The organism is Chryseobacterium sp. UNC8MFCol (assembly GCF_000482305.1).
Taxonomy (GTDB): Bacteria; Bacteroidota; Bacteroidia; order Flavobacteriales; family Weeksellaceae; genus Chryseobacterium; species Chryseobacterium indologenes.
The window spans coordinates 461,371-519,041 of record NZ_AXUZ01000004.1; the positions used below are offsets into that span (position 1 = coordinate 461,371).

General features: G+C 37.1%; 54 protein-coding genes and 1 riboswitch (2 of these 55 only partly in view). Of the genes, 31 read left to right on the top strand and 23 right to left on the bottom strand.

The features are described from left to right. The 9 genes from M030_RS0105375 to M030_RS0105415 all read left to right on the top strand — a co-directional run. On the top strand, positions 1 to 268 hold the end of the coding sequence (locus M030_RS0105375) for an alpha/beta hydrolase (RefSeq protein ID WP_027372554.1). It extends 854 nt beyond the left edge of the window; the window shows 268 of its 1,122 coding nt (coding positions 855–1,122); the start codon falls outside the window, past its left edge; its stop codon occupies positions 266 to 268. Between the two features lie 43 nt (positions 269 to 311). Beyond that, a complete protein-coding gene (locus M030_RS0105380; RefSeq protein WP_027372555.1) occupies positions 312 to 1,727 on the top strand; it encodes a leucyl aminopeptidase family protein in 1,416 nt (471 codons plus the stop codon). A 142-nt stretch (positions 1,728 to 1,869) separates the two neighbouring features. Continuing rightward, a complete protein-coding gene (locus M030_RS0105385) occupies positions 1,870 to 3,084 on the top strand; it encodes an acetyl-CoA carboxylase biotin carboxylase subunit family protein (RefSeq protein ID WP_027372556.1) in 1,215 nt (404 codons plus the stop codon). Positions 3,085 to 3,113: 29 nt separating this feature from the next. Beyond that, entirely contained in the window at positions 3,114 to 3,827 is a 714-nt protein-coding gene (locus M030_RS0105390; protein ID WP_027372557.1) for an alpha/beta hydrolase-fold protein, read from the top strand. A 49-nt stretch (positions 3,828 to 3,876) separates the two neighbouring features. Continuing rightward, positions 3,877 to 4,830, top strand: a complete 954-nt coding sequence (locus tag M030_RS0105395; RefSeq protein ID WP_027372558.1) for a RimK family alpha-L-glutamate ligase — start codon at positions 3,877 to 3,879, stop codon at positions 4,828 to 4,830. 34 nt (positions 4,831 to 4,864) lie between these two features. Next, the gene (locus tag M030_RS0105400) at positions 4,865 to 5,986 is read left to right on the top strand and encodes a carboxylate-amine ligase (RefSeq protein WP_027372559.1); all 1,122 of its coding nucleotides are present in this window, start codon (positions 4,865 to 4,867) and stop codon (positions 5,984 to 5,986) included. A gap of 33 nt (positions 5,987 to 6,019) precedes the next feature. After that, a complete protein-coding gene (locus M030_RS0105405; protein ID WP_027372560.1) occupies positions 6,020 to 6,853 on the top strand; it encodes a type 1 glutamine amidotransferase in 834 nt (277 codons plus the stop codon). Between the two features lie 173 nt (positions 6,854 to 7,026). Continuing rightward, positions 7,027 to 8,211 (top strand): hypothetical protein, encoded by a 1,185-nt coding sequence (locus M030_RS0105410; protein ID WP_027372561.1) that lies wholly within the window; start codon positions 7,027 to 7,029, stop codon positions 8,209 to 8,211. 54 nt (positions 8,212 to 8,265) lie between these two features. After that, the gene (locus tag M030_RS0105415) at positions 8,266 to 8,724 is read left to right on the top strand and encodes a hypothetical protein (protein WP_034722109.1); all 459 of its coding nucleotides are present in this window, start codon (positions 8,266 to 8,268) and stop codon (positions 8,722 to 8,724) included. 39 nt (positions 8,725 to 8,763) lie between these two features. Here the strand turns inward: M030_RS0105415 and cphA are convergent, their stop codons facing one another. Further along, entirely contained in the window at positions 8,764 to 11,394 is a 2,631-nt protein-coding gene (cphA, locus tag M030_RS0105420) for a cyanophycin synthetase (RefSeq protein WP_027372563.1), read from the bottom strand. Positions 11,395 to 11,592: 198 nt separating this feature from the next. Here cphA and M030_RS0105425 point away from each other — a divergent pair, with 198 nt between their 5' ends. From M030_RS0105425 to M030_RS0105435, 3 genes are all read left to right on the top strand, one after another. Next, positions 11,593 to 12,483 (top strand): cyanophycinase, encoded by an 891-nt coding sequence (locus M030_RS0105425; RefSeq protein ID WP_027372564.1) that lies wholly within the window; start codon positions 11,593 to 11,595, stop codon positions 12,481 to 12,483. 171 nt (positions 12,484 to 12,654) lie between these two features. Next, entirely contained in the window at positions 12,655 to 13,497 is an 843-nt protein-coding gene (locus M030_RS0105430) for an isoaspartyl peptidase/L-asparaginase (RefSeq protein WP_027372565.1), read from the top strand. 98 nt (positions 13,498 to 13,595) lie between these two features. Then, the gene (locus M030_RS0105435) at positions 13,596 to 13,832 is read left to right on the top strand and encodes a YtxH domain-containing protein (protein ID WP_027372566.1); all 237 of its coding nucleotides are present in this window, start codon (positions 13,596 to 13,598) and stop codon (positions 13,830 to 13,832) included. 86 nt (positions 13,833 to 13,918) lie between these two features. Here M030_RS0105435 and M030_RS0105440 read toward each other — a convergent pair whose 3' ends face one another. The 8 genes from M030_RS0105440 to M030_RS23765 all read right to left on the bottom strand — a co-directional run bounded on the left by M030_RS0105440 (position 13,919) and on the right by M030_RS23765 (position 20,877). Next, positions 13,919 to 14,710: a class I SAM-dependent methyltransferase gene (locus tag M030_RS0105440; RefSeq protein WP_027372567.1), complete on the bottom strand. Its 792-nt coding sequence runs from the start codon at positions 14,708 to 14,710 to the stop codon at positions 13,919 to 13,921. A 38-nt stretch (positions 14,711 to 14,748) separates the two neighbouring features. Beyond that, complete coding sequence (locus M030_RS0105445; RefSeq protein WP_027372568.1) at positions 14,749 to 15,393, bottom strand: GNAT family N-acetyltransferase; 645 nt, start codon at positions 15,391 to 15,393, stop codon at positions 14,749 to 14,751. Positions 15,394 to 15,412: 19 nt separating this feature from the next. Continuing rightward, complete coding sequence (locus M030_RS0105450; RefSeq protein ID WP_081735595.1) at positions 15,413 to 16,240, bottom strand: PH domain-containing protein; 828 nt, start codon at positions 16,238 to 16,240, stop codon at positions 15,413 to 15,415. Positions 16,241 to 16,242: 2 nt separating this feature from the next. Then, positions 16,243 to 17,112: an SHOCT domain-containing protein gene (locus tag M030_RS0105455; RefSeq protein WP_081806293.1), complete on the bottom strand. Its 870-nt coding sequence runs from the start codon at positions 17,110 to 17,112 to the stop codon at positions 16,243 to 16,245. A 272-nt stretch (positions 17,113 to 17,384) separates the two neighbouring features. Further along, entirely contained in the window at positions 17,385 to 18,734 is a 1,350-nt protein-coding gene (gene hisS, locus M030_RS0105460) for a histidine--tRNA ligase (protein WP_027372571.1), read from the bottom strand. A gap of 111 nt (positions 18,735 to 18,845) precedes the next feature. Next, complete coding sequence (locus M030_RS0105465; RefSeq protein ID WP_227533068.1) at positions 18,846 to 19,301, bottom strand: HRDC domain-containing protein; 456 nt, start codon at positions 19,299 to 19,301, stop codon at positions 18,846 to 18,848. Between the two features lie 16 nt (positions 19,302 to 19,317). Further along, a complete protein-coding gene (locus M030_RS0105470) occupies positions 19,318 to 19,650 on the bottom strand; it encodes a single-stranded DNA-binding protein (RefSeq protein ID WP_027372573.1) in 333 nt (110 codons plus the stop codon). A gap of 204 nt (positions 19,651 to 19,854) precedes the next feature. Next, on the bottom strand, positions 19,855 to 20,877 hold the full coding sequence (locus tag M030_RS23765; protein ID WP_051584893.1) for a methyltransferase: 1,023 nt from the start codon (positions 20,875 to 20,877) through the stop codon (positions 19,855 to 19,857). A 196-nt stretch (positions 20,878 to 21,073) separates the two neighbouring features. Here M030_RS23765 and M030_RS0105485 point away from each other — a divergent pair, with 196 nt between their 5' ends. The 7 genes from M030_RS0105485 to M030_RS0105515 all read left to right on the top strand — a co-directional run bounded on the left by M030_RS0105485 (position 21,074) and on the right by M030_RS0105515 (position 25,898). Then, a complete protein-coding gene (locus tag M030_RS0105485) occupies positions 21,074 to 21,979 on the top strand; it encodes an arginase family protein (RefSeq protein WP_027372574.1) in 906 nt (301 codons plus the stop codon). Continuing rightward, positions 21,980 to 22,588, top strand: a complete 609-nt coding sequence (locus tag M030_RS0105490) for an HPP family protein (RefSeq protein ID WP_027372575.1) — start codon at positions 21,980 to 21,982, stop codon at positions 22,586 to 22,588. 13 nt (positions 22,589 to 22,601) lie between these two features. Next, a complete protein-coding gene (locus M030_RS0105495; protein WP_034722110.1) occupies positions 22,602 to 22,946 on the top strand; it encodes a hypothetical protein in 345 nt (114 codons plus the stop codon). 31 nt (positions 22,947 to 22,977) lie between these two features. After that, positions 22,978 to 23,886, top strand: a complete 909-nt coding sequence (locus tag M030_RS0105500) for a TIGR01777 family oxidoreductase (RefSeq protein WP_034722111.1) — start codon at positions 22,978 to 22,980, stop codon at positions 23,884 to 23,886. A gap of 32 nt (positions 23,887 to 23,918) precedes the next feature. Beyond that, the gene (gene nudK, locus M030_RS0105505) at positions 23,919 to 24,500 is read left to right on the top strand and encodes a GDP-mannose pyrophosphatase NudK (protein WP_027372578.1); all 582 of its coding nucleotides are present in this window, start codon (positions 23,919 to 23,921) and stop codon (positions 24,498 to 24,500) included. 201 nt (positions 24,501 to 24,701) lie between these two features. Next, a complete protein-coding gene (locus tag M030_RS23770; protein WP_227533395.1) occupies positions 24,702 to 25,274 on the top strand; it encodes a DUF2306 domain-containing protein in 573 nt (190 codons plus the stop codon). Between the two features lie 228 nt (positions 25,275 to 25,502). Then, positions 25,503 to 25,898: a VOC family protein gene (locus M030_RS0105515; protein ID WP_027372579.1), complete on the top strand. Its 396-nt coding sequence runs from the start codon at positions 25,503 to 25,505 to the stop codon at positions 25,896 to 25,898. Positions 25,899 to 25,959: 61 nt separating this feature from the next. Here the strand turns inward: M030_RS0105515 and M030_RS0105520 are convergent, their stop codons facing one another. Beyond that, on the bottom strand, positions 25,960 to 28,422 hold the full coding sequence (locus M030_RS0105520) for an SEL1-like repeat protein (protein WP_027372580.1): 2,463 nt from the start codon (positions 28,420 to 28,422) through the stop codon (positions 25,960 to 25,962). Between the two features lie 10 nt (positions 28,423 to 28,432). After that, positions 28,433 to 30,733 (bottom strand): hypothetical protein, encoded by a 2,301-nt coding sequence (locus M030_RS0105525; RefSeq protein WP_027372581.1) that lies wholly within the window; start codon positions 30,731 to 30,733, stop codon positions 28,433 to 28,435. Between the two features lie 635 nt (positions 30,734 to 31,368). Between M030_RS0105525 and M030_RS0105530 the strand changes: the two genes are divergently transcribed. Beyond that, positions 31,369 to 32,136, top strand: coding sequence for a hypothetical protein (locus tag M030_RS0105530; protein ID WP_027372582.1), 768 nt, complete (start codon positions 31,369 to 31,371; stop codon positions 32,134 to 32,136). Between the two features lie 66 nt (positions 32,137 to 32,202). Here M030_RS0105530 and M030_RS0105535 read toward each other — a convergent pair whose 3' ends face one another. Then, on the bottom strand, positions 32,203 to 32,664 hold the full coding sequence (locus tag M030_RS0105535; RefSeq protein ID WP_027372583.1) for an Lrp/AsnC family transcriptional regulator: 462 nt from the start codon (positions 32,662 to 32,664) through the stop codon (positions 32,203 to 32,205). Positions 32,665 to 32,818: 154 nt separating this feature from the next. Beyond that, positions 32,819 to 33,004: riboswitch (cobalamin riboswitch) on the top strand. A 181-nt stretch (positions 33,005 to 33,185) separates the two neighbouring features. Between M030_RS0105535 and metE the strand changes: the two genes are divergently transcribed. The 5 genes from metE to M030_RS0105565 all read left to right on the top strand — a co-directional run bounded on the left by metE (position 33,186) and on the right by M030_RS0105565 (position 38,395). After that, positions 33,186 to 35,495: a 5-methyltetrahydropteroyltriglutamate--homocysteine S-methyltransferase gene (metE, locus tag M030_RS0105545; RefSeq protein WP_027372585.1), complete on the top strand. Its 2,310-nt coding sequence runs from the start codon at positions 33,186 to 33,188 to the stop codon at positions 35,493 to 35,495. A gap of 134 nt (positions 35,496 to 35,629) precedes the next feature. Continuing rightward, positions 35,630 to 36,700: a serine hydrolase domain-containing protein gene (locus tag M030_RS23775; RefSeq protein WP_051584898.1), complete on the top strand. Its 1,071-nt coding sequence runs from the start codon at positions 35,630 to 35,632 to the stop codon at positions 36,698 to 36,700. 35 nt (positions 36,701 to 36,735) lie between these two features. Continuing rightward, positions 36,736 to 37,065 (top strand): hypothetical protein, encoded by a 330-nt coding sequence (locus M030_RS0105555; protein WP_027372586.1) that lies wholly within the window; start codon positions 36,736 to 36,738, stop codon positions 37,063 to 37,065. Between the two features lie 26 nt (positions 37,066 to 37,091). Then, complete coding sequence (locus tag M030_RS0105560; protein WP_027372587.1) at positions 37,092 to 37,871, top strand: hypothetical protein; 780 nt, start codon at positions 37,092 to 37,094, stop codon at positions 37,869 to 37,871. A gap of 77 nt (positions 37,872 to 37,948) precedes the next feature. Further along, on the top strand, positions 37,949 to 38,395 hold the full coding sequence (locus M030_RS0105565; protein WP_027372588.1) for a KTSC domain-containing protein: 447 nt from the start codon (positions 37,949 to 37,951) through the stop codon (positions 38,393 to 38,395). A 452-nt stretch (positions 38,396 to 38,847) separates the two neighbouring features. Here the strand turns inward: M030_RS0105565 and M030_RS0105570 are convergent, their stop codons facing one another. The 5 genes from M030_RS0105570 to M030_RS0105590 form a co-directional block, all read right to left on the bottom strand. Beyond that, positions 38,848 to 42,033, bottom strand: a complete 3,186-nt coding sequence (locus M030_RS0105570) for an efflux RND transporter permease subunit (protein WP_027372589.1) — start codon at positions 42,031 to 42,033, stop codon at positions 38,848 to 38,850. 7 nt (positions 42,034 to 42,040) lie between these two features. Further along, positions 42,041 to 43,102: an efflux RND transporter periplasmic adaptor subunit gene (locus tag M030_RS0105575; protein ID WP_027372590.1), complete on the bottom strand. Its 1,062-nt coding sequence runs from the start codon at positions 43,100 to 43,102 to the stop codon at positions 42,041 to 42,043. A gap of 6 nt (positions 43,103 to 43,108) precedes the next feature. Beyond that, positions 43,109 to 44,476 (bottom strand): TolC family protein, encoded by a 1,368-nt coding sequence (locus tag M030_RS0105580; RefSeq protein ID WP_027372591.1) that lies wholly within the window; start codon positions 44,474 to 44,476, stop codon positions 43,109 to 43,111. 87 nt (positions 44,477 to 44,563) lie between these two features. Continuing rightward, on the bottom strand, positions 44,564 to 45,157 hold the full coding sequence (locus M030_RS0105585) for a TetR/AcrR family transcriptional regulator (protein ID WP_027372592.1): 594 nt from the start codon (positions 45,155 to 45,157) through the stop codon (positions 44,564 to 44,566). A gap of 201 nt (positions 45,158 to 45,358) precedes the next feature. Then, entirely contained in the window at positions 45,359 to 46,183 is an 825-nt protein-coding gene (locus M030_RS0105590) for a S1 RNA-binding domain-containing protein (protein ID WP_027372593.1), read from the bottom strand. A 137-nt stretch (positions 46,184 to 46,320) separates the two neighbouring features. Here M030_RS0105590 and M030_RS0105595 point away from each other — a divergent pair, with 137 nt between their 5' ends. After that, a complete protein-coding gene (locus M030_RS0105595) occupies positions 46,321 to 46,770 on the top strand; it encodes a hypothetical protein (RefSeq protein WP_027372594.1) in 450 nt (149 codons plus the stop codon). Between the two features lie 181 nt (positions 46,771 to 46,951). Here the strand turns inward: M030_RS0105595 and M030_RS0105600 are convergent, their stop codons facing one another. The 6 genes from M030_RS0105600 to recQ all read right to left on the bottom strand — a co-directional run bounded on the left by M030_RS0105600 (position 46,952) and on the right by recQ (position 53,704). Further along, positions 46,952 to 47,791 carry a DUF4476 domain-containing protein gene (locus M030_RS0105600; RefSeq protein WP_027372595.1) on the bottom strand — a complete coding sequence of 280 codons (840 nt, stop codon included), beginning with the start codon at positions 47,789 to 47,791 and terminating at the stop codon, positions 46,952 to 46,954. Between the two features lie 100 nt (positions 47,792 to 47,891). Continuing rightward, entirely contained in the window at positions 47,892 to 49,295 is a 1,404-nt protein-coding gene (lpdA, locus tag M030_RS0105605) for a dihydrolipoyl dehydrogenase (protein WP_027372596.1), read from the bottom strand. Between the two features lie 127 nt (positions 49,296 to 49,422). Continuing rightward, the gene (locus M030_RS0105610) at positions 49,423 to 49,770 is read right to left on the bottom strand and encodes a hypothetical protein (RefSeq protein ID WP_027372597.1); all 348 of its coding nucleotides are present in this window, start codon (positions 49,768 to 49,770) and stop codon (positions 49,423 to 49,425) included. Between the two features lie 102 nt (positions 49,771 to 49,872). Beyond that, positions 49,873 to 50,262, bottom strand: a complete 390-nt coding sequence (locus M030_RS0105615; protein WP_027372598.1) for a cupin domain-containing protein — start codon at positions 50,260 to 50,262, stop codon at positions 49,873 to 49,875. 11 nt (positions 50,263 to 50,273) lie between these two features. Beyond that, on the bottom strand, positions 50,274 to 51,356 hold the full coding sequence (locus M030_RS0105620; RefSeq protein WP_027372599.1) for a glycosyltransferase: 1,083 nt from the start codon (positions 51,354 to 51,356) through the stop codon (positions 50,274 to 50,276). A 143-nt stretch (positions 51,357 to 51,499) separates the two neighbouring features. Continuing rightward, complete coding sequence (gene recQ / locus M030_RS0105625; protein WP_027372600.1) at positions 51,500 to 53,704, bottom strand: DNA helicase RecQ; 2,205 nt, start codon at positions 53,702 to 53,704, stop codon at positions 51,500 to 51,502. Between the two features lie 157 nt (positions 53,705 to 53,861). On the opposite strand from recQ, the gene M030_RS0105630 reads away from it, so the two are divergent. From M030_RS0105630 to M030_RS0105655, 5 genes are all read left to right on the top strand, one after another. Continuing rightward, positions 53,862 to 54,821: an SIS domain-containing protein gene (locus M030_RS0105630; protein ID WP_027372601.1), complete on the top strand. Its 960-nt coding sequence runs from the start codon at positions 53,862 to 53,864 to the stop codon at positions 54,819 to 54,821. An 8-nt stretch (positions 54,822 to 54,829) separates the two neighbouring features. Then, positions 54,830 to 55,393 (top strand): Crp/Fnr family transcriptional regulator, encoded by a 564-nt coding sequence (locus M030_RS0105635; RefSeq protein WP_027372602.1) that lies wholly within the window; start codon positions 54,830 to 54,832, stop codon positions 55,391 to 55,393. Positions 55,394 to 55,489: 96 nt separating this feature from the next. Then, complete coding sequence (locus M030_RS0105640) at positions 55,490 to 56,176, top strand: type 1 glutamine amidotransferase domain-containing protein (RefSeq protein ID WP_027372603.1); 687 nt, start codon at positions 55,490 to 55,492, stop codon at positions 56,174 to 56,176. Between the two features lie 205 nt (positions 56,177 to 56,381). Continuing rightward, entirely contained in the window at positions 56,382 to 57,209 is an 828-nt protein-coding gene (gene tatC, locus M030_RS0105645; protein ID WP_027372604.1) for a twin-arginine translocase subunit TatC, read from the top strand. Positions 57,210 to 57,363: 154 nt separating this feature from the next. Beyond that, positions 57,364 to 57,671, top strand: the 5' portion of a protein-coding gene (locus tag M030_RS0105655; protein ID WP_027372605.1) for a M1 family metallopeptidase. The gene runs 1,324 nt beyond the window's last position; only the first 308 of its 1,632 coding nucleotides appear in the window; its start codon is at positions 57,364 to 57,366; its stop codon lies beyond the right edge, outside the window.

Here is a 57,671-nt window from a genome sequence, read left to right on the forward strand (position 1 = left end):
TCCCTATAAAACAAAAATTTATTTATACGGCGGTGGCCAAGAAGGATCTAAAATGGTAAAAAGGATCCGTATTTTTGAAGACTATCTGAAAAAGTGGGAAAAAAAGAACCTGTTTGATTTTGAGTTCAGAACCAGCATTAATCCTGAAGGGACGCATAGTGAGTTTTACTGGTCTCAGGAATTTCCGAGAGCGATAGAATGGCTGTTCTATAATAATACTGAAAATCCGGTTGAAGTAAAACCACAACAACAAAGCATTAAAAACTAAGGTCCCTAATTATCCGTGACCTTAAAAAGAATAAAATCTATTTATGAAGTTAATCAACAAAAAAAATAAAAATTACACTCAGGTTTTTCATGTATTCACTGAGGAAGAATGGACAAAATCTAATAAAAATTTCAATAAAAATATAGCTACTTTTTTTACGGGGAAAAAACATGAGGTCTTCATTAATGCCCATGAAGAAGGAATCACTTATTTTATAGGCTTAGGGAAATCTGCTTTACAAAACTTCGAAATTCAGCAGGTAGCGGTGAAGTTTTCTCAAATACAGAAAGAAAAATTTCAGGCTGCTCCTACTTTACTTTTGGCAGATTTCATGAATGAAAAGCAGTTTGAAGAATTTGTGAAAGGGCTTCTGATTGGCACTTATAATTATCCTTTTGAGAAAAATCATCCCTTCTGGAATACAAAATTTGAGCTTCATTTTGAAAATTTAAGTCAGAAGAAGTTAGATTATATCGGCCAGAAAGCAGAAGCTTTAAGCAATGGCCAGATTACCTGCCAGGAATGGCTGAATAAACCTGCTAATCTTAAAAAGCCGGACGTTTTTAGTTTATATTTAAAAAATATGGCCAAAAAATATGAATTAAAATATACTGTTTTTAACAGAAAAAAATGTGAAGAACTAGGGCTGGGCGCCTACCTCGCTGTAAATCAAGGAAGTGCCTATGATGCAGCATTCACTATTTTGGAATATAAAACAACGGTTAAAAATGCGAAGACTTTCGGTCTGGTCGGAAAGTGTGTCCTTTTTGATACAGGTGGTATTTCATTGAAAAACCCGGCAAACTTACATTATATGAAATCTGATATGGGCGGTGCCACGGCAGTTCTTGGAACATTGATCTATGCTGCAGAAATGAAACTTCCGGTTAATATTGTTGCCGTTCTGCCCATTACAGATAATGCTATTTCTGAGAAAGCTTTACTTCCAAGTGATGTTATCACGGCATACAATGGAAAAACAATCGAAGTTCTGGATACTGATGCAGAAGGAAGACTCATCCTTGCGGATGGACTTTCTTATCTTTCCAAAAACTATAAAACAGACTTTCTCATCGATCTGGCTACTTTAACGGGAAGCTCGGTAAGAATGTTTGGAGACACCTGCGGAGCTCTGTTTTCTAATAACGATGAATTAAAAAACATGTTCATAAAAACCGGAGATCAGACTAACCAAAGGCTATGGAATCTGCCTTTATGGGATATCTGGAAAAACGACATTCGGTCTGATGTCGCAGATTTGAAAAACCTTTCTATGAAACCTGTGGGAGACTGTATTATTGCGGCTAAATTTCTAGAGCAATTCATTGAAAATCATCCTAAATGGGCACATCTTGATATTGCCGGAGTGGCATTTGGAAGTGTAGGATATGCTAAAGAAAAAGCAGCAACCGGTTATGGAGTTCAATTACTCTCTGATTTAATTGAAAATTATCATTAAAAATTAGTTTATTACAAAAATTCTCTGTATACTTGATTAGCGATTTTTAAAAAAATACATCATATTCCCCTATTTGATATTAATCAAACAATAAAGATTTGCTTTTATTTTTGAAAAATCACTAAATCTTAAAAAACATTATATGGAGGAGAAAACTATTGTATGCATTTCTTGCTATTACAAGGGCTATGATTTCATGGATGAAATGAAAAAGCTTGGTAATAAAATAATCCTGGTAACATCGGAAAATCTTAAAGAAAAAAACTGGCCGTGGCATGCTATTGACGAGGTCTTTTATATGCCCGAACTCAAGCCTTCCGTTTGGAATCTGGATCATCTGATTCAGGGATTTTCACACTTAATGAAAACCAGGAAAGTTGATGCGGTAGTTGCCCTTGATGATTATGATGTGGAAAAGGCTGCCCTGATCAGGGAAACGTTTCGTATTCCGGGAATGGGGCAGACGACCCACCGATATTTCAGAGATAAACTGGCGATGAGACAAAAGGCTAAAGACTCGGGAATCAATGTACCTGAGTTTACAGCAGTTTTCAATGATGATGCCGTTAATGATTTTGCCGATAAAGTTTCTCCTCCATGGGTATTGAAGCCCCGATCAGAAGCTTCAGCATCCGGTATTAAGAAAATCACTTCCAGAGAACAACTTCATGAGGCATTGGATACTCTTGGAGAAGAGCGTCACCTGTTTTTATTAGAAAGTTTTAAACCCGGTGATGTATATCATGTAGACAGCCTTACCTTTAATAAAGAAATTGTTTTTACTTCTGCCTCCAAATATCTGGCCCCGCCCATGCAGGTTTCTCATGAGGGAGGTGTATTCAGGTCAAAAACATTAGGAAGATATTCTGAAGAATTTAAGGCTCTGGAAGACAGTAACGCTAAAGTGCTTTCCAATTTTGGGCTCCTTAACGGTGCCACTCACACCGAGTTTATCCGGGGAAGAGAAGATGGAAAATGGTACTTCCTGGAAACATCTTCAAGAGTTGGAGGCGCCCATATTCCTGATCTTGTGGAAGCATCCAGCAATACCAATATCTGGAGAGAATGGGCAAAGATTGAAGACGCCCTTTTGAGGGGTACACCATATGCCGTTTCCCCACCTACCGGATATTATGCAGGGTTAATTGTTGCTTTGATCAAAGATAAAGAACCAGACTACAGCAGTTTTGAATGCGAAGAAGTTGTAAAATTTCTCCCGATAGATTATCATGTAGGTATTGTGTATAAATCTGCTGATGCCTCTGTGATTCAGGATAAATTAGATAGTGCCGCTCAGAAGATCCATGCTGAAATGCTCAATATCCTGCCTCCGAAAAGTAACAAATTAAGCAGTTAACACATAACGATTAAAGAAAAAGTGAATCAATGCCGCATATAGAACATACAGATTATTATTCTAATATTTTGGGTATAAGCCTTAAAGTAGAAGTAACCGGACATTACGGTCATCCCGTTATTATGTTTCCGACTTCTCAGGGGCAATATACCCAGAACCATGACTTTGACCTTAACGGAAGTATCAATTGGTTTGTAGAACAGGGAAAAGTAAAGCTATACAATATCGAAACCATCGATAGCCGGAGCTTTTACGACAATACTATATCGCCTCAGCAGAGAATAAGAAATTACGAAAGATATGTTCAGTTTTTGATTAAAGAGTTTGTCCCATATATTCAAAAACTTCATAAAACCCATCGTGTGGCCGTTGCAGGAGCAAGCTTTGGAGGATATCATGCTGCCAACTTTGCTTTCAGGTTTCCGGATGTGGTTTCTCATTTATTTTGTCTTTCGGGTGCTTTCAGCATAAGAAGTTTTATGGATGGATTTTCAGACGACCTTGTTTATTTTAACTGTCCGAGAGAATTTATAAGAAATGATGAATCCTGGAAATATAAACATATGCACATCGTACTGAGCACTTCCGACCAGGATATCTGTAAAGAAAAGAATGTGGAAATGGCTGAAATTTTAAGAGCAAAAGGTATTGATTTCTGGTATGATGAAAGAAAGTGGATCGGCCACGACTGGCCCCTGTGGAGAATGGTATTTCCAACATTTATAGGAGCTTATTTCTCTTAAATATTACCTGTTATAAAAAATATATACACCAATTAAAAAACAAAAAATTATGACAAAAAAAGTAGGAATTCTTTTTGGTATGGAGGATACGTTTCCCTGGGCATTTATTGATAAAGTAAATGAGTTGGGTGGCGGAGATATTGTAGCTGAGCCGGTACATATCGACAAACTGGAACAAGGTGCAGATTATGGGTATGCCGTCATTATCGACAGAATTTCTCAGGATGTTCCTTTTTACAGAGCCTATCTGAAAAATGCAGCACTGAATGGCACCTATGTGATTAATAATCCGTTCTGGTGGAGTGCTGATGAAAAATTTTTCAATAACGCCCTGATGTCTAAACTGGGAATTCCTTTGCCTAAAACCGTTTTGCTTCCCTCTCATGAAAGACCATCCAATACTTCAGAGACATCATTCAGAAATCTTAAATTTCCACACGACTGGGAGTATATTTTTAATTATGTAGGATTCCCGGCTTATATGAAACCCCATGATGGAGGCGGATGGAGAAATGTTTACCGTGTAGACAATCCTGATGATCTCTGGAATAAACTGGGCGAAACGGAGCAATTGGTGATGATGGTTCAGGAAGAGATTATCTTTGATGATTATTACAGAGTATATTGTCTGGGAAGAAAATATGTTCACATCATGCCTTACGAACCTCGTAATGCACCTCATCTGAGATATGCAACTACCCATAAAACCGAGGGTGAAGAACTGAAAAAATTGCTAAAGACCATTCATGATTATACCATAAAAATGAATGAAGCTTTAGGATATGATTTTAATACGGTAGAATTTGCCGTTAGAGATGGTATTCCCTATGCAATCGACTTCTGTAATCCGGCTCCGGATGCAGATAAAAACTCTGTAGGAGAAGAAAATTTCGCATGGATTATAGAGCACGCTGCCAAACTGGCCATTGAAAAAGCAAAAGAATACATTCCGGGAAAACCCAATATTGCCTGGGGAACCTTTGTGAAAGATTCAATAAAGTAGAGATTCAATAAAAAAATAAAAAAACACAAGAAAAATGCATCATCAGTTTACTATTGGAATCGAAGAGGAGTATCAGATCATTGATGTTGAAAGCAGGGATCTTATTTCTCACGTTTCAAAAATCATTGAGGGCGGAAAATCGGTTTTAAGTGAAAATTTAAAACACGAAATGCATGAATCCATGATTGAAATGGAAACAGGCATCTGTCAGAATATTCAGGAAGCAAGAGCTGAATTAACCGGTTTAAGACGCCACTTAATCAATACTGCCCATGAACAGGGATTAAGGGTATCCGGAGGCGGAACACATCCCTTTTCACACTGGTCTGACAATACTATTACACAAGGAGAACGATATATTAAAATTGTGGATGACATGGGAGACGTTGCCCGTGAGAACCTTATTTTCGGGCTTCATGTTCATATTGGGATCCCGAACCGTGAAGAAGGGGTAAGAATCCAGAATGTCATGCGGTATTTTTTGCCTCACGTCTATGCTCTTTCCACCAATTCGCCCTTTTGGATCGGCAGATATACGGGGTTTAAATCGTACAGACAGGAGATTTTTGTGAAATTCCCAAGAACCGGTATTCCCAGTTTTTTTAATTCCCTGGCTGAATTTGACAGTTATGTGGATCTTCTTATAAAAACGGGTACCATTGATAATGCCAAGAAAATATGGTGGGACCTTCGTGTACATCCGTTCTACCCTACAATTGAATTCAGGATTTGTGATATGCCGCTAAGAATTGACGAAACCGTTTGTCTGGCTGCCATTATGCAAAGTCTGGTTGCCAAGATTTATAAGCTCCATCAGCAAAACCTTAGTTTCAGAAGCTACAGGAGATTACTGTTGAATGAGAACAAATGGCGTGCTTCCAAAAGTGGTATAGAAGCTCACCTTATCGATTTTGGTAAAGAAGAATCAGTGCCGTACCCTCATTTGTTAAAAGAGCTTTTAGAATTCATCGATGATGTAGTAGATGAACTTGGATGCAGAAATGAAGTGGAATATGCCTGGAAAATTCTTGAACACGGAACCGGAGCAGACCGGCAGCTTCAGATCTTCAAGGAAACCGGTGATCTCACAAAAGTCGTAGATTATATGATCTCTGAGACCGAATATGGTATTACACACGGTGAACCTGCTTCATAATATTTTTGATACCTTTACAAAAAATATGATGTAATGAAAGATATTCGAATTGCTCTGCTGGATATGAACAATAATCATGTCAATCAGGGCTTTAGAAATATTAAAGAAATTTCTGAAACGTTTCAGCAGAACTCAGAAGAAAATGTGATCATCAAGACATTTGATGTAAGATTTAAAGATGAAATGCCGGAAATCGGAGATTTTGATATTTTTATTTCCTCAGGCGGCCCGGGCACTCCACACAGAGAAGGTTTTGAGTGGGAAAACAGGTTTGCCGGTTTTTTAAATACCCTCTTTGAACACAATACTTACCATGAAGATAAAAAGTATCTTTTCCTGATCTGCCACTCCTTTCAGCTGGCAAGCATCCATTGGAAGTTGGGCAATATTTGTAAAAGAAAATCCTATTCTTTCGGAGTAATGCCGGTTCATAAAACCGCAGAAGGTAAAGAAGAATTTTTATTTAAGAATCTTCAGGACCCTTTCTATGCTGTAGATTCCAGAGCTTATCAGTTTATTGAACCTGATATAGATCGTTTTGAGGAATTGGGTATGAAAATTATGGCCATTGAAAAGTTCCGTCCTCACATTAATCTGGAAAGAGCTGTAATGGCTGTTCGTTTTTCGGATGAGATATTTGGAACACAGTTTCACCCGGAAGCAAGTCCTGAGGCATTAATTGAGAACCTTAAGGATGATAAAAACAGAGAAGCCATGATCGAAAATTTCGGAATGGAAAAATATCTTGAAACGATGGACAGAATAGATGATGAAGATAAAATCATTCTTACCAGAAATCAGATCCTTCCGAGATTCCTTCAGTGGGCAAAAAAAAACATTTTGAAAGGTGCTGAATCCTGGGCTTAAAAAGGCAGGAAGCTATCGCAGTGATAAATTTCTGGTCAACTTTTGATTTAATGAGGTATTAGTAAAACTGATTTTATCTAAAAGTTCCGGTTTCAAAAGCTCCCTTCTTCCGGATTTATAACTATATCAATCGGGTATCCACGCTCGATTTTTTACCATTACAAAAGAAAAATATGATCCCAAAATACAGAAAACAGTTCAATCAGGAATTTTCTCAGGAGAAATATCAGGAGCTTAAATATACTTTGGCACAAAAAAGCGGTGTAGAACCCGGTTTCAGGGTTTCAGAAAGTCCCATTTTTCTTACCAAAGAATTTGAAAGAAAACTTTTGGATGCCAGCGAAAGCATTATCAGCCGGATCAAAGAACTTCCGCAGGAAACCCTTCAAAAAGCTGTCCCAGACAATTGTAAAGTTCCTAATGATACCGATAAACCTCATTTTTTTACGATAGACTTTGGTGTTTGTAAGAGTAAAAACGGAGAAATAGAACCCCAGCTTATTGAATTACAGGCTTTTCCTTCGCTATATGCTTTTCAGAAAACTTTTGAAAACACATTTTGCGAAGTCTATCCGTTTCTTTCCGGGATCCGTAATCCTATGCCACAGGAAACATTTAAAAATTATCTGAAAGAACTGATCGTTGGAGATGAGAATCCGGAACATGTGATCCTTCTTGAAATTTTCCCCGAAAAACAGAAAACAGCCATTGATTTTGCTTTAACGGAACAACTGCTTGGAATCAAAACTATCTGCCTGACAAAAATAAAGAAAGAAGGCAGAAAACTGTATTATGAGGACAATGACAAAAGGATAGAAATTAAAAGGATTTACAACCGTGTGATTTTTGATGAGCTCGACAGGATCCCCGATTTAAAAACCGAATTTGATTTCCGTGAAGAAGTGGATGTCAAATGGATTACCCATCCCAACTGGTTTTTTAAAATTTCTAAATTCCTTCTTCCTCTGTTGGATCATCAGTTTGTTCCAAAAAGCTATTTTCTTAATGAATTCCCGGAAACCGAGAAGCTGGAAAATTTTGTATTAAAGCCCTTATTTTCATTTGCCGGAAGTGGTGTGAATCTGGAACCTACAAAAGAAATTACCGATGCCATTCAGGATAAAGAAAATTACATTCTTCAAAGAAAAGTAAACTATGAGCCCATTTTTGAAGATATTCACGGTGATTTTTCAAAAGCAGAGATCCGTTTGTTGTATATTTGGCGGGAAAATGATGAGCGCCCCGTTCTATTGGAAAACCTTGGCAGAATGACAAAGGCCGCTATGGTAAATGTAGATTTTAATAAGAAAGATGCGATCTGGATTGGAAGTTCGAATGCATTTTTTGGAGAAGAATAACTGCAAAAGGAGCTTTCAACATAAAATTTATAACCTAAAAAAAACTAAATATACATGGAAGTGCCATCAAATTTTGAAGAGTTTGATAAAAAAAATAATTTTGCCCGAAGAAGAAGCTTACTTCCATGGTGGATCAAAATTTTCATATGGTTCTTTATCTTTGGAGGAGTTATTGCTGTTCTGATATTGGGTTTTGGATACTTTCTTAATGATACAAATTTGTCGATCTACGGCTTAGAAACTACTCAACCTTACAGCATAACCGGTTTCATTATACTTTTTCTACTAATTTTTAAAGGAATTGTCGCCTATGGGCTTTGGTTTGAAGAAAGATGGGCACCAAAAGCCGCTATTGCCGATGCGGTCTTAGGAATTATCATCTGCGGAATTGCCATGTTTATTTTACCTTTTGTAGCAGATTCAAAACATTTCACCATCAGATTCGAGCTGGTTCTGCTGATTCCTTATCTGACAAAAATCCAGAAAGTTCAAAAAACCTGGGAAAACATATAACAACAAAAAAACCTTCGGAATTCCGAAGGTTTTTATTTCTTACAAATTTTTATCATCTTCCAGCAGTTCCCGAGCCTGGTATTCCTGTACAAGATCGATGGCATTGGAAATTACATCACTTAAAGCGGTAATGAAAGTTCCTTCTTCAGCCATTCCTATGGCATGTTTTAAAGCTTCAATCTCTTTGGGAATGATCTCGTAGCTCACATCTTTTCCTGAAGACTGCATACCTTCAATAATCAATCCGTTGATTTCTTCTTCGGTTCTGCCGCGAAGATGTTTTTCGTTGCGGATAATGATGTGGTCGAACATGCGCCCGGCAATCCGTCCGCATTCTCTGATATCATTATCTCTTCTGTCTCCCACACCGGAAATGATACCAATTTTCTTTGAAGATTCTACATTTTTCAGGTAATCTTCAATAGCCTCATAGCCTGAAGGGTTGTGAGCGAAGTCAATCAGTACTTTAAAGTTTTTAAATTTAAATACATTCAGTCTTCCGGGAGTGAGCTGAGCACTTGGAATAAATGTTCTCAAAGAATTGGAAATATCTTCAATGCCAAATCCGTGAAGGTAACTTGCCAAACTGGCCGCCAGCACGTTTTCTATCATAAATCTCGCCTTCCCTTCCATCGTAATCGGGAAATCTTTAGCTTTTCCGATCCTGATTTTCCAGTCTCCTTTTTTAATGGTCACGAAACCTTCTTCGAAGACACAGGTTATTTTTCCTTCTTTAGCAAATTTTACAATGTGAGGATTATTTTCATCCATACTGAAAATGGCAACATTACAATCAAGATCATTCACAATCTTCATGGAATATTCGTTATCAGCATTTAAAACACTCCAGCCATTTTTCTTTACACTGTCCAGTACAACGCGCTTCACTTTTGTAAGATCTTTGAGGCTGTGAATATCATTCATTCCCAGGTGATCTTCTTCAATATTGGTCAGAACCCCGATATCACATTGTGAAAAACCCAATCCGGAACGTAAAATCCCTCCTCTTGCCGTTTCCAAAACAGCAAATTCTACAGTGGGATCTTTAAGGATGAACTCAGCAGAAAGAGGCCCTGTAGTGTCTCCTTTAGACAGCATTGTATTTTGAATATAAATTCCGTCAGAAGTCGTAAAACCTACTCTGTAGCCGTTGCTTTTCACGATATGGGAGATCAGTCTTGTCGTTGTTGTTTTTCCGTTGGTTCCTGTAACGGCAATAATCGGGATGGTAAAGGGCCTTCCTTGCGGATAGAGCATGTCTACTACAGGAGCAGCGACATTTCTTGGCAATCCTTCACTCGGGGCAAGGTGCATTCTGAATCCGGGTGCCGCATTCACTTCTATAATGGCACCTCCGCTTTCTTTTAAGGGCTGGGTCAGGTTTTCAGCCATAATATCGATACCGCAAACATCTAAACCGATGATTTTAGAAATCCTTTCCGCCATCGTAATGTTTTCGGGATGTACCATATCCGTAACGTCTATCGAGGTTCCTCCTGTCGACAGATTGGCTGTTGATTTCAGGTAAACCACCTCTCCTCTTTGAGGAACGGTATCAAGAGTATATTGAAGTTTATCAAGAAGCTCAAGAGTATCTTTGTCTACTTCAATCTCAGTAAGTACATTTTCATGACCATATCCTCGTCGTGGATCTTTATTTTCTTTATCGATAAGTTGTTGAATATTGAGTTCTCCGTCACCAACAATATGGGCAGGAACTCGTCTAGAGGCAGCCACCATCTTATTATCGATGACCAGAACTCTGAAGTCATAGCCGGTAATATATTTTTCTACGATTACTTTTCTGGAATATTTCTGGGCATGTTCCAGCCCTGTCTTTGCCGCTTCCCAGTCATTGACATTAATGGAAGAGCCTTTTCCGTGATTTCCGTCTAAAGGTTTCAACACGATAGGATAACCGATTTTTCTGATTACGCTCTCTAGTCCCTCTTCATCCACTACCATATCACCAATGGGAACAGGAATAGCTGCATCATGCAACATTTTCTTCGTCAATTCTTTATTACATGCGATATCAACTGCAATAGAACTTGTTTTCCCTGTAATCGTAGCCTGAAAGCGTTGTTGATTGACTCCATAGCCCAATTGCACCAATGAATTGGTTCCCAATCTTATCCATGGAATTTTCCTGGAAGCAGCTTCTTCTACTATGCTTCCTGTAGAAGGACCGAGACGAACGCGTTCCCTGATCTCTTTTAACCGATGAATACATGCACTCAGGTCATAATCTGTTCCTTCAATTAAAGCTTCTGCAATTTTTACAGCTTCTTCCGCAGCATATATTCCCGCATTTTCTTCTATATAATTAAATACGACATTATATACACCCGGAGTTTTGGTTTCTCGGGTTCTTCCAAAGCCTACATCCATACCGGCAAGCGTCTGGATCTCCAAAGCTATATGCTCAATAACATGCCCCATCCAGGTTCCCGTTTCCACTCTATGGAAAAAACCACCCTCTACACCTTCCGAGCATCTGTGAGTGATCAGTGACGGTATTAATTTTTCTATCCTTTCTCTGAATCCTTCGATTTTATTAGTGGGATAATTCTCCATTTCCTCAAGGTCTAACCTCATCTGTATCAGTTTCTTTCTTCTGATACTCCAGATATTAGGACCACGTAGTGCCTGAATCTTTTCGATTTTCATAGTCTATTGGCATTTTAACAGTTAATAATAACTCCTTTTATAGTCAAAGATAATGTAAAACCCTAAACGAAACCATACCACATTTAAAGAATTATTAAAAAAAAATTAATTTTAATTAACATTTCTAAATCATTAAAAATCAAGTAAAGATGGCATGAATTTCGCCAAATAATGTTAATTATTTTTTAATTTTGTACCATGACGAAACCTGTTGGAAAATTAATAGTTATTGGGGGTGCTGTAAACAAAGGAAGTTTTGCAGAAACCGATTATGATCAGAATATTGAAAAGAACCTTAATTTTTTTGAAAGAGGCATCTTACGAAAGATCATCAATGAATCAAAACATAAGGAAGATTCTGTAATTGAGATTGTAACTACCGCTTCCCAGATTCCGCAGATTGTAGGCTCCGAATATAAAAAAGCATTTGAATTTTTGGGCGCTAAAAATGTGAACGTCCTAGATATCCACAACCGTGAGGAGGCCAATTCTGACGCTATGGTTGCAAGAGCAAATGCTGCTGATGTAATGATGCTTACCGGAGGTGATCAATTGAGACTGACCTCTATTCTTGGAGGAACCCGTTTTCATGATACCATTTTACTGAAATATCAGGAACAGGATTTCATTTATTCCGGAACATCGGCAGGTGCTGCGGCAGCTTCCGAAAATATGATTTATCAGGGAAGCAGCTCTGAAGCTTTATTAAAAGGAGAAATTAAAACGACACAAGGACTGGGCCTGATCGATAATGTTATCATTGATACTCACTTTGTACAAAGAGGGAGAATCGGACGCCTTTTCCAGGCTGTAGTGAATAACCCGAGAACGCTGGGTATCGGGCTTGGTGAAGACACCGGACTGTTTATTCATAATGACGTGATGACCGCAGTAGGTTCCGGACTTGTTATCCTGGTAGACGGAAGGTTTATTAAAGATACCAACCTTACCAACATCAATCTTGGAGAGCCTATTTCTATTGACAACCTGACGGTTCATGTAATGTCTATGAATGATCATTATGATCTTACAACAAAAACACTTACGATAGAAAACTCACAATTTAATCCGATTCCACAGGATAAGTAGTTCGGGGATGTGAGATTTTATAAATAATAAGAATTTAATTTTCGAAAGGCAATACACCCGAAATCCCGGAACACAAGACACGTATTGATCCAGGATATTAATAAAATCCTTATCTTTTCTTCTTATTAATAAACGTGCATGAAGCCACGGAACACGAAACCCATACCTATTATGAAAATCATCATCCACGGCGGTTTTTTTTCGGAAAGTGACCAAAGCCATGAAGTAAAGACTGCAAAACAAAACTCTTTAAAAGAAATTGCCCAAAAAGCTTTTGAGTATCTTCAAACACATTCTGCATTTGAGACGGTAGCCTATGCTGTATCTCTTCTTGAAGATGATCCGCTCTATAATGCCGGAATAGGCTCGCAGATTCAAAGTGACGGAGTGATTCGGATGAGTGCTGCAATCATGAATGGAGAAACACAGAAATTAAGCGGAGTAATCAATATACAGGATGTGAAAAACCCTGTTTTCGTTGCAAAAAATCTCATTGGTGAAGACGACAGGGTTCTCGGAGGAGAAGGAGCAAAACGCTATGCATCAGAACATGGTTTTGAAAATTTCTCAACGGAAATCCCGCAAAGAAGGTCTGAATATGAAGCTAAACTGAATAATGGCGGAAAAGGAACTGTAGGTTGCGTAGCAATCGATAAAGATGGAAAATTAGCCGTTGCGACTTCTACAGGAGGAAAAGGCTTTGAAATTCCGGGAAGGATTTCCGATTCGGCTACTGTGGCCGGAAATTATGCCAATGCTTTTTGTGCAGTAAGCTGTACGGGTGTGGGTGAAGATATCGTAAGCAATGCTACCGCTGCCAAAATTGTAACAAGGGTTACTGACGGGATGAGTCTGGAAACAGCGTTCAGCAAAACTTTTGACGAATTAAAAACCATCGATGGGTTTGCGGGTGCCATCGCTATTGATAAAGAAGGGAATGTATATCACAAAGATTCCTACCCGACCATGGTTTTCGCAAGTTTTGACGGAGAAATTTTTGAGGTATTTTCTTAAATTTAACATTTATTTATAATTAGACTTAATTTTTTGGCACGTATTTTACATAAGTATTAATAACAAACTTTAATATTAATATTTTAAAAATAGAAATCATGGGAAACAAGACAAAAGGCTTATTAGCTTTACTAGGATTAGGTGCAATAGCTTATTGGAAGTATAAAAATTCATCTCCTGAAGACCAACAGGCTGTAAAGGACAAAATCAATACAGCAAAAGACAATCTGAATAAATGGGGAAATGACATTAAGACTAAAGCTAACGATGTGGCTTCCCAGGTTCAAAATAAAGTAGACGAAGCTAAAACAAAAGCTGAAGACTCTTTAAGCTAAAGCAGACAGTAGTTTTTTTAACATTCATATATGGAAAAAGTCATCACAGTAATAGTGATGACTTTTTTACTTTAAAACACAAGATCTTATTTTTTCTGTGCAACAAAGGCGTATACCAATGGAATTTTGTTTCCAAACTGAGGGATTCTCCATTTTCCTTTTTCAAATTCTTCCACATGCCTGAAACACGGATAAGGTGACCAGTCATATTCCTGAAAAGTCTGCAAAGTCATTTCTTTTTTAATTACATTATCCAGCACCTCCGCCAAAGAATGATTCCACATTACATATTCCTGTACAATAGGCGCCGACTGATCAGCATACGTACCTTCATACGTTTCTACAATCGGCTTTTCATTAAAATAATTGTAGGCTACTTTTGTAAAATCATCATCAAACATCCATACTACAGGATGAAATTCTGCCATGATAAACTTACCTTCCGGCTTCAGAAAATGACGAATAACGCCGGCCCATTTTTCAAGATCAGGAAGCCACCCTATTGTACCATAGCTTGTATACACGATATCAAACTTTTGATGTAAAGTATTAGTCAGCTCATAGACATCCGAACATATAAATTCCGTATCTGTTCCGCATTTCCAGGCAAGTTCTCTTCCTGCTTCTATAGCTTTATCCGAAAGATCGATCCCGGTTACTTTGGCTCCCATTCTTGAAAGTGAAATAGAGTCTTGCCCAAAATGGCACTGCAGGTGCAGAATGCTTTTTCCTTTCACATCTCCCAGAAGCTCCAGCTCAATGGAATTAAGAGAAGTTCGTCCATTCAGAAATTCATCCACAAAATAGAAATCTGACTTCAGATGAGGTTCTACTTTAGCATTCCATGATTTTTTATTTATTTCTAGGTAATTTTCCATTGTTTTGTTTTTTATTATTCATTTTCATTTCCCACTGTTTAACATTCTTTATTTGGAATCACGATGGAAGAATGTAAGCAGTATACCTTCCATCCTAAGGTTTCGTACAGGAGTCTTCCCTCTTCAGTTGCTACTAAAAGATTATTAAAAAATCCTTTTGACAAAGCTATTTTTTCAAGTTCCTTTAATAAAAATGAGGCCAGACCTTTTCTTTGATGTTTTACTTCAGTGACAATCCTGTCGTAGACAGCAACATCATCTGTGAGGGAGACACGGCCTATGGAAGCCTGTTCACCATTTTCAGCTACAGCCTTCACCACATACGTTGAATTGTATTCGGAGAATTCCAGATGATATCCATTGGCCAGACTGATAGTCCCAAAATTCATCGGTTGAAAACAGGTCATCAGATATCCCTGAGGCTGCAGTTCCCATTTTTCAGGAATACGTTGTATCCATTCCTCCGGAGGTGTACTCACTTTGAGATACACCCACGGTTCGTCAATTGAACGGGTAAGTTGAAAAAAATCTTCATCAGGTTCAGGGAAAACATAACGCTCTTTTTGCTTTTCGTCGCCTACGAAAACGTAAAACCCGGATTTATATTGGACGGGAAAAGATACTTCTCTTGACAAACACCATCCTTTGATCCATTTTTCAACAATTTCAGCTTTATCCTTCATGATTCAATGTTAAAAGATTTTATTTTAATTGGTCCAGTAATTTTCTTTTTTGTTCTGTAAACTCTGTATCGGTTAGAATACCGTTTTCTCTCAATTTTCCTAATTGTTCCAATTGTTCAAAAATAACCATGGATGGAATTTCTGTTACAGGATTTTGCATATTTTGTTGAGGAATTTTAGGATTGTTATAAAGATTTTTTATTTGGTCATAGAATTTCTCTGCATCCTCTTTATCCATATAACACTCAAACTCAACGGTTCTTTCATCCAGATGCAGGCGAATAACGGGTGACCGTGGATCTGCCACAAAACTTACTGACTCTATGGTTTCATTGGGATAATCATTGATCTTTGCTGCTCCAAACATAGATTTGGAAACGGATAATATTCTCATCGGTGTCGCAATCAATAGTCCCGCGTCCAATGTATTCACAAACTGAGCATCGGTGATGGCAAGTATTTGTTCATCCTCAGCAATAAGGAAAGGAAGCTCTTTAATTTCTCCTTTTGTAAATACGGAAAGATTGGCATTTAAACTTTCAAGTTCATACTTAATTTTTCTTTTTCTCTGTTTATATATCTCCTTTGGAATATCATAGGTAATCTTAGGAGGAGCCGCCTCTGTTTTTTCTAAAGGATGAATTGGGTTTGCACTGACTTTTTTCAGCAAGTTTTTAATATCTTCAATACTGAAATTATGGAGATTGTACAGCAACTCCTGATTGATCGTACTTGCTTTATCCAGGCATTTATTACACAAAACGCCATTATCAGAAAGTTTATTCTCTCCTAACAAAGTATCCATGGGCGTTAATTCTGCGCCGCACAATGAACAATTATTACTCATTTTTACAATTTATCAAGAAGCTTTTTCTTTTGCTCTGCAAACTCCTGTTCAGTTAAAACTCCGATTTCCCTTAGCTTCCCAAGCTTTTCCAGTTGCTCAAAAACAGTAGCAGAATCTTCTTTATTGGTATTTGTGGTGTATACATTTTCCTGAACCAGCCCCGGAATATTGAATTGAAATGTGGGTAAGGATTCAGTGTGTGGATTCTGATATTTTTCCGGATATTGAATATTTCCGTTGACAACATTGGAGAATGTTCTACCGTCACTTTTATTATGAAGTTTAAATTCTGCTGAAGCTCCTTTAATATTGACTTTTAAAATAGAATACATCAGGCTTTCAATATGATCTACAGAGATAATTTCCCGAATAGGAAATTCATTCCGAACGATACCGCCAAGGATTTTTTTATCAATAAAAACAACACGCCAAGGTGTTGCGAAGACAATTCCTTCACGATTATTCTGAAGATATATACATTCGGCAATTGCCAGAAGATTTTCATTTTTATCCAATACGGTATCCAGCACATTTACTTCTTCATTGGCAAGTACGCTGAGTCTGGCATTTAAAGCTACAATCTGGTCTTTGATTTCGTCAAGTCTGCTGGGGGCATCATATTCATAAGAACTTCCACCTGAGTATGATGGTCCTGAAGTTTTTTGGCTGGCATCAATCTTACTTTTAAGAAACATTCCTGTGATCTCTGCAAAATAAAATTGATCTAAAGTATTGACAAGATCTCTATTGATGGTAATGGCTTTTGTGAAACATCCGGCACACAAGTAACCGCCATCTGCCAATTTGTTTTTTCCTACAAGCATATCTGTAGAGGTGAGTGGAGTCCCACATAGTGCACAAATAGTATCCATTTGGTTTTTATGTTTAAAAGTTTTTATTAAAACAAAGACTGATATTCACTTTGCCTTTTATTTATCGAACCAAATTACAAATTCTCCTCTAATTTTTCCAGCTTAAAGATTAAAATCTTGTCTTATTGAATATCCGTACTATTCGGATAAATAAAAAAGTGACAGCAAAAATCAAAAAAGATATTTGCTGCCACTTTGTGTAAATATTTAGTTTTTAAAAACCATTATATCCAAGACTTATAGAATAATCTTGAAAAACCATGGTTAATAAATTATCCCAGAAACTCCTCTACAGAAAGTGTTTTTTGTTCACCGGCTTCCAGATTTTTGAAAGTCACAGTATTATTTTTAATTTCTTCCTCTCCAAGGAAAACAAGATTTTTAATACCTTTCTTTTCAGCATAAGTAAACTGTTTATTCAGCTTCGCACTCTCCGGATACAATTCCGCAGAAACTCCCTTAGCTCTTAACTGCATAATAAGTTTTAAAGCATCTGTTGTTTCTTCACCTCCAAAGTTAGCAAATAAGTACTCTATTTTAGAGGTTGCTTCTTCAGGGAAAAGGTTTAGTTCCTCCATTACCAGATAAATTCTGTCGAGACCGAATGATATTCCGATTCCCGGTACGTTTTTAACTCCGAAAACTTCAGTAAGATTGTCATATCTGCCACCTCCACCGATAGATCCCATGGCAACTTCGTCGGCTTTCACTTCAAAAATAGCTCCGGTATAATATTCTAATCCTCTGGCCAGGGTAATGTTGAATACCAGATTTTGTGCATCAACACCAAGATTTAGAGATTGTGTAAGAACAAATTCAAGTTCTTCTACCCCCTGCAGGCCAATTTCATTGCCTGCAAATTTTTCTTTAAGCTGAAGAAGGTTTTCGAGTGCATCATCAGTCTGTTCAAATAAGAAATCTAGTTTATCAATAGATTCCTGGGCAATTTCTCTTTCCAGTAATTCTTTTACAACTCCTTCTTTTCCGATTTTATCAAGTTTGTCCAAGGCTACTGTAAAATCGATCAGCTTATCTGTAATCCCGGCATATTCTGCCAATCCGGAAAGTATTTTCCTATTGTTCATATGAATGGTCACAGGAACTTTCAAGTCTGAAAATGACTTTAAATATAATTGCACAAGATCTACCTCCTGAAATAAGCTTTCACTGCCTACCACATCTGCATCACATTGATAGAATTCTCTGAATCTTCCTTTCTGGGGCCTGTCTGCCCTCCAAACCGGCTGAATCTGGTAACGTTTGAAAGGAAATGTCAATTTACCATGATTCATTGCCACAAATCTTGCAAAAGGTACAGTAAGGTCATAACGAAGGGCTTTGTCAGAAATTTGTGAGGTTAATTTTTGATGATTTTTATGATCCCAATCCTCCTGGTTTACTTTTGAGGTGTACTCTCCGGAGTTTAGGATTTTAAAGATCAACCGATCACCTTCTTCTCCGTACTTTCCTGTCAAAGTAGAAAGATTTTCAAAGCTTGGGGTTTCCAATGGCTGGAATCCGAACAATTCAAAATTATTCTGTAAGATAGTAATGATATATTTTCTTCTTGATACTTCCTGTGCCGTAAAATCTCTCGTTCCTTTTGCTAAACTTGGCTTCATTTCTTGTATGTCATTTTGATAAATGCAAAAATAAGGAATTGCAAGGACTTTACACAGGTAAAAAGCTGAAGAACGGAATATTCTCCAGCTTTTTCATCATTTATTCTACAATCAGACGCTTTCCAGAATTTCTAATATCTCCTGACCATAATTTTCGATCTTGTGTTTACCAAATCCTTTGATTTCCAGTAATTCTTCTTTCTTGGCGGGTTTGTATTTAGCCACAGACGTGAGTTCTTTATTACTGGCAATAAAATATGTGGGAAGATTTTGTTCTCTTGCTTTCTCTGATCTCCAAAGTTTTAAGGCATTGAGGATTTGTTCTTCGTCAGCATTGAGAAGGTCATTTTCTACAGAATACTTGATTATTTTGGGTTCTTTCACTGTATTTCTTATTTGTTTTAGTTCTTCAAAATATAAGATAACAGACCAATAACACTCATCACCAACAAAAGCTGTTTCAACTTTTATAATGTCATGTACTTCCAGAAAATCATCGAGTGTTTTCTGATCCTGGTAAAGGAATTCTTCCGGAAGCCTTACTTTAAAAACTTTCACTTTCATCATTTGTAATTTTTTAGAATTATTTACTACCGAGCAATAGAATCTCATCTACCCGTATTTCTGTGATATACCGCTTTACCCCTTCCTTATCATCATATGATCTGTAGGTAAGCTTTCCTTCGATGGCAATTTCTTTTCCTTTGGGTACATATTTCTCAAGGATTTCCGCTACCCTTCCAAAAGCAATCAGATTATGCCATTGCGTTTCTTCTACTTTTTCTCCTTTAGCATTGGTGTAATGATCCGTGGTGGCTAAAGATACGCTTGCTTTTACATTTCCGTTTTCGAAGTTTACCATTTCAACTTCTTTACCTGTGTAACCAATTAATGTTACTTTGTTTCTTAGTGACATAACTTTTAGATTTTAAAGATTAATAACTTAGATAAGAGACGTTCACTGCTTTCTCAAATCTCTGTTGCAAAGATTGTCATCTCTTCCCGGCTCAGTCGGTTATAAACTATTTAAATTCATTTGTTGTCGTTTGTTGTCGGATATAAAATAAGGACATTCAACTTTTGAACATCCTATTTTATTAATGCTTGCAGCAATCTCACTTCAGATTTTCTCGCACTCAATAATACTGCTAAGATCTGTACCTATTTGAATAATACGATTAAATTGTAAACCAGCATCCTTTATAAGTGATTTAAAATCGTTTAATGTCCTTTCTTTTCCTGAGAGACAAGCCATCATCACGATATCCTGCAATTTGCCAATATGGGGTTGATTTTGAGAATCATCAGGAATAACTGCATCTATTATCAACAATCTGGATCCTTTATTCATAGCCCGAAAGCATACTTTTAAAATAGCAATACATTCTTCATCATTCCAGTCATGAAGAATCCATTTCATAGTATATAGATCAGCATTATCAGGGACTTTTTCAAAAAAACTACCTTCCGAAACGGTACACCGTTCCTTTAAATTTTCAGGAATAAGCTCAGTCGTTTTTCTGACAACATCACCGGCATCAAAAACTACTCCCGATGGGCCAGGCGTAGCATTTAATATTGAAAACATCATTGATCCGTTTCCTCCACCTATATCTACGATCTTCTTATAGCTACTAAAGTCATAAACATTAATGATTTTTTCGAGGACAACTCCTGACAATCCCGTCATTCCCCTACCAAAATTGGCTCCCAATTCAGGATATTTTTTATAATATTCCCACAGATTCATACCATGAACATATTCAAAAGGAACTTTTCCGGTTTGTACATTATAAGTCAGTTCTCTGAAAACAGTTAAGCTTTCCCTCATATTAGCGAGAACAAAATCTTTTAAAGTTCCGGGAACATCTGTTTGTAAAGCTGCTCCAAAATCATTTAATAAAAAGGTTCTGTTTTCAAGTTCTTCAAAAATACCTACGCTACTTAAGGCTCTCATAATTCGATATAGCTGCCCTTCTAATACATTTAGCTCTTGGGCCAATGAAGCTATTTTTTTTGGTCCACCTGCAAGATGATCTGCAATATTCAGTTCAGAAGCCGTGTGCATACATCCTGCGATCCATATACCTGCCAATAATTCATACATTTTTAAGGTATATTCCGGTTTAATTTCTCTCTTCATAACTTATATTTTTTAATTGTTTTTTTTCTTGTTCTTATTTAATTTTTAAAATAAAAAAAATGTACAACCATACGTCAATCAGCAATATGTGAAAATAATTATTTTTTTCTTTCCTTTTTTCTTTTTGTATGGAAAACACATACTTCATTCTATCCATTTACAAACGGATAATTCCCTATCTTTGTTAAAATTCTTTATGAAAAGGGATATTAACATCTTTGAATTTCCTCTCAATCTTGGACTTACAAAAAAGGACCATGAAGTTGAACCCGGGGTCAGGAAACTTCCGGATTGGCTCAAGAAATTTGACTTTCACAAAAGAATATCTCCCCATCGTGTTTTCCGACTGGAAGCTCCCAAATATGCCATGAGCTTTGATGAGGAATCCGGCGTCAGAAATGCAGATAAGATCATTGAATATGCGAAGCAACAAGCTGAGCTCCTTCTTCAAAACTATGATAAAAATGTTTTTAATATTATCCTGGGAGGTGACTGCAGTATTCTGATCGGGAACGCTGTTGCTTTGAGGAAAATAGGTAATTTCGGACTTTTCTACCTCGATGGACACACTGATTTTATTCCCCCACACTTATCCGAAACTGGTGGGGCTGCAGGCATGGATCTAGCCATTGTGTCCGGGATCGGGCACAACAAACTAACCGACATTAACGGACTTAAACCTTATTTTCAGGAAGACAATATTTTCTGCTGTGGAAATGCAGAAACTGATGATGAAGAATATGTCAATCAGATTATTAATTCTCAAATACATTACTTCGATCTTGAAAATCTGAGAAAAAACGGCTTTAGAAAAACAGCTGAGGATTTCCTGAAAATAATTACAGAAAAACAGCTTGACGGATTCTTTATTCATCTGGATGCAGACATCCTCAAAGACGAGATCATGGCTGCTGTAGACAGCAGAACAGAAGATGGAATCGATTATCATAATCTCCACGAAATTCTTACACCTTTGGTGGAAAGCCCAAAATGCTTTGGCATCGAAATGACCATTCTGGATCCCGATTATGATAAAGAAGGTGTTTATACCCGTCCTTTCGCAGACAATTTAATTCAAATCATAAAAAATAAAGAAGATTAAATGAAGAAGAGTTTAAAAAGAACATTCAGAGTTTCAAAATATGTCATCTATAAAGAGACGCTCGTTGACTATAAAGAACATTTCTGGTCATTTCTGGGAGCATTTTTTGGAATTGGTATCATCGCTTTTATACAGTCGCATTCTTTAGCGCAGACTGAAAATATATTTCTGATCGGTTCTTTTGGAGCATCAAGTGTCTTGATTTACGGTGCTATTCAAAGTCCGTTGGCACAACCCCGAAATCTTGTTGGCGGTCATGTTCTTTCGGCGTTGGTTGGAGTTACCGTTTATCAGATTGTTCCTGATATCATCTGGCTTTCGGCACCACTCGCTGTGGCATTTTCTATTGTATTGATGCAGTATACCAAGACTCTTCATCCGCCGGGAGGTGCTACGGCCCTCATTGCGGTAAGCTCAACCGGAAAAATTCCGGAATTAGGATACTGGTACGTTATCTCCCCTGTTCTGTCGGGGTGTATTATCCTGCTGCTTGTGGCCTTATTTTTCAATAATATAACGTCCAACAGAAGCTATCCGTCTCACAGCAGGTTTAAAAGATTGCTAAGAAAAAAGCATATACACGGTCATACAAATCCACATAAAAAATGAAAAAATAAAAATCATGAACTGTCTGGAATGTGGCGAAAAAATAATCGGGAGGTCTGATAAAAAATTCTGCAATGACGCCTGCCGTAATGCCTTCAATAATAAGCAGAATAAGGATTCCAGTAATCTGATGCGAAATATCAATAACAAGCTTCGTAAAAACTACCGTATTCTTGTGGAAGTAAATGTAGAGGGTAAAGCAAAGGTCACCCGGGCTAAGCTTGAAAGTCTTGGCTTTGATTTTGATTATTTTACTAATGTGAAAGTCTATAAAAATGGCTCAGAATATAAGTTTATTTACGATTACGGTTATAAACTTTTGGAAGATGATTTCGTTCTGATTGTCAAAAATCAGGCTTAACATCGTCTATACACCACTAAAATCTATTATTATGAAAGAAGTTGTTCTGATTACCGGTGGCGGCGGCATGATCGCCAAAGAACTGGCTAAAAGAATCGGGAATGAGTATGAGCTGAGGTTCCTGACCCGCAAAAAAAAACATGCCCATGAATTTGAATGGGATATTAAAAAGAAAACTGCTGATGAGAAAGCGTTTGAAAATGTTTCTCATATTATTCACCTGGCAGGTGCCAATATTTCTGAGAAACGCTGGACGGATGAGCGAAAAAAAGAACTGATATCAAGCAGGATAGACTCTGCCGCTTTGCTTCGAAATATTTTAGCTAAGAAAGAGATTAAACTGAAATCCTTTATTTCAGCTTCGGGAATCAATTTTTATGGTACCCGCACAAGTGAGAAAATTTACACTGAAAGTGATCCTCCGGGACATGATTTTTTAAGTGAGGTCGTGGTTTTATGGGAAAATGCAGCGGATCATTTCAAAGAACATAATATTGCAGAAAGAGTAGTAAAAATTCGTACCGCAGTCGTGCTTTCGGAGACAGACGGAGCCCTAAAGAAAATGATTACTCCCATTCAATATTATGTCGGATCACCTTTGGGAAGCGGAAAACAGTATATGCCGTGGATTCATATTGAAGATATTTGTTCAATCTATGAATTCGCTTTAAAAAACCCGGGTATACACGGTGCTTACAATGCCGTTTCTCCACAACATATCACCAATGCAGAACTGACAAAAGAAATTGCCAAAGTATTACAAAAACCCTTATGGATGCCTAATGTTCCTTCTTTTATTTTAAAGTTGATATTTGGAGAACTTTCTACCGCTGTATTGGAAGGATCAAGAGCTTCGTCACAAAAAATCCGGGAAGCAGGATTCCGGTTTACATTCGGTGATCTCCAAGAGGCTTTACAGGATTTACTTAGAAAAAAATAAATATTAATATCTAAATACAGAATATCGCTCTTATGCATAATCCTACTATTACTATTCTCAAAACAGAAATATTATCAGACAACTGGTATACTTTAAATAAAGTAACCTATACTATTCAAAAACAAGACGGAACTACGGAAACCCAAAGCAGAGAAGCCTATGACAGAGGCAATGGAGCGGTTATCCTTTTGTATAATACCGATTCCCAAACGGTTATTCTGACAAGACAATTCCGGTTACCAACCTACATCAACGGAAATAGTACAGGAATGCTTATCGAAGCCTGTGCCGGACTTCTTGATCATGATAATCCCGAAGATTGCATAAAACGGGAAACAGAAGAAGAAACGGGATATAAGATTTCAAAAGTTGAAAAAGTATTCAATGCCTATATGTCTCCGGGTTCTGTCACAGAAATTCTTCACTTTTTTATCGCTGAATATTCCAATGAAATGAAAGTTGCAGAGGGTGGCGGGCTTGAAGAAGAAGGAGAAAATATTGAAGTCCTGGAATTAGATTTCGAAAAAGCTCTTGCTATGATAGACAGCGGGGAAATCAATGATGCCAAGACCATTATACTGTTACAGCATTTAAGAATTAAGAGCATTTTATAAAGGTATCACGATATGAAAATTCAAATCAGGATCATTCCGGGAGATTAAGATACTGCTGCTAAAAACCGATAACCGATGACCAAATCTCTGGCAATAAAGATCATTCAGATTATAGCGGTATGCTTAGTGATCTTCTTCAGTATTATAATGCTGAAAACGATTTCTCAGTATACTTCTTTTGAAAAAAATGTGGGCTTTCTGATGTTTAAACAGCAAGTGGTTAATCATCCCTGTTGGCTAACTTTTTTTTACATTCATATTTTTTCCATAACGTTTTGTCTTTTGGCAGGTTTAACGCAGTTTTCGAATCGGTTTTTATATGAAAACAGAAGTTTGCATCGGTTGATCGGGAAAATATATGTTTACAATATCCTGATCATCAATGTTCCGGCCTGTTTTATTCTTGGAATATTTTCCAATGGCGGCCTTATCGGGATCACCGGATTTCTTGTGCAGGATATTCTTTGGGCTTACCTTACCATAGCAGCCGTTACTTCCATCAGGAAAGGAAATATAAACAGACATAAAAACTATATGATTTCAGGCTATGCAGTAACAACGACAGCCATTACATTCAGAATTATTAAAAATTTGTTTTATAATGAAGAATACCATGATTACGAATTATTCTATGGTATTACCGTATGGCTTTCGCTATTTATAAACCTTTTGATCGCCTATGGGTTGATCATGAAAAAAGACAGTTTCTTATCGTTGAAAGCTAAGGTTAGCAACAACCATAATAAAAGCAATACCCATGATCACGGAAAATGAAATGATAAGTATTAAAAAATTCAGAAGATGCTTGTATCTGCTGTTTTCAGTCCATCTTCTGCACAGACGCATAATAAGGTAAGAAATTGCGGCAAAAATAGCCAATGTAGAAACGAAAAAAATTAAATCCCAATTCATGTTATTAGTGTATCCTGTATTATTTTAAACTAAAATACAATATTTACTGTAAAATGATGTATTTGAACTTCAAATTTAAATAGATTATATATGAAAATTAAAAACCTGGACCACCTTGTACTCACCGTTGCAAGTATCGATAAAACGGTCGAATTTTACACCCAAATACTGGGATTTGAAGTAATAACTTTCGGAGATAACAGAAAAGCGCTGAGCTTTGGGAATCAGAAAATCAATCTTCATCAAAAGGGGAATGAGTTTGAACCCAAGGCAGAGTTTCCTACCTGTGGTTCTGCCGATCTTTGTTTTATTGCACAAACTGATATTCATGAGGTTACAGCAGAGTTGCGAAATAAAAGCATCCTGATCATCGAAGGACCTGTAGCCAGGACCGGAGCTTTGGGAAAAATAATGTCAGTGTATTTCCGGGATCCTGATCAAAACCTCATCGAAGTAAGTAATTACATAGATGTGCCCTCGCAATAGCGTACTTTTGACCTGTCGTTTCTTCAGCAAAAACTATCCCGTTATTGGGATAGTTTCGTTATCATTCCATATCATTTTCCTCACCATATCTTTTCCAATATTGATATTTTTCAGGATCGGCAAAGGCAGGATCTTCTTTATAATAATATAATAATCTTCTCAAAGCATGGTCATACGTAGAATAGGCCAGAGCATTTTCAAAATGTTTAATTGCTTTTTTGGGATTTTGTTTAACACCCAATCCTTCGTCAAAAAGGATTCCGTAGTAAATATTGGAATAGGTGTTTTCGGTATCCTTCCTTAAATAGCGCTGAAGGTTTGCATAATCACTTTGCTGATAATAAATTTCAGCAATCTTATCCGGATTGAAATACAATTTCTTTTCTGCCTGTTGATAATATTCCAACGCCTTATCATAGTCTTTGAGAACATAATCTCCATAAAAATACAGCAGTCCCAGATTCTGCATCGCCAGCCCATCTCCCAGCTCTGCCGATTTTTTGAAGCATTGTAAAGCTTTTCTAATATCCTGCGGATATCCGATACCCTGCTGATAATGATATCCCAGATTGTTCCACGCAACAGGCTGACCTTGTAGAGATGCTTTTTCGTACAAAGCCAGCGCTTTACTGAGATCGTAAAATTCGGGATAATCATCGTGAGCATAAATATAGCCAAGTTCAACCATCATGTCTGCATTACCACGACTAACGCCTATTGCATACAACCGTACTGCTTCTTGTATGTTTCCTTCCTTTACATATTCTTCTGCACGTTCTGTAAGTGTTTTGTCATCAAAGTATTCTTCGTATCCGGAACCTTTTTGTTCAACCCATTGATTGTAGAAATTTATAAAGAACTGCAGATCTTTTCCACGAAGATTATATTTTTTGCTAAATACGGCTCCCATCTGATAATCGGACACCTGATGAAGCCTTCTTTCAATATCCAGAATGAACATCTCATTTCCTTTAAAAAGACATAATAAATCTTCGGTATAGTCTATTCCCTCACAGATATAATCATAGATTGCACTATGAGCATCTGATTTCTGGTCATAATAAAACATACCTCGGTCTGTAGTAATACGAAAAACTTCAAGTTTACATGATTCTACTTTTTTATGTGCTTCAGAAAGGGGAAGAAGCCATCGGTCCCGGGCAGACTGATACAAACCCCAGCCTTTTCCATCAGAAATCATGAATACATCACGCATATATTGGGTAAACCAATCTCTGTGAATATTTACTATTTTATATTCTTTTAACCTGAATTCTCCGGATTGTATATCATAAATAAACCATTCTTTATCTTTTCGGTACGCAAAAGAGGTATATCCGTAATCGCCAAGCGCCATTATAAGGTCTATTTCTTCATCCAGAAGGATTCCGTCCGGTTTAATGATGTTTGTCTTTTTCTGAAATTTATTGGGTTTGGCAAAATAAAACCCGTTTGAAATAGCAGATAAAACATCTTCAGGATACTCACCCATGAAAATACCATCAAGACTGTAATAAGCTCTTTTTGAAGTTCCTTTCAGGTGACGATAAAGGAGTCCGGAATAATCATAATGAAAGGGTTTGTCCGAATGATCTGCGACAACCTGTTTGCCTTTTATATTAATTACACAATACACTTCGTCTTTTTTAGCATTGAAGAGTCCGGTATATCTTAACAATTCAAGCTCATCATATTCGCAGGAAATAATCAGTTCTGTGGTAGTAATATCTAATAAACCTGCTTTGTTGCCAATAAATACAGGTCCGTAATTTTTTTCTTCTATGAAATAAGCATCATTGGCATCATCATATACACATTCTGTGAGAGTCTTTCCGTCGTTTGACAGATATCCGAATTTGCCGTTTTTTTGTACCACGGCTACTCCATCCTCATTTGCTTCGAAAATTTCTTCATACACTGGCGGAGCTAATATATCACCTTTGTAGCTTTTTAATCCCCAGAGTCCGTTCACTTCATACACCTCTGACGGATTTTTACAGAGTTCTTCATTCCAATATCCAAGTCCGTATTTAACCCAGTCTGTTTCCAATAGTTCTAAAAAAGAATCATATCCGTGCCTTGAAAAAAGTGCTCTTTCAAGCTTTGCCAGGTCTCTGTTGCGGATTGCCTTCTGATATAGTTTGCTTTTCTCTTTGATTTCCAGCACCCAATCTTTTGCCTGATCACTATGTTTTTCCTCACTCATATTGAAGACATCCCTTGCGTTCATTACAAAAGTATCATAAGGAAGTTCATTTAAAATTTCAAACATTTTATTGACAGGCTCATAGAATACCTTTTTATAAGTCAGCCGGTAATGCTCCCCTAACAGATCATAAAAACTTCTCAACATTGAAATTCCGCTTTCTTTGTCAAAGACCAATGCTTTTCCTTTTGATCTCGGATTACCTGAAAATAAAGGAAGTAACAGCTCCGGGATCTCATAATTCCATTCCCCAAGATAATGTGGAAACTCATCCAGAGTAGTAGAATCAACATTATAAGTGTAAATACGATGTGCCATATTCTATCTCTTAAAATCCAAACTTAGAAAACAATCCCGGCTTCTTCCATGAATTTTTATATTCATCTGCGAGAGGATTATAATCTGAAAACGAACGTATATATTCTAAAACTGCGTGAGCTTCTTTAAGATTTCCCGAATGATACAACACCCCTGCCTTGGCAAGTTCAACATCTTCCATCAGACTGTCATATCCCCACTCTTCATTTTGGTAGATGCCGGAAAATCTGTCAGCAAGCAATAAGGTCTGCTCTTTATTATTCAATTTTTCAAAGATCTGAACACCATAGCGCAGCCAAAGTACATAATCTTCAGGATTCATTATTTCACCACTTTCAGCATCACATTCACTGAATAATGAGGCCGCATCCGCATATCTTCCGCTCAGATAATCACTTTTAAGAATCATATACAGAGTCTTGACTTTATCAAAAGGATCTAAAAGGAAATTCTTTTTGTTGTCAAGATAACTTTTTGCTGTTCTGGCAACCCCTTCATAATCTTCATTTTCGTTAAAAATCTGCATCAGGACATATTGTGGATTAGGCTCCAGAGGGAATTGTTTGGCTATATTTTCATAATAGGATTGGCGGGTTATGCTTTCTTCGGTTTCAAAACGCTCGTAGAGAATTCTTTCTAAAGTATTCTTGGCCGCCTCGAGATCCCTGTAGTCGTCTTCATCTATTTCAGAGTTGTCTATTGTATGCTGATAGAGAGAAATAAGCATTTCTTGGGCATCAGCATAGATATCATAGGTTCCTAAAATACCATGTACCTCAAGCTGCCGTGCCCTGTTATAGAGATTTTTATAATAAAAATCTTCACATTCATCGTACAGATGGAAATAATTCTTCAATGCCACCGCTCCGTTTTCATAATCTTCACCATCCAATAAGGCATCGATCAGGACAAGATGCAACTCTCCGAACTCTGAATACTGCAAACCTTCAGAAGCCGTGACAGCCGCAGCATGGGCGTCTCCCGACAGGGAATATCTGATGGCCAGATTATTACAGCACATCGCCCTGGTATGAAGATCATTATAATAATCACTTTCAAACTTGCCTTCTTCATAATACCTCCTGAATGCATGGTAGGCCCTCTCATATACCTGGCGGCTTACGTCCACCCATTCTGTTGTCTCTTTATCATTCTCTATTTCATCAATAAAGTCTGAAATAAAAACACCTTCGTTATAGATATCGGATGGATAATCTGTGAAAGCCGGGACTTCAGCAGGCACCGATCCGTAAAGGTAATATTCTGATTCCACTTTCCTTCTCCAGGATGTTGCATTGAAAGATAGCTGCACGGCTTTTTCCAGTAAAGGAACCGCTTCCGAATATTGTTCTTTTTCATACAAATACGTCCCTGCAAAATGATAGCCCGAAAAATTTTCCGGATGGATATTGATGACTTCAAGAGCATGGTGGTAGTAGAAATCTTCAGTAATATTCAACAGATCAGGATAGCTTCTTTCGATAATCAGCTGGTAATAAAAAACATCCGGATGATTAAACCCTTTTTGAACCATCTCTGTAAAACGATGGTACCAATCTACCAGTTTTTCTTGAATATGCACAGCAGAATTCTCTCCTTTAATGGCTTTCAGCATCATTTTCAAAGAAAGATCCCCGGTACCGTTTTCATAGGCAATATCAGCAAGATTCATAAAATCATATTCATTTCTGCTTACAAATGTTGTATGATCTCTTTCAATCATGGCCGTAAGGTCAGCTCCTGAAATCATTTTCTCGCGGTCAAGCAGATATATTTTCTTAATCCAGAACAGGGATGTATTTCGATCCCTCAGTTCCCGATTATCTGCAAATTCTTTTTGAAAAAAGTAAATGCCGGCTTCCAGACTATTTAAAAGGACTTTATTATGTTCTAGAGACTCATAAATTTTAACCAGAAAATCATATCCGAAGACTGCATTTTCAGAATCGTCGAGCATCTGTTCAGCATATGAAATAAATTCTTCCTTATTGTCTTCAGTAATATGCTTTTTTCTTTTACCGATCTGCGCCAGCGTATATTGATTATCCAAAGGATAGCTCAAAATACTGTAAAGTGTTTTCTGATGATTGGGATTAAGTTGTAAAACTCTGCGGAAGTAAGGAAGCATTTTTTCCTGTATAGCATCAAAAACGGCCTCATGACCATCATAATAAACGTTATCATGACTGGCTATTGCCATTAAAAATAAAATTTCTTCATCATCAGGATGAGATAATAAGTATGCCTCTCCTTCTGCAATACACTGCTCCAGTTCACCCCTGTAAAACAGTTGTTCTAATTTGTCGTACATATTAATATTTGTTCTGTAATTCTTTGGTTACATTCACTGACCCGCTATCTGAAGTCAGTTTAAAATTTTGTGGTGTGCAAAATAAAACAAAACAAAATTAAAAACATACTAAAAAGCTTATAAAATCAGGAAAATTTGTAATACACTCCTTTTCTGCAATTGTCTATTTTGGAAACAAAACCATCATTTTAATTCGAAATAGGCAATACAGATCAGCATATCAAAAAAATCTGCATTTCTTACTTCACTTCATCGGAAAAAAAATAATTGATATTTCTGGTGTTCGGCTTTTACCTGTACAAAAGTTTCGGGATGCAATACCAGGTTGTATAGGACCTGTTGTTTTTAAAAGTTGTGTCATAAAAAACTTTCCGGCTGATAGCGACAGAAAAAAGTTGAATCAATGGTATTTGCTACATCCTCTTTAAAATTAAATCCAGATATAACAAAGCGCAAAACATCTCTTAATACATTAATTTTCAATAAAATATCAAACCTTACAAGATGGTCTCATTGAAAATATTATCACATTGAGAAAATAAATACATAAATTTGGTCTAATCCTTTAATTTTCAAATTTAAAGCATTAATTTTGAACGAAATTTAAACATTCGGATTCTTCAATTACTATGTACATGAAAAAAATGATGGTCGGGCTTTCGTTAGCTCTATCTGTTACTACCATATGGGGGCAGAAAGCTCCTGCAAAAAACACCAGTCTGACCCTTTATAATTATCAGACTTTCAATTGTGACAACAAAGGATATTTTGACGCTGCCAAATACAAAAAAGAGGAAATAGACGGCGTGAATAAGCTGTTGTATCAGTTCAATGGAGTACAGTTTGATATCCAGCCGGTGTTTAAGCTTTCCAATCTTGAAGAAATACGTAAAAATAAAGAGGAGTACCTGAAGCAGCTGGAACAACAATATCAGGATAAGAAAAAAGAATTGTACAGCCTTGAAGTAATCAACCTGCCGATGTGGAAAAAGCTGCAGCAGCAAACCATCGAATCTTTTGAAAATGAGTATCAGCTTAACAAAGAAGAAATTCTTGCTTACTCCGACCCTACCACATTAAAAGACAGCAAATTCTACTCTACCTGCAGAGAGCATATTGATGCGATATCATCTCCCGACAGGGAAAAAATGTTTGAAGCATGGAAAAATTATATTGAACTGAAAAGTAAAAGCAATGCCGACCCTAAAGGTGTTATGGCAAGATTCAATACAAAATTAAACGATCCTCAGAAGGAAGATTATGCCCTGATCGATATGATTGGATTGAGCTTCCACAACTGCGCCAACAGCAGCTTCAGACAGAAACGCGATGCTGAAACCAATATGTATAAAGACTTTGATAAAATATTTACAAAGCTGAAAAGAACCTGTGATGAGCCGTAAGCTTGTCGCAAGAAGTAAAAAAATATTGACAGTACCTAAGTAGGGTACTGTTTTTTTTAGTTTATTTTATATCGTCACGCCATGTGTGTTCTTGACCTCAGCCATTACAAAAGTACTGTGTGTACTGCCGATAGAATCTACTGATCCCAGTTTATTGAAAACAAAATCCTGATAGTGCTTCATATCCCGTACCTGAACTTTAAGCAAAAAATCAAAATCACCGGAAATATTATAACATTCTGCCACTTCTTCAATCTCCACAATATCCTTCACAAACTGATGTCCTACAGACCGGTCATGAATTTTCAATTTAACCTGGCAAAACACGGTAAATCCACGATTCAGTTTTTCAGCTTCTAAAACAGCTGCATAATGTTTGATATATCCTTCCTGTTCCAGCCTTTTTACCCTTTCAAAAACGGGAGAAGGTGACAGGTTTATTTCTTTAGCAAGCTCCTTTACGGTCAGTTTTGCATTCTTTTGCAGGATTCTTAGCAGTTGAAGATCCTTTTCATCAAGTCTTTCCACAGGATATTATTCTTTTTACAATTGATATTTTCAAAAATAAAGAATATTTACCTTTTAAAATAATCAAAAACAAAATTTTATCCTTAAATTTTAAAACAATACCAACCAAACATCTTAATTATCTATCTTTACGCCATATTTTGTTCTTTAAAATACTTCATCAACCGGAAGAGGTTTTACCTAATGTAAATTAATAGGGAATCGTGTGAAAATCACGAGCTGTCGCGCAACTGTAAGTAACATCCAAAGGTTTTTATCCCAGAATATCCACTGCCAATAGCGGGAAGGATGATAAAAACTGTTACAAGCCAGGAGACCTGCCTGTTCTGAATTGACAATGCTTTCGCGGTCTGAAGCTTTTGGGTCATACAGATGATACATTGAACGTATTTCACCGTTAACAGGAAAATTACGTCCTTATTGTACCTCTCCCACAAAGATTCTTATCGCTTTCGAAAGTATTGTGAAGCATTCAAAAGAGCTTTTAAAAACCAGAGTTTAATTTAAAAGTTGAAAAGAAAATGCAAACACACATTCTTGGCTATCCGCGTATTGGTAGCAACAGAGAGCTAAAAAAGGCCTGCGAACAGTATTGGGCAGGGAAAATTTCTATTAATGAATTAGAAGAAGCAGGGAAAACCATCAGTGAACAAAACTGGAAATTACAACAGGAAGCAGGTATTGATCTTATTCCGTGCAATGATTTTTCATATTATGATCATGTATTGGACATGACTTTAGCAGTGGGTGCCATTCCGGAGCGCTATCAGGACATTGCCACCGATCGTAAATATTCAGAGCTTGATCTGTATTTTGCGATGGCAAGAGGACATCAGAAAGATGGCCTGGATATTACTGCTATGGAAATGACCAAATGGTTTGACACCAACTATCATTATATCGTTCCTGAATTCCAGAAAGATCAGCAATTCCGGTTGTTTTCAAACAAAATCATTATCGATTTTATGAATGCGAGACAAACAGGGATCAATGCCAAACCTGTTATTATCGGTCTTATTACCTACCTTCTTCTGGGGAAAGAAAAAGAAAAAGGCTTTGATAAATTAGACCTGGTTCAAAATCTTCTTCCTGTTTATCTTGAAATCATTAAAGAACTGGAAAACCAGGGAGCAGAATATATCCAGTTTGACGAACCGTTCCTTGCCTTAGATCTTAACGAAAAGGCAAAAGAAGCCTTTGAGTTAGTATACAGCACAATCAGAAAACAATTTCCAAAGTTGAAATTGATTGTCGCGACTTACTTTGAAGGATTAAATGATAATCTTTCTCTAGCCGTTTCTCTTCCCATCGATGTTTTGCATATTGACCTGGTGCGGGATCCTGAACAATTGGATGAGGTATTATCGACAATTCCTGATACTTTAAGTCTTTCTTTAGGAATCGTAGACGGAAGGAATATCTGGAAAAATGACTTCGAAAAATCATTACAATATATCAGAAAAGTCATCAACAGGATCGGGTCTGAAAGAGTGTTTATTGCTCCGTCGTGTTCATTACTTCACTCGCCTTTTGATCTTGATTCAGAAAAAAATGAGGATATTTTATCTCCCGAAATCAAGCAGTGGCTGGCTTTTGCGAAACAGAAAGTCCATGAGATTGTTGTATTAAAAAAATTAGCCTCTGAAAATCCGGATTATCCTACTTTACAGCTATTGGCTGAAAATAAAAAAGCCCTGGAAAACCGTAAAACCTCAACATTAATACATAGTCAGGAGGTAAAAAACCGTGTCGAAGTAACGACAGAAAAAGATGCGCAGAGAAAAAATCCTTTCAATATCAGAAAAGAGGTTCAGCAAAAAGTATTACAGCTTCCATTATTTCCAACCACCACGATCGGATCATTTCCACAAACGAAAGAAGTAAGAAGCTGGAGAGCTAGATTCAAAAAAGGGGAACTTACTGCAGAACACTATGATCATTTATTGAAGAAAGAAACTGAAAGAACCATCCAATGGCAGGAAGAAATCGGGATTGATGTATTGGTACACGGAGAATTTGAACGCAATGATATGGTGGAATATTTCGGAGAACAACTGGCCGGGTTTGCCTTCACTCAAAATGGCTGGGTACAAAGCTACGGAAGCCGTTGTGTAAAACCTCCGGTGATCTATGGGGATGTTCACCGCCCTCATCCGATGACGGTTTATTGGTCACAATATGCCCAATCACTGACCAATAAATGGATAAAAGGAATGCTGACAGGACCTGTAACGATTCTTCAGTGGTCTTTTGTACGGGATGACCAGCCTCGTTCCTTAACCTGCAAACAGATTGCCTTGGCAATTCGTGATGAGGTTACAGATCTTGAAAAGGCAGGTATCAGAATTATACAAATCGATGAACCGGCGATCAGAGAAGGTCTTCCTTTAAGAAAATCAGAATGGCAAAACTATTTACAGTGGGCGGTAGAAGCTTTCAGAATTTCGGCGAGTGGTGTTGAGGATTCTACACAAATCCACACCCACATGTGTTATTCCGAATTCAACGATATTATCAAGAATATTGCTGATATGGATGCCGATGTGATCACGATTGAATGTTCCAGAAGCCAGATGGAATTATTAAATGCTTTCGCAGACTTTAAATATCCGAATGAAATCGGTCCGGGTGTTTATGACATCCACTCTCCAAGGGTACCATCCAAAGAAGAAATGGTTGAGTTGCTGAAAAAAGCACAGGCTGTAATTCCTGCTCAGCAACTTTGGGTAAACCCTGACTGCGGATTGAAAACCCGTCACTGGGATGAAACGGAGAAAGCATTAAAAGCAATGGTGGAAGCTTCAAAGGAAGCCAGCCTTGCCTTCGCATAAATTCACTTAGTTTTTAATTATATATTTCTTGAAGCAGGAGTTCTCTCCTGCTTTTTTATTGGATACTATTTGCCGCTATTTCAGGTTGATCTGCAAAAATTTGATGTACATTTGTGTTGCAAATAACCCATCCAATGAAATCTATTATCCTCAGCATTAGTCTTCTGTTTAGCTTTTCGAGCTTATGGGCTCAAACTGGCAAAACAGAGAAAGAGATCACGAAACCGGCATCTTCATCAGAACAGTATTATAAGCTTGAACAATGGTTAAAAGAAAGTAAAATTCCTACCCTTGGACTCGGAGTCATCAGGAATGGAAAGCTCGAAAAAGCAAAAGTATACGGAGATTACCAAAAAGGAATACCCTCACCTGATAATACGCGTTTCAATGTTGCTTCATTAACAAAACCGGTTACAGCAATGGTTGCTCTAAAACTGGCCAGCCAGGGACAATGGGATATCGATGAGCCTCTTTATCATTATTGGACGGATCCGGATATTGCTGAGGATCCAAGGAATAAAAAACTGACGACCAGAATTGTGTTAAGCCATCAGACAGGTTTCCCGAACTGGCGCATTTTGAATCCCAACGGAAAATTAGGGTTTCAGTTTGATCCGGGGACAAAATATCAGTATTCGGGAGAAGGTTTTGAATACCTGAAAAGAGCATTGGAAAATAAGTTCCACCAGCCACTCAGCCAACTCGGAGAAGAACTTATTTTCAAACCTTTGAAAATGAAAGATACTTCTTATATCTGGGGACCCAATACCGACCCTTCCCGTATCGCTACCGGCTATGATAAAGATGGAAAACCCTATGATCCGGTAAAAAGAGAAACCGCCAGCGGTGCGGATGACCTGATGACAACTGTGTCAGATTACGGTCATTTTCTCATCAGTGTAATGAATGGTGAAGGTCTTTCAAAAAAGATCTTTGCAGAAATGCAAACCGGTCAGGTCGCATCAGAAAAAGGAAAATATTTTGGATTAGGTTTTGAGATCTACAACCTTGGAAATGGAAACATCGCCTTATCTCACGGAGGCTCAGATGATGGGGTACGCACGTTGTTTGTTATTATTCCTAAAACAAAACAAGGACTGGTGATTCTTACCAATACTGACGAAGGAGCTAAAGCCTATGAAAAACTGATCATTGATTATCTTGGTGAGGAGGGAAAAAGAATTGTTGATATTGAAATGAAGTAATTAGCCAATCGAATAAATAATTAATATTAAGAATTATGACAGCTGAAGAGTTTGTAAAAAATTTCTATTTAGAAAAACAAAACATTGTCGATTCAACTTTTGAAACTAAGTCAGACCATAGAACTCTTATTTCAAAAAAAATTGAAGAATTAAAATTAAATAAAATACAAACCGAACAATTAAAAGCAATAATTTCTGATCTTGTAACAGATACTTTTTATACTATCTTACTAGGTTTGGACGGTTCTGCAAGTATTGGAAATTCACAAGAGAGTTTTAAAATATTTGACGAAGAAAATAATCTAATCGCTGAAAGTGGAGATTTAGAAGGATTTGCTTATGATTATTTTCACGGAAATCACTAACCTTAAAAACTTAAATAAAACAACAAATGAAGAAAACTATTCTGGTTATTATTCTAGCATTAACTCAAAATATTTATAGCCAAAACAAGCTTTTAAAATCTGATAAGATAACGACAACAGACTCCGTAAAAATAATTGGAATGTATGTTAAATGGGATAAAAATAAAACTTACGAAAAGTTTAATTTTTTTATTACAGATAAAAAAGTCGTGGATTCCCTATTCGAATCTGTTGAATATGGTGCCAGTTCCGAAAACGAATGGGAGCACAACAACTTCAACATTATCTTGACAAAAGCGAATAAACAATTTCATCAGGTTTCCATCAGTCCGGCTCTTCACAACGCTCATATTAATGGTAAAAGCTATAAGTTTGATGTTTCAATTTTAGAAAAATTGGCTAAGAAATATCCTTTAACCTATAAATGGTATGAAAAGGAATTTAAAAGTGAACAGGAATTCAATAAATTCAATTCAAAAATTTTAAAACAAGAAAAAACTTTATACGTAAACAAACCCACTTTTCTTTATGAAGGATCTTTTGAATTACAATTTCCAAAAAATGATACCTTTCTTCATCCTAAGGCTATCGATGGTTATTTAAGACCACAAATTGAAAAAATTGTTAAAGGAAAAGAGTTCAGTATTTCTTATGCTGCAAATACTTTCAATTTACAAAATCGTGATCAATATACAATGACAATCAATGGCCCTTATACTTTATTCAAAGACTTAAAAGATAAGAACAGTAAAAAAGGGGATTGGGTTCCTGCTAAATTTATTGCTATCATCTACGAAAAAGAATAATAAATTAATAATCAAAAACTTATATATTCTCAATTAAAAACCTTAATTTTGCACCCCGAAAATAAGGATAGACCCCTATGAAAAAAATTGGCGAGCACAGAACACTTCTTGGAGTAGATAAAAACGTTACTTTAAAAGAATTAAAAACGATTTACAGAAATGTGATGAAAGATACACATCCTGATAAATTTATCAATGACGAAACAGGAAAGCAGGAAGCTGAAGAAAAAAGCAAGTCTGTGATTGAAGCCTATCATTTTTTGGTAAGCATTAATCCTGAGACCCAGGAAAAGTATAAAGAAGAATATACTGAAACGATTACAAAATCTAATATTCAGGATTTTTACCTTGAAAAATCGATTTTGACGGTTCAGCATCTGAACGGAAATATGTATGAATACATGGGAGTTCCGAGAAATACCTACATTAAAATGGTAAACGCTGACTCACCAAGCCGTTTTGCAAGAAGACATATCTATGGAAACTTCATCTACAGAAAGTCCGGAGAGGCAATGGCAGATTAATTTTTTTTCATATAAAAATATACAAAGACTTTCGGCTGATTCCGGAAGTCTTTTTTTTTGCAACACAAGAATAAAATTAGACATTAGTACGGGAATTTATTAGTATCCGAGTATTAGCGGCTAGCAAAAATTTCTCAAATTTTCTTGGAGTTTTTGGTTTGTTCCGAAAGCTTTTTTCATTAAAAAATGACACAATAGTATGTTTAGGCTAAAGCCAATATCCATGCTATTTTATTAAGCGGTCTAAAACCCGCTCCTATTGATATGATATTGCATTATAAAACGTTGTGAGTTTTTTTGTGATTTGTCTTCATAAAATATTACAAATTCACAACTCATATCTTTTCAGCCAATACTTACAGGTTATCTTTTGTCTTTTTTATTCTACAACACATACTAAAAAGCGCCTCAGAAAATCTGAGGCGCTTTCGGTTAATTAATAAGGTTTGATTTTATTTGTCTAAATGTTTAGGAGTAAATCCGTCTTCATTTAATTCTCTATGTACGTAATCGGCTTTCATTTCAGCTTCATAGTCTACTTTATTGTCTTTACCCATTCTTCTTAAAATAGAGTCAAACAGGGAGTATACTACCGGTACAATAATCAAGGTCAGGAATAAAGACGATGTCAGACCACCGATAACTACCCATGCAAGACCTTTATTCATCTCCGCTCCTGCTCCGGTTGCCAATGCGATCGGCAACATACCGAAGATCATCGCAATCGTTGTCATCAGGATCGGACGAAGACGGGCGTGGTTGGCCTGGATCAATGCATCATGAGTGGTTGCACCTGCTGCTTTTCTTGCATTGGTAAAGTCAACGATCATAATTGCGTTCTTCGCTACAAGACCGATCAACATGATCATCCCCAGCATGGTAAAGATGTTCAATGAATTCGCTGTCAGGGCAAGGATTACCATTACTCCGATCATTGCCAGCGGAATAGAGAATAATACCACAAACGGATATACAAAACTGTCATACAGTGACACCATTACCAGGTAAACCAATACGATAGCCGCCATTAATGCAATCCCTAAAGTACCGAAACCTTCCTGCTGGTTTTCCATATCACCACTCCAGATGTAATCTACGCCGATAGGTTTTTTACCTTTCATAAATTTGTCTGCCCATTCGTTGGCAACATCTCCTACAGGTCTACCTACGGCTTTAGCTCTTACTTTTACGGAAGGAGATTTATCTCTACGTTCAAGCAAACTCGGTCCTGAGCCCATTTTAACATCAGCAAACTGGGTCAGACGAACCTGTTGCCCCTGAGCATTGGTAAATATCAGGTTTTTAACATCATCAATAGATTGTCTGTTAAGATCTCCGAAACGGATATTGATATCATATTCATATTCTCCGGCTTTGAATTTTCCGTCGGTATTTCCGTTGAATGCTGTTTGCATCGTCTGTCCTACGCTGGAAACATTCAGGCCTAAAGAAGCCATTTTATCTCTGTCAAGCGTTACCTGTACTTCCGGGTTACCAGAGTCTGTAGATAATTCCGCATCCACTGCTCCTGGAACTTTTTTCAGCAATTCAAGAATTCTTGTCGCTTCTTTTACAGCGGTTGCATTATCAGGTGCTGTTACTACCATTTCAATCGGAGCATTCTCCGCTCCCATGATACCAATTGGAGCTGTCTTGAACTCGACACCTGTGAATTTCTCTTCTAAAGCTCTTTTTACTTTTGCAGCTTTGATGTTTGTACTTTCAGAACGCTCAGACTTATCGGTTAAGTTTACCTGAACCTCCGACTGATACGTTGTAGCCTGGGCTCCACCAAAACCTGTTGACTGCTGACCAACTGTAGTAATCAAGTCTACAACATCTTTATCATTTCTTAAATACTTCTCAACATCTAATGTCAACTGGTTAGTTTTCTCAATTGTGGCATCTTTTGAAAGCTCCATCTGAACCAAGAACTGACCACGGTCAATCGGTGGGAAAAACTCTCCTCCGATGAAACCGAAGATCACCAACAGGAATGAACTTATCAGAATAATAAAGGTAACAATCACTGTTGTAACTCTTCTTAAGGTTGTTTTCAAGCACCATTCAAGGATGTCAGTAATCCAGTGAGTAAATTTGTCGATAAGGCTTTCAAACCATAAGATAAATTTCTCAAACCAGTTTTTACCGGTTAAATGCTCCAGTTTACCAAATCTTGATGATAACCAAGGAATAATGGTAAATGATGCTAACAATGAAAGTAAGGTTGCAATGACTACGGTGACGCAGAACTGAGCCAGGATATTGGCAACAAGCCCTGAACTCATCGCAATCGGTAAGAATACCACCACAATTACAAGGGTAATCGCCGCTACGGTAAATCCGATTTCCGAAGCTCCGTCGTAGGCTGCCCTGATCTTACTTTTACCCATCTCCATGTGACGGTAAATGTTCTCCAGTACTACAATTGCATCATCCACAAGAATACCCACCACAAGGGAAAGCCCCAATAAACTCATTAAGTTCAGCGTATATCCCATCAGGTGCATTCCAATGAACGCCGCTACCAATGATGCCGGGATGGAAACCATTACAATAAATGCGTTTCTGATACTGTGAAGGAACAATAACATGACGATAGCCACAAGGATAATCGCTAAGAATAAGTCGAAAATTACATGGTTTGCTGATTCCAGGGTAAAATCTGTGGTATCGTTTACCACTTTTACTTTTACTCCCTGAATTTTATATGCTTCTTCTACAGTTTTAATGGTTTTGCGAATACTTTCAGATACTGCTACGGCATTGGCGTCAGACTGCTTTTTAACCTGCATTAAGATCGTCGGAAACTGATTGAATCTTGCTACTTTTTCAACATCTTTCTGAGAGTCAAAAACCGATGCCACATCAGATAAACGGACCTGAGCCCCGTTTTTATTGGAAACCACCAGGCTGTTCATTTCTGCAATCGACTTATATTTTCCTGACAGTCTGATCGTAGATTTCGTCGTTCTGGTTTTCAAACTTCCTGTAGGGAAATCTAAGTTTGAGGAAAGAATTGCCTGTTGTACATCACCAATAGAAAGGCCGTACCCCTGTAATTTTTTCTCATCAAGATTCACCTGAATTTCTCTTTCCTGACCTCCTACAAGATCTACTTTTGCAACTCCGTTTACACGGGAGAAAATAGGTTCGATCTTTTTATCCAACAGGTCATAAAGGTCTTTACTGTTCAGTTTATCGGATGAGATACTCATGGTAATAATCGGTAAATCATCCAGTGAGAATTTATTCAGTGATGGTGCTTTTACGTCTTTAGGGAAATCTGCCAAAATAGCATTTACCTTACGTTGTGCATCATTCAAAGCAAAATCAACATCTGCACCATTGTTCAGCTGAACCATGATTACGGATAAGCTTTCGTATGAAGAAGATTCTACTTTTTTTACATTTTCCAGAGAACCCACGGCATCTTCAATCTTTCGGGTAACCGAAGTTTCCACCTCTGCTGGTGAAGCTCCGGGATACACTGTAGAAATGGTTACCATATTGGTTTCGAATTTCGGAATCAATTCGTATCCCATGAGCGTATAACTCAGGATACCTCCCAGCGTCAGAATTGTAAATAATACAATTACCAGCGAGGGTCTTTTAATCGATATTTCTGCTAACTTCATAGACCTTCTACTTTATAATGTTCACTTTAGATCCGTTATCCAGGTTGATCTGTCCGCTGGTTACTACCTGTTCGCCACCGTTCAATCCGCTTAATACCTGAACTTTATTTCCGTAGATTTTTCCTACGGTTACTTTGATCATCTTAGCAACTCCGTTTTCAACGATAAACAGCTGTCCTGAGCTTACCCCATTTACAAAAGCTTCTGCCGGCACTGTCAGCATATTCTGAGTTTCCGCACCATGGTTTGTCTTAAATGTTGCTGTGGCATACATTCCTGCTTTTAAATTTCCTCTGTTCTGAACTTCAATTTCAACCGGGAAATTTAAAGAAGCATCACTTTTAGGAGCGATAAATGTAATTCTTCCCGAAAAAGAATCTTCAGGTAACACATTCACTTTAACTGGCACTTCCTGCCCAAGTTGTATTCTTCCGATCTGGCTTTCATCCACTAATACAGAAAGTTTTAAGCTGTTGATATTCACAATTTCAAACATCGCTGTCCCCGGAGAAACCACTGTTCCGGGCTCTACCATCTTTTTGTTGATCGTTCCGCTGATCCCTGCACGGATGCTTGTGTCATTCACTTTTACTCCCTGAGCTCTTACGGCAGCCTGCATATTTTTAAGCTGCAATCTCGAGTTGTCAAGTTGTTGTTTGGTAACTCCACCGGTTTTATAGGCGTTTTCGTAACGTTGGTTATCAATAATAGCGTTCTGCAAATTATTCTGAGCCTGAGCCACATCTACTTCAATCGCATCTCTTTTGATGGTAGCCAATACCTGGCCTGCGCCTACTCTGGAACCTTCTTTCACCAACACGTTAACGATACGGCCGGAAATCTCAGAAGCCTGGTTCATTTCCTGTTTGGGAAGAAATGTTCCGTTTGCGGAATAGTCGGTGTCAATATTTTCTCTTGAAACGGTTACGATATTGACATTGATTTTATCTACCTGCTTGGCAACTTCTTTTACTTCCTGAGTCTGTTTTTCTTTGTTACCGGCAATTTTATAAGCAGCTAAACCTACGAGTACAGCGGCTACGATGATATATATTAAAGTTTTTTTCATTGTTTATTATAAGTTTTGTAGTGTGTTTAACTCTCCTTTTGCTTTAATGACTTTGATCTCAGCCTGCTTATAGTCCAGTAGTGCATTGGCATAGTTCTGTTTTGCCTGGGTAAGTGCATTTTCAGTATCCAGGACCTCAGTAAGTGTTGCTAAACCGTACTGGTAGTTAGACTGAGTATTTTTCTGTACTTTTTCCGCCAGATCCACATTATCCTTCATGCTCTGGATATTGATAATGGCATTTTCCATATTGGTAATGGCATTTTTATAATCCAGGCTCAGGTTAAGCTTTTTGTTTTGGATATCCTGATCCAGATCCTGAATATCAATTTCAGCCTGTTGGATCTGAGCTTTGGTAGCACCACCCATAAAAATAGGGATCTTAATAGCGACTCCGATTGATGCATAATCTCCCCAGTTTGTTCCCTGGCTTGATCCTGTTGCATAGGGGAATTTATTTCCTAATCCCTGCCATCCGTAATTTGCTGAAAGGCCTACAGTAGGATAAAGATTGGCTACCGTTGCTTTTTTGTTATATTCTAAAAGCTCTCTTTGTTTGTTTAAAACTTTTAACTCAGAACGGGTTTCCAGATTCACGTTTGTGCCTAACAGTTCAGGATTGGGTACAATTTCTTTTTCTTCCAGCTCAATTGAGTTCTCAATAGGAACACCCATATAAAACTTCAACGAATTTTTTGAAACTTCAACGGCATTGATCAATTGCTGCTTATTGGATTTAATATTGGTAAGCTGAACATTGGTACGGTCGAGATCAATTGGCTTAGCCAAACCGTTATCTACCAGACTTTTAATAACATTTCTTACTCTTTCCGTATTGGCATAACTTTCTTCAACAGTTTTAAGATTCTCTTCCTGAACAAAAACCTGATAATAAGCTGTGGCTACATTTTCAATGATTTGCTCATTCGTTAATTCAGAGTTTAAAAGGTAAAACTCTCTTGTTGATTTTGCGGCTTTAAGGCCAATAAAAACCCGCTGGTCAAAAATATTCTGATTAAGAGTTACCACGTTTACAGATTGCCATTTTGTACCGAAAGCAACCGGAATAAGCTCACCCGGCTTTCCTATAATCTCTCCCGGAAGAACAGATTTCTGCAAAATGGGGTTGTAAGTGTTACTGATGGTAGCACTGATCTGAGGTAAAGCCCCGGCTCTGGCCTCATCAATCTTATATTCAGCTTTTTTAACCTGTAAGGCCGCTTTTTTAGCTTCTGCCTTATTCTGAAGTGCCTGTTTGATTGCTTCCTGCAGAGAAACCTGCTGCTGAGCAGACACTGATGAAAAGCTGAAAATCATAAATGCTGCAGCTATCCCAATTTTTAGCTTTTTAGCAGTTATACGTTTTCTTTTCATAATTTTATACTTCGTTTATTTTCTTATTCAGTTCAGTCTTTATTTTTTTCTAAATGACGAATCATTTTCAGAAATACTTTAGTTTTTTTAATTTTTAAACAACATATTGATGATAATCTCTTTTCTTTCCGAAATAATTTTATCATATTCCTGATCACTGATCATCAGATTTTCCATAAACAAGGGTCTTATAGCACTTGGAAAGACTAATAATGAAACCATATTCAGAACAAACTGAACGGGTGCCATTTTCTCTACATTTCCCAATTCCATTTCTTTTTCAATATCGCTGTACAGCTCTTCCAGAACATCTTCTTCAATTTCTCTGCTGTGGCAGGTCTCTTTATTAATCTGTGAAACGATATAGGTTTCCAGATATGGGTACTGAAGACTTGTAGCAAGGCTGCTTTCTATAAATTTGCTGATCTTTTGCTTAAACGGCAGATCGGATCGCTGAATAATAGTAGACTTTTCCTGTTCTACTTTCTGGGCTTCATCAAAGATGATCTGAATCAGCTTATCTCTTGATCGGAAATAATAATTAATCAGAGTTCTGTTAACTCCCGCTGCATCGGCAATCTCCTGCGTAGTAGCATCAAATTTTCCTTTCACAAAGAACAAATTCTTCGCTGTCTCCTTGATCAATTCCTGTGTTTGGTCTTTTTTTGCTTGATTTGACATTTTTGTTAAACAAATTTGTGCAAAATTACACTTTTTTCATTTTTGACAAAATTGTTAAACAAAAAAATTAAACAAATTTGTTATGATTTGCATCATGTTTTTGTTTTTATGTACAACCATAGGTTACGAAAAAAAAAGAGACTGCTGTGGGCAATCTCTTTTTTATAAATATCTTTAAATACCTGTTTGTAAGCAATATGACTATAACAACCTGATCTTATCGTCTGAAATATCAATAATTTTATCTTTATAAAGTCCTCCGATGGCTTTTTTGAAGTTCTTTTTACTCATCTGAAGTTCGTCTTTGATTTCTTCAGGAGAAGATTTATCCGATACGTACAAAAGGCCGTAATTTTCTTCCAGTTTATTAAGAATTTTCTGTTTGAATTCATCAATATTTTCAAAACCGTCGGGTTGTAAAGACACGTCAATCTTGCCGTCTTCACGAATGGCTTTAATGTATCCTGATTCTTCGGATAAAGGGTACAGCTTTTTGAATACATCAGATGCGTAGATAAGGCCGATATATTTTTTATTAATGATAACGTTCCAGCCCAGCTCACTTTCATTCATCATAATGAGATCTACTTTATCTCCGGTCTGAAAAGGAACATCCTGATACTGAGGATTTCGTTTGAACTTTGTGGTTCCAGTAATCAGGTCCATATCCTTATCTACATAAATGTAAACCAGGTATCTTTTCCCTTCAATAATTTTGGTTTTCTGCTGTTTGTACGGGATAAATAAATCTTTAATGATTCCCCAATCCATAAAGGCTCCGCTTGGAAGACTCTGCACACAACTCATTACAGCAAATTCCCCTACTTCGGCCAAAGGAATTTCGGTGGTAGCCTTTAATTTATCATCATCCTGATAAACGAAAACCTCAACATACTCACCTACTTCTTTTTCTTCCTGAATGAAGATTTTAGGTAAAAATGCCTTTTCACCGGATCCGTCGGTAAGGATCCATCCTGAATTAATTTTTTCTGAAATTTCTAAACTTTGGGTTTTTCCGAGTTGCATTGATGATAAAATTAGCTGACAAAGGTACGGAAATTTGAAGATTTCAACCTATTTAAACATGACCTAATCTTTTCAAAGCTATCATTAATCTTTCAACAAGCCGATAAAACCTGTACATTTGAATAAAAATCTAACACATGAAAAAATTCTGGATCGCAGCATTCATTCTTTCTGCATGGGCTTTACATGCTCAGGTTTTTGAAAAAACAGCCTTTAATCTAGGCTACCGGTATACAGGAAGAAATGTGATACAGGCCGGATTAGACTTCAGAATCGGAGATTCAAGATATAAATCTGTCATCCTTGGTCCTTCTGTCCTTTATACCCGCATCAACCATAACGATAAATTTATGCCTGAAGCCCACATTTATTATAGCAACAATGGTCAGCTGTATGGCGCATCAATTAATCAGTATTCGATAGAACCACGAATTGGCATTTCGCTATTCAATATATTTTTTCTCAATACGGGATATGCCATCCCTATTCATGATGATAGATATTTTAAAGGAGTAACCTTCGGCATACAATTCAATATTGCACCGGTAAAAAGTTCAAAATTTTATGATCATATGAAAATGATGTAGATTTTCTGCTTGCTTTTCAACAATATATTACATTTTATTTGTACATCATTGGTATCTTTTTATTTTTAGTAAAATATACAGATACTTTCTTAGCTTTTTTGCCACGAATGCATGAATAAATCTGCCTTAGTTATCTGCTAATGGTACTATAATGATATGACTCTATGCCTGTGGAAACTGCCTATAATCTGGAAATGTAATCCATCAGTTCCCGTTTGCTGTTTTCAAAATCAAAAGCGTCATATACCACAAAATATTTGTTTGTATCTACACAATTACGATACATTGATTTGGCTAATGCCAGCTTATTTTTATCAAAACTCATTGATTTTACCAGGTCTCTTATCTGTGCAGACGTAAACATGGAAGTACGCATTTGTTGATTGATCATGGCTATTTTACCTTCATCAAAACTCTCTTTTCGCTTTAACGTCTCAAAAAATTGCCTGAATGTTCCGTTATCCATTACATTTCCTGAATTGTTCCAGTTTCCGGAAGAATTTCCGTACGGATTATTCCAGACGTCATTCCAGTCATTAAAACTGTATTGTCCCTGCACAGGGTAAGAATCTAACAGGTACAATCCTTCATTAGTAAAGAAATCGAGCACCATCCGGTTGTTATTACGAAGCATCAATGTTGTTCTGTACATCAGGAAGCCGTTTGCATAGATGGAGATAGACATCCTCCCCGATTGCAAGTCAAAAAAACGATATTTCCCGGAACTGTTTGCCATCATCTGATCCCCTATTTCAACAGTGAAAAAGCCTTGTTCAGGAATGCGTAAAAAGACTTCAGCATAACCGTAGTTACGGTTCCATTGATATCCGGGGTTCTTATTTTTATTTCGTGGATCTAAAGAATTACGATCCTGACTTCTATTTTTCATCCCGGGTGTTTCAGGGGTTCTCATAGCTGTGGCAGAAGCTTCATTTCGCAGCAATTCTCCTGCCTTTCCTGCTTCCTGTGCCATTATAGTAACAGCCGCTATCATCATTAAACTTATAAATATTTTCTTCATGTCTTTTTTCGTAGTTGGCCGTCCATTTTTATGCCAAAAAAAGAGAAACCATAAATGATTTCTCTTTTGTATTTAAATGATTAAAAAATGTAATCAGATCTTAAATATGAATCGGTCTTTTACCCGTAGCATCCAGTGCAGCTTCTTTAATGGCTTCTGCATAGGTTGGGTGAGCGTGAGAACTTCTGGCGATATCTTCAGCACTTGCACGGAATTCCATAGCGATTACTCCTTCTGCGATAAGGTCAGCAGCTCTTGCTCCTACGATGTGCATTCCAAGAACCTCATCTGTTTTTTCATCAGCAATGATTTTAACAAAACCATCAACATCACCACTTGCACGGCTTCTTCCTAATGCTCTCATCGGGAAGTTTCCAACTTTGTAAGCTACTCCTTCTTCTTTAAGCTGCTCTTCAGTTTTTCCAACTCCTGCAACTTCCGGCCATGTATAAACAACACCAGGAATTAGGTTATAATTGATGTGAGGTTTTTGACCTGCTAAAATTTCAGCCACCAAAGTTCCTTCTTCACTTGCTTTGTGAGCAAGCATAGCACCTTTGATAACGTCACCGATAGCATAGATATTGGCTACATTAGTTTGCAGGTGATCGTTTACTTTTACTCTTCCTCTTTCATCAAGCTCTACACCTGCCTTTTCAAGACCAAGACCGTCAGTGTAAGGTTTTCTTCCTACAGAAACTAAACAGTAATCTCCTTCTACCACTACTTCTTCTCCTTTTTTATCTTTAGCGGTAACTTTTACAGTATCTCCGTTTCTTTCAACACCTGAAACTGCTGTAGAAAGCATAAACTTCATACCTTGTTTTTTAAGAACTTTAGTCAATTCTTTGCTTAAAGCTCCATCCATTCCAGGGATGATTTTATCCATGAACTCAACTACCGTTACCTGAGCTCCCAATCTTAAGTATACAGATCCTAATTCAAGACCGATTACTCCACCTCCGATCACCACTAAATGCTTAGGGATTTCTTTAAGGTTTAACGCTTCAGTAGAAGTAATGATTCTTTCTTTATCAAGAGAGATAAAAGGTAAAGAAGAAGGCTTAGAACCTGTTGCTATGATTGTATATTTTGATTCAATCGTTTCAGAAGAACCGTCATTTTTTGTAATTTTGATTTGAGTAGCTGATTCAAAACTTCCTACTCCTTCAAAAACAGTGATTTTGTTTTTGTCCATCAAATAGTTGATCCCTTTCGTAGTCTGATCTACCACTTCGTTTTTACGCGCAACCATTCTTTGAATATCGGCCTGCGGGTCATTAATCAGAATTCCGTGGCTTGCAAAATTGTGTTTTGCATTCTCAAAATGCTCAGAGCTATCTAGAAGTGCTTTTGACGGAATACATCCAACGTTAAGACAAGTTCCGCCTAAAGTTGAATATTTTTCAATAATTGCTGTTTTGAAACCTAACTGTGCTGCACGGATAGCAGCTACATAACCTCCAGGACCAGAACCTATTACGGTAACATCGAATTGACTCATGTTTTTTTATGAATTTGTTTATTATTATCTAACTTAACTCTCACAAATTTACATATAAATTACCAAGCACCAAAGTGAGTTTTATCAATTTTGAGTTCAAAAAAAATTAAATACCTTAAGGCGGTTATCAACCTAACCTCAATGGTCCGTTTCCTATGGAACCCAAACTTTCAAAAAACGAACCTCCATAGACATACCATTCAAGATTTTCCAGATATTCCACAGCGTTTTCCGGGGTTATCTGTGCACGGTCCTTTTTCGAAACAATTCCTTTATACCATCTTCCTGATTTGGAATAATGTTCATATTCGACAAAATAATGGACCCATATTCTTTGGCATAATTTACACTGCTGGATACTTACTTCTCCATATCTTCCGTTGGTGTGATCAATACCCAGTTCCGAACTTCTAAATTCAGTATAATTGTAGTCTGGTGTTTCACAGGCGCATCCTATTTTTGGAATCGTTTTCATTTTATCCTTTTTTTGAAGGGCAAATATACTAAAAATGCATCAGCCAGAATTTATCCTCAAAAGTATAAATAAGGCAAAATGACTATTCAACATTATTCTCAACTATTGATTCAAAAACCGGATGTTTTCTTCTTGACCTTTTTTCAAATAAATTGCTGTGAAAACTAATGGTTTTTCTTTTGAAGCATTGTCAAAATGAAGAATATTGACATTTTTAGGCTCATAGAAAGCATCGCCTTCGTGAAGGACAACACTCTCCTTTCCTTCTATCTGAAAAACAGCTTCTCCGGATTTTATAATTCCCACGACAGGACACGGATGCACATGTTTGGGAGCCGTCTGCCCTCCTGCCATTGTTATTTCCTGAATTTCAGCAGTGGTGACTTTCCGGTTCACAGAAGCTTTCAGCAATTCTTTTCTTGCAATCCGGCTTTTCTGGGCCATTGCCGTTATAGAAATCAGCATAGAAACAATGAATATCATTTTCTTCATAGCCTTTGTGGTTATTTTTTAATTAGATCCAGTAAAACCTTCTCATATTCATCCAAAATAATGTTCTTTGAAAACCGGGATCTGATCGAATTTTTTATCGCATCACGATTATAATTCTCATGCATTACTTTTATAATTTGCTGTGCAAAATCATCATAATTTTCAATATTGGCAATTTCGCCGTTTACATTATGCTGGATAATCTCGTTGATTCCTCCCGGGCAGTTATTGGCTAAGGAATAGGTTCCACAAGCTCCGGCTTCCAGCAACACATTCGGAAAGCCCTCATACCTTGAGGAAAGAATAAACAGATCCGCATATTTTAAAAACTGATAGGGATTATCCTGTCTGCCATGAAAGATCACATTCTTCAATCCTAGAAATTCTTTCATCTGCAGCAGTACGTCTCTATCTTTTCCATCTCCTAAAATATGAAGCATGATATTTTCATTTTTAAGTCTTGAAAATACCTTTAATAAGTTATCAAAACCTTTTCTGGCCGAGAGGTTACCAATGGCTACCACATTTTTATAGTTGTATTTAAAACCTTCAGGCTTTAGGGAAGTTCTCAGTTTTTCCTCAATAAAATCAAAATCTACCGGATTGTTGATCTTGACAATTTTCTTTTTTTTAATATTAAAATTATCAATCAGGTCTTTCTTCATATCGTCACTCTGTGCAATGATTTTCTGATAGTTATTGTAAAAATTATAGAAAAACTTGATTTCCCTTCTGGTAACGTGTTCCGTGACGACATTGGTTTCTCTGGCAATAAATTTTGTTCTGGGAAAAAGTTTGATAAACAAAGCCAGGTAAGCATTGACCTCTCCGAAACCTGAAAATACAATATCCGGTTTTCTTCTGTAGATCTCTCCCAGTATCGGTTTCAGCGAATGTCTGATTCTCTCTGTATTGATGTCAATGATCTCAACATCTTTCTTCAGGAAATTAAGGTAACCTCCACGTTTGCGCAACAATAAAATCTTAGGCTCAAAGCGGTCCCTCGATAAATGATTGGCAATCGTAGTAACAATTCTTTCCGCTCCTCCTGTCTCCAGATCAGGCAGAATAAATATGACAGAGATTTTTTTCATCAGTTAAAGTTACTAAAAAGTTTAGTTACGAGTCAAATATTCCTTTTATTGATCCTCTTTTTTGGTCCTGTAGACGAATCTAAAATAAACAGGCCATCTCAGTTTGAGACAGCCTGTTTGTGCATTTTTTCTTATTTCAGTCTTTAGTTTGCTACGTCGCTGATAAATTTAATTCTCAGCATTCTTACTTCTTCATCGGAAAGTTCGTCTCCAAATTCATCCAGCAATACTTTCATGCTATCGCTTTCAGATTCGTTCATAAACTCCATAAATCCGTCTACAATATCTTCATCGAAATTATCTTCAATATAATAATCAATATTCAATTTTGTTCCCTGATAAACGATCCTTTCCATTTCCTTCAGGAGTTCATCCATCGAAAGGTTTTTGGCTCTTGCGATATCTTCAAGATCGATCTTTTTATCGGTGCTCTGAATAATGAAAACTTTGTGGCTCGATTTATTGGCGACCTGCTTCAACACCATATCCTGAGTACGTTCTATATTGTTATCCTCAACATAGGTCTTAATGTAATCAGCGAATTCTTTACCATATTTTTTAGCCTTTCCTTCTCCTACACCATAAATTTTGGTAATTTCATCTACCGTAATCGGATACTGAACCGTCATATCTTCTAAACTAGGATCCATAAATACGGTGTATGGAGGGATGCCATATTTCTTGGCTACTTTTTTCCTCAGTTCTTTTAAAAGACCAAACAGGTTCTGATCCATACCGCCACCTGCCTGCTGCTGTATCTGATCACTTTCAGCTTTAGACTGTGTAAGATCAAACTCTCTGTCTTCGGCTATTAAAAATTTGTCTTTTGATTCTCCTTTTAGTACAGCTCTTCCTTTTTCAGTAATCTTTATAACACCATAGGTTTCAATATCTTTCTGCAAGAAATTCTGAACCGTTGCCTGTCTGAGAATAGTCTTCCAGTAATTGTCCTTTTCGTGTTTACCAAAACCAAAATGATCGTTTTGCTCAAGTTTATATGATTTCGTCACCGCTGTTTCTTTTCCAACAATAACAGAAATCAGGTCTTTGGCTTTAAATTTTTCTCCTGTATCACTAATCAGTTCCAAAGCTTTATTCAGATCAGCTGTTGCATCTTTCAATTTTGGAGGATTCGAAGAGTTATCACACATCTTTGCCCCATCACCGTTGACAGGATCAAAAGATTCACCAAAATAATACAGGATGTATTGTCTACGACTCATTGAAGTTTCGGCATATCCTACCACTTCGTTCAGGAGCTGCAGGCCAATTTCTCTTTCAGAAACGGGCTTTTGCGCCAGGAACTTTTCTAGTTTCTCTATGTCTTTCGGATCATAGAATGCCAGACAATGACCTTCTCCTCCATCTCTTCCTGCTCTTCCCGTTTCCTGATAATAACTTTCCAGGGATTTAGGAAAATCATAATGAATCACAAAACGTACATCTGGTTTATCAATTCCCATCCCAAAAGCAATGGTTGCCACGATGACATCCACTTCTTCCATGAGGAATTTATCCTGATTGGTTACTCTCACTTTTTGATCAAGACCGGCATGATAAGGAAGTGCATTGATTCCGTTGACCTGCAGAAGCTGGGCAAACTCCTCAACTTTTCTGCGGCTCAGGCAATATACGATCCCTGACTTTCCCTTGTGCTGATTGATAAATTTTACGATCTCTTTATCTACATTTACTTTCGGACATACCTCATAATATAGATTAGGCCGGTTGAAACTTTCTTTAAAAACCAATGCGTTGGTCATTCCCAAAGTTTTCTGGATATCATCCTGAACTTTAGGAGTTGCTGTTGCCGTCAAAGCAATCACCGGTACATTGGCAATCTTGTCTATGATCTGCTTTAAATTTCTGTATTCCGGTCTGAAATCATGTCCCCATTCTGAAATACAGTGTGCCTCATCAATGGCAAAGAAAGAAATCTTAACATCTTTCAGAAAGTCCAGATAGTCATCTTTAATCAATGATTCCGGAGCTACATACAAAAGTTTCGTTTTTCCACTTTTAATATCGTCAAAAACCTGTTTTGTCTGTGTCTTGTTTAATGATGAATTTAATACATGTGCTACCCCATCATCCGATGAAAGGCCGTTGACTGCATCCACCTGATTCTTCATTAACGCGATTAAGGGTGAAACGACTATCGCCGTGCCTTCCGAAATAAGAGCAGGAAGCTGATAACATAATGATTTACCACCCCCCGTAGGCATCAAAACAAATATGTCTTCCCCATTTAAGAGATTTCCTATGATTTGTTCCTGCTGACCCTTAAATGTAGAAAACCCAAAATACTTTTTCAATTCGCCTGATAAATTGGCTTTTTTTGCGCTCATCTAATTTTCTATTGCTAAATTTGCATGTAACCCAAAGTTATAAAAATTCTGCTTAAAATAAAAGCGAACGAATTTATAAAAAATAAAATTTATATTAAATATTCTTTTTAAAATATAACGTTTTTTAAGAACTTTTTTGTATACCTATCAAAGTAAAATGGAGAGAACCAACATTATATCAATTGCTAAAACTACTTTAGAAATTGAGATTGCAGAGCTTGAAAAATTAAAAAACAGAATTGATGATCAGTTTGCACAGGCCGTAGAGATCATTCATTCGGCAAAAGGGAAGCTGATTGTCGTAGGAATAGGAAAATCTGCCCACGTGGGGAATAAAATTGTTGCCACGTTAAACTCTACAGGAACTCCATCACAATTTCTTCACGCCTCAGAGGCTATCCATGGAGATTTGGGAGTTATTCAAAAACAGGATGTGGTTTTATGTATTTCCAATTCGGGAAATTCTCCTGAAATTGCCAACCTTGTTCCTTATTTAAAAGACTATTCTTCCGCATTGATCGGAATGACAGGCAATAAAAACAGTAAGCTTGCTGAGTTTTCTGAAATTATCCTGAATACTCATGTTGATGTAGAGGCCTGTCCCAACAAGCTCGCTCCTACCAGTTCTACCACCATTCAGATGGCATTGGGAGATGCTCTGGCAGTAGCGCTGATGGAACTTAATGATTTTAAAGCCAATGATTTTGCCAAGTTTCATCCGGGAGGCAGTTTAGGAAAGAACCTTACTTCAAGAGTTGAACAGTTTTTATCTTCACAGAAACCTCAGGTAGCTGAAGAAGCATCTATCAGAGATGTTATTATTTCGATCAGTGCCTCCAGCCATGGAATCACCGTGGTAACCAAAGATGATCAGATCATAGGAGTTATTACCGATGGTGATTTAAGAAGAATGCTGATGAAGGGAGAAGATATCACTAAAGTTCTGGCTAAAGATATTATGTCTGCTCATCCGAGAACCATTGAAAAAGAAGCTTTGGCCAAGGAAGCGATGAAGATTTTGAAAGAAAATAATATCGGGCAGCTGGTGGTTACCGAAAATGGTAAATATTTTGGAATCATCGACCTGCATAAATTACTTGATGAAGGAATAAATTAATCTCACCCATGAGCCATTTTCTGCAAACGCATATCCGGGAGATCATCTCTATCAGTGATGATGAGCTTGAAATGATACAAAATCTTTTCGACAAAAAGAAATTCAGGAAGAGGCAGTTTCTGATACAGGAGAATCAGCCTGTAAACGAGATTTATCTCATAGAAAAAGGTATTGTTAAAAGCAGTACCATTGATAGTACAGGGAAGGAGCATATCCTGCAGTTTGGAGCTCCTCATTGGTGGATTTCAGATTTTGCCGCTTTTTTTAAACAGGAAATCTCTTCATTGGCTGTTGATTGTATAGAAGACTCTGAAGTATATGCTATTTCGTATGAAAATTTAAACGCTCTTTGTTTACAACTGCCTGCAATGGAACATTTTTTCAGGATAAAATCCAACTTCGGGTATGTTGCCTTACAACAGAGAATCCTTTCATTGATGAGCAAAACAGCTAAAGAGCGATATGAAGATTTTGTAAAACAGTATCCCGGTTTTATGGATCATTTGCCCAAACAGCTTATCGCAAGTTACCTTGGTGTTTCAAGAGAGACATTAAGCAGATTATATTCTTAGGTGTGACCCAGGTCACATCTTTTTTTTGACCTATATCCTTATTCTGACCAGTATAAAAATGCAATCTTTGTATTATAATTTTTAAAACAAAAACAAATGAAAAAGAAAGCATTAATAGTAGTGACCAGTGTAGAAAAATATCCTGATATGGATAGAGCAACCGGGCTATGGCTGGGTGAAGCCGTTCATTTTTATGAGAAACTGCATGAAAAAGGATATGAAATTGACTTTGTAAGCCCGAAAGGAGGTTATACACCGCTGGACCCTATCTCTTTACAAATGTTTGTGCAGCCGGTAGACTGGAAATATTATGGGGACAACGTTTTCAGAGAAAAATTGGGAAATACTTTGAAGCCGGAAGACATTATCCCGGAAGACTACAGTGTCATTTACTATTCCGGAGGGCATGGTGTTGTATGGGATTTTCCTGATAATCAAGACTTACAGGATATAGCCAGAAAGATTTATGAAAACAACGGAATTGTTTCTTCCGTATGTCACGGTGCTGTAGGGCTTTTCAATATTAAACTTTCTGACGGAGAATTATTGATCAAAGGAAAAACACTGACCGGATTTTCAAATTCTGAAGAAATCGCAGCTGAACTTGCTGATCATATGCCTTATCTTACAGAGGATGTTTTGAAAAGCAAAGGTGCCCATTATGTAAAAGCTGACCAGGATTTTGTTCCTTTTGCCGTAGCAGACGGAAGGCTGATCACTGGGCAGAATCCTCAATCAGGAGGTGATGTAGCAGAAAAAGTATTAGAGATCCTCGAAAAATAATACACAACCTATTATTTTAAAAAATTTATACAACCGGGCAAGAAATTTGTCCGGTTGTCTAGATTTTTAAACAGTACAAAATTTCATTATCTCAAAACTTAAAAAACATAAGTAATAAATTCTAAATACTGATTATTATTTCATAATTTCGCAGACTTAAACTGCTTATCCCACAACGGTCGGCATTTTAAATAGATTCTATTATATGGACAATAATAAAGAAATGTCCTTTCTTGGGCATATTGGAGAATTAAGAGGGCACCTGGTCCGTTCGATTATTGCTATCGTAATTGCAGCTTTTGTGGTTGGATTTAATATCAACTGGATTATGGACCACATCTTTTTTGGTCCGACAAGAAATGATTTTCCTACCTTCAAAATTGTAAATCACTTTTCAAGAATGATTCTGGGAGAAGACAGCATTCACCTTCCTAAGGACTTTCCTGTACGTGTACAGAGATTGTATCAGCAGTTCAATGTCATGATGGCTGTTTCTGTTTTTGGAGGAATGGTTTTGGCATTTCCGTATATTGTTTGGGAATTATGGCGATTTATCGGTCCGGCTTTACATCCGAGAGAGAAAAAGAATTCAATCTATATCATCAATGCCGTGTGGATGCTTTTCATGACGGGAGTATTATGCGGATATTTTCTCATTCTTCCGTTCGCAGTCAATTTTGGAGTTATTTTTAAAATTTCAGACATTATTGTTCCTCTTTATGATTTAAGTGATTATACCACGTTGTTTTTACAGGTTGTTTTAGGGATGGGGGTTATTTTCTTATTTCCTATTCTGATTTATTTCCTTACCAGCATCGGAATTCTGACGCCGAAGTTTATGAAAACATATCGTCGTCACGCTATTGTTTTAATTATGGTGGTAGCGGCAATTATCACTCCGGCAGATGTTTTAAGTATGCTGATGGCTGCATTCCCATTACTTATTCTTTATGAATTCAGTATTATGATGTGTAGTTTCACTTATAAAAGGGTACAGAAAAGCAACGGAAATCTTCCTGCAGTACAAGAGTAATTGATCAAAATAAATATCAGGCCCGGCATTTCTGCCGGGCTTTTTTATGCTTTATACGATACTTTTTCCGGACTTATTTTAGATTTGTACTCTTTCTCAATTTTGCTGTTAATTAAATTTTCTATTTTTGAAAAGATTATTAATAATGTTTAAAATGAAAAAGCTGTCATATACACTTTTGTTTGTTTCCGCGGTTGCATTCGGTCAATTCTTTGAAAAAGATAAAGTTTTTACTAAACAGGATACTTTAAAAGGTTCCGATACTCAGTTCAGAAATTTCTGGGATGTCAAAAAATACGACCTTTCCGTAGAACCTGATTTTGCTAAGAAAAGTATTAAAGGAAATAATACAATCAGCTTTGAAATCATTAAAGACATTACCAATCCTGTTTTTCAGATTGACCTTCAGCAACCGATGAAAGCCGATAAGGTAACCGGAAACTTCCCCATTGCAAGCTATAA

Coding starts and splice junctions, on each gene's coding strand:
- M030_RS0105380 (WP_027372555.1), top strand. CDS start 312: ATGAAGTTAATCAACAAAAAAAATAAAAATTACACTCAGGTTTTTCAT.
- M030_RS0105385 (WP_027372556.1), top strand. CDS start 1,870: ATGGAGGAGAAAACTATTGTATGCATTTCTTGCTATTACAAGGGCTAT.
- M030_RS0105390 (WP_027372557.1), top strand. CDS start 3,114: ATGCCGCATATAGAACATACAGATTATTATTCTAATATTTTGGGTATA.
- M030_RS0105395 (WP_027372558.1), top strand. CDS start 3,877: ATGACAAAAAAAGTAGGAATTCTTTTTGGTATGGAGGATACGTTTCCC.
- M030_RS0105400 (WP_027372559.1), top strand. CDS start 4,865: ATGCATCATCAGTTTACTATTGGAATCGAAGAGGAGTATCAGATCATT.
- M030_RS0105405 (WP_027372560.1), top strand. CDS start 6,020: ATGAAAGATATTCGAATTGCTCTGCTGGATATGAACAATAATCATGTC.
- M030_RS0105410 (WP_027372561.1), top strand. CDS start 7,027: ATGATCCCAAAATACAGAAAACAGTTCAATCAGGAATTTTCTCAGGAG.
- M030_RS0105415 (WP_034722109.1), top strand. CDS start 8,266: ATGGAAGTGCCATCAAATTTTGAAGAGTTTGATAAAAAAAATAATTTT.
- cphA (WP_027372563.1), bottom strand. CDS start 11,394: ATGAAAATCGAAAAGATTCAGGCACTACGTGGTCCTAATATCTGGAGT.
- M030_RS0105425 (WP_027372564.1), top strand. CDS start 11,593: ATGACGAAACCTGTTGGAAAATTAATAGTTATTGGGGGTGCTGTAAAC.
- M030_RS0105430 (WP_027372565.1), top strand. CDS start 12,655: ATGAAAATCATCATCCACGGCGGTTTTTTTTCGGAAAGTGACCAAAGC.
- M030_RS0105435 (WP_027372566.1), top strand. CDS start 13,596: ATGGGAAACAAGACAAAAGGCTTATTAGCTTTACTAGGATTAGGTGCA.
- M030_RS0105440 (WP_027372567.1), bottom strand. CDS start 14,710: ATGGAAAATTACCTAGAAATAAATAAAAAATCATGGAATGCTAAAGTA.
- M030_RS0105445 (WP_027372568.1), bottom strand. CDS start 15,393: ATGAAGGATAAAGCTGAAATTGTTGAAAAATGGATCAAAGGATGGTGT.
- M030_RS0105450 (WP_081735595.1), bottom strand. CDS start 16,240: ATGAGTAATAATTGTTCATTGTGCGGCGCAGAATTAACGCCCATGGAT.
- M030_RS0105455 (WP_081806293.1), bottom strand. CDS start 17,112: ATGGATACTATTTGTGCACTATGTGGGACTCCACTCACCTCTACAGAT.
- hisS (WP_027372571.1), bottom strand. CDS start 18,734: ATGAAGCCAAGTTTAGCAAAAGGAACGAGAGATTTTACGGCACAGGAA.
- M030_RS0105465 (WP_227533068.1), bottom strand. CDS start 19,301: ATGATGAAAGTGAAAGTTTTTAAAGTAAGGCTTCCGGAAGAATTCCTT.
- M030_RS0105470 (WP_027372573.1), bottom strand. CDS start 19,650: ATGTCACTAAGAAACAAAGTAACATTAATTGGTTACACAGGTAAAGAA.
- M030_RS23765 (WP_051584893.1), bottom strand. CDS start 20,877: ATGAAGAGAGAAATTAAACCGGAATATACCTTAAAAATGTATGAATTA.
- M030_RS0105485 (WP_027372574.1), top strand. CDS start 21,074: ATGAAAAGGGATATTAACATCTTTGAATTTCCTCTCAATCTTGGACTT.
- M030_RS0105490 (WP_027372575.1), top strand. CDS start 21,980: ATGAAGAAGAGTTTAAAAAGAACATTCAGAGTTTCAAAATATGTCATC.
- M030_RS0105495 (WP_034722110.1), top strand. CDS start 22,602: ATGAACTGTCTGGAATGTGGCGAAAAAATAATCGGGAGGTCTGATAAA.
- M030_RS0105500 (WP_034722111.1), top strand. CDS start 22,978: ATGAAAGAAGTTGTTCTGATTACCGGTGGCGGCGGCATGATCGCCAAA.
- nudK (WP_027372578.1), top strand. CDS start 23,919: ATGCATAATCCTACTATTACTATTCTCAAAACAGAAATATTATCAGAC.
- M030_RS23770 (WP_227533395.1), top strand. CDS start 24,702: ATGTTTAAACAGCAAGTGGTTAATCATCCCTGTTGGCTAACTTTTTTT.
- M030_RS0105515 (WP_027372579.1), top strand. CDS start 25,503: ATGAAAATTAAAAACCTGGACCACCTTGTACTCACCGTTGCAAGTATC.
- M030_RS0105520 (WP_027372580.1), bottom strand. CDS start 28,422: ATGGCACATCGTATTTACACTTATAATGTTGATTCTACTACTCTGGAT.
- M030_RS0105525 (WP_027372581.1), bottom strand. CDS start 30,733: ATGTACGACAAATTAGAACAACTGTTTTACAGGGGTGAACTGGAGCAG.
- M030_RS0105530 (WP_027372582.1), top strand. CDS start 31,369: ATGAAAAAAATGATGGTCGGGCTTTCGTTAGCTCTATCTGTTACTACC.
- metE (WP_027372585.1), top strand. CDS start 33,186: ATGCAAACACACATTCTTGGCTATCCGCGTATTGGTAGCAACAGAGAG.
- M030_RS23775 (WP_051584898.1), top strand. CDS start 35,630: ATGAAATCTATTATCCTCAGCATTAGTCTTCTGTTTAGCTTTTCGAGC.
- M030_RS0105555 (WP_027372586.1), top strand. CDS start 36,736: ATGACAGCTGAAGAGTTTGTAAAAAATTTCTATTTAGAAAAACAAAAC.
- M030_RS0105560 (WP_027372587.1), top strand. CDS start 37,092: ATGAAGAAAACTATTCTGGTTATTATTCTAGCATTAACTCAAAATATT.
- M030_RS0105565 (WP_027372588.1), top strand. CDS start 37,949: ATGAAAAAAATTGGCGAGCACAGAACACTTCTTGGAGTAGATAAAAAC.
- M030_RS0105570 (WP_027372589.1), bottom strand. CDS start 42,033: ATGAAGTTAGCAGAAATATCGATTAAAAGACCCTCGCTGGTAATTGTA.
- M030_RS0105575 (WP_027372590.1), bottom strand. CDS start 43,102: ATGAAAAAAACTTTAATATATATCATCGTAGCCGCTGTACTCGTAGGT.
- M030_RS0105580 (WP_027372591.1), bottom strand. CDS start 44,476: ATGAAAAGAAAACGTATAACTGCTAAAAAGCTAAAAATTGGGATAGCT.
- M030_RS0105585 (WP_027372592.1), bottom strand. CDS start 45,157: ATGTCAAATCAAGCAAAAAAAGACCAAACACAGGAATTGATCAAGGAG.
- M030_RS0105590 (WP_027372593.1), bottom strand. CDS start 46,183: ATGCAACTCGGAAAAACCCAAAGTTTAGAAATTTCAGAAAAAATTAAT.
- M030_RS0105595 (WP_027372594.1), top strand. CDS start 46,321: ATGAAAAAATTCTGGATCGCAGCATTCATTCTTTCTGCATGGGCTTTA.
- M030_RS0105600 (WP_027372595.1), bottom strand. CDS start 47,791: ATGAAGAAAATATTTATAAGTTTAATGATGATAGCGGCTGTTACTATA.
- lpdA (WP_027372596.1), bottom strand. CDS start 49,295: ATGAGTCAATTCGATGTTACCGTAATAGGTTCTGGTCCTGGAGGTTAT.
- M030_RS0105610 (WP_027372597.1), bottom strand. CDS start 49,770: ATGAAAACGATTCCAAAAATAGGATGCGCCTGTGAAACACCAGACTAC.
- M030_RS0105615 (WP_027372598.1), bottom strand. CDS start 50,262: ATGAAGAAAATGATATTCATTGTTTCTATGCTGATTTCTATAACGGCA.
- M030_RS0105620 (WP_027372599.1), bottom strand. CDS start 51,356: ATGAAAAAAATCTCTGTCATATTTATTCTGCCTGATCTGGAGACAGGA.
- recQ (WP_027372600.1), bottom strand. CDS start 53,704: ATGAGCGCAAAAAAAGCCAATTTATCAGGCGAATTGAAAAAGTATTTT.
- M030_RS0105630 (WP_027372601.1), top strand. CDS start 53,862: ATGGAGAGAACCAACATTATATCAATTGCTAAAACTACTTTAGAAATT.
- M030_RS0105635 (WP_027372602.1), top strand. CDS start 54,830: ATGAGCCATTTTCTGCAAACGCATATCCGGGAGATCATCTCTATCAGT.
- M030_RS0105640 (WP_027372603.1), top strand. CDS start 55,490: ATGAAAAAGAAAGCATTAATAGTAGTGACCAGTGTAGAAAAATATCCT.
- tatC (WP_027372604.1), top strand. CDS start 56,382: ATGGACAATAATAAAGAAATGTCCTTTCTTGGGCATATTGGAGAATTA.